This window comes from Ectothiorhodospira magna (assembly GCF_900110965.1).
Lineage (GTDB): Bacteria > Pseudomonadota > Gammaproteobacteria > Ectothiorhodospirales > Ectothiorhodospiraceae > Ectothiorhodospira > Ectothiorhodospira magna.
On the sequence record NZ_FOFO01000013.1, the window covers coordinates 1 to 57,671 of the forward strand.

The following is a 57,671-nucleotide window of genomic DNA, read 5'->3' on the forward strand; positions in this document are numbered from 1 at the left end:
GCCGCTGGAATGAGGCGCCCCTCGCGGTCCCAGCGCTGCAGGGTCTTGACCGAAACACCCAGCCGCTTCGCCGCCTTGCCTGTACTCATGGTGTTTTCCATAAGTTAAGAGTACACTATCGTGTATTTTTTGCAAGACTAGATTCTAGCTCCAGGGCCGGGGTCGCCGCCACCAGCGCCACCGGGAACGGCCATCAAGCCACACGCCCCGACCCTCTTCCCCCTGGATCACCCACGGCCCGATCCTGCCGCTGACCACAGCCTGACGCAACGGCTCAAACCAGGTCCGCTCCAGGGTGTTCATGGCGGCCATCCAGGCCTCCACATCATCAGCCAGGACAGCGGCCTGCACATCCTCCAGCACCACCAGCACCGGGCCATGGGTTTTTCCGGTTGCCAACCATGACAGTGCTGAGTCCGGCACAGGATACAAGGGAGTACCGCTCCAACGACAACATCCTGCAAGCAATGCATGGTCACCAAAAGCAGCGTCCCATGATCGGGGTGATGCCAAAACCGGCCAGGCACCGCCTCCCCAGAGCCAAAGGCTGTTCACCGGCAACAGGCCCCGGGCTTCCCTGGCCTGATTCTCCGGCGCATCAAACAGCAGCATCTGCAATTCCGTCAAATCCCGCTGCCAGGCCTGGGCGGCCATGCCCTGGGGTTGCCATGGCCCTACACGCCGCCCCAGCACCTGGGATAAGGGTACCGTGGTCAATCCTGGGTCCGTCTCCAGATAGAGATGCCAATGACCAGGGGCGGCGCTCAGCAGGCGCCAGGGACGGGACTGAAAATGGGTGTTAATCCGGGTGACCAGTGCATCATTCTCGGCGGCGGTCAGGGATGGACCCACCACCTCGGATAAAATCAGGTCATCGGTGCCTACAGTCAGATGTACCGGCTCGGCACGGAACCAGTACCCTTCGGCCATCGCCTCATCGACTGCCAACCGGGTCAAAGCACCCACGGGGGCGGGGGTGTTGGCTCCAAAATAGCGACACAGCAGCGTCTCCAATCCATCAGCGCCACAGGCAACAGGACGCCCCCGTGACCATAACCACTCCAGGGCGGGATAGCGTCCAATATCTCCGTGGTCAATCTGCCACTGGGAGACGGATGTCAACAGCCCCGGCACCAGCAGATGGGGAATCCAGGGTATTTGTCCCTCAGGATTCACGGGATGGCTCCGGGTTACCATCCGTGGGGCGCTCGTCCACCAGATACTGGTCCAGCAGGGCAATAAACGCCGTAATATCCAGTGGCTTGGTCAGATATTCGTCAAATCCCGCTTCAATCCCCCGGCTCACATCCCGTTGGGTCGCATTGGCTGTCAGGGCAAAAACAGGGATCAAGGATGTGATCCTGTCTGTGCGTAAATGCTCCAGCGCCCGATAACCGTTCATACCCGGCATATTGATATCCAGGATAATCAGATCCGGCTGGTGGCTGCGGGCCAGTGCCAACCCCAAATCGGCACCGGGGGCCTGCAACAGGCGGATACCGGGCCGTTTTGCCAGCACCTGGGCCACCAGACGCAGGTTGGAAGGATTGTCGTCCACATGCAGTACGCAATATGAATTCAACGACGGCTCAGTCTCCGGGGCCTGATCTGCAATCTCATTGGCATCCGCCCTGGAGAGGGTCACGGTCTGCGTCGCCGGCAGTTCAAACCAGAACCGGCTTCCCCCTTCCGGGCGCGGCATCACCCCAAGGGTGCCTCCCATCAATTCCACCAGCCTCAGGGCAATGGTGAGTCCGATTCCCGTGCCTTCAGTCAGTACACCTTCATCGGCACCCAGCCGATTAAAAGGCTGGAACAACTCATCGATCCGGCCTGGATCAATGCCCGGCCCGGTATCGGCCACACTCACCTGCAAGGTGTCGGGGGCCATGCCAGGCCGGGTTTCCAGCCAGACATCGCCGCCGGGCTGGTTGTATTTGATGGCGTTGGACATGAGATTGATCAACACCTGTCGCAATCGGGTGCGATCCCCCAGTACCGCATGATGGGGCTGGCATTGCAGATGCAGCCGGATGCTCCGCTCTTCTGCCAATGGACGCAGCAGGTTGATACATTCGCCCAGCACCTGGGACAGGGCCACCGGCTCCAGAGACAATTCGATCCGGCCTGCCTCCAGCCGGGACAGGTCAAGGATTTCGTTGATCAATTCCAGCAGATGCCGACCTCCACGGAGAATTTCCCGCACGTTGTCCTGCTGTTCCTCCCCCAGGGCCGGGTCTGCTTCAAGCAATTGGGAAAAACCCAGTACCGCATTCATCGGGGTACGCAGTTCATGGCTCATGCGAGAGAGAAATTCTGACTTGGCCCGATTGGCCTGCTCCGCTCGCTCCTTGGCTTCATGCCACTGCTGCACAGCCAGATGACGTTCCTCCTCGGCAGTCAGTGCGGCTGCCAACAAGGTCAGCAGACGCTGCTCCTCCTCACTGGCTCGCCAGTTCCGGGTAAATACCACACACAGGGAACCCACCGCCTGGCCCTGACAGTAGACCTTATGTCCAAAATAAGCCTTAAGCCCGTAACGCTGTACCGATGGATCCGTCAGCATATAGGGAGAATCCGTCAGATCCTCGATCATCAGCCATTCCTGCTCGCTGTGGCGGATCAGTCCGTAGCAGATATGACCCTCAGGGTCGTCTTTCATGGGGAGGTCCTGGGGAGCATTCCAATGCCCCAGGGTACAGAGTTCACCTTCCCTGAGCCGATTGTAGAAGGCGGCATCACTGCCAAATAACCCGGCACATAACCGGGTGATGGCCTGCACGTTATCATCGAAGTTGGGCCCCATGCTGGAGAGACATTCCGTCAATCGCATCAACCGCTGCTCGGCCCGCCGGCGATCGGTGACATCCCGCAAAATACCCACCGCATACCAGCCCGTATCCAGATGCAATGCAGAGAGGGACAACTCTACCGTGATCTCACGGCCATCCTTGCAGCGTGCCTGCAACTCCAGGGTACGGCCTGCAACGGTGTCACACCCCTGACGTTCAAATGATGACAGATCGCCCATGATTCCCCGGGGAGCCCCTGGGGGCACAATCATGTCATGGAGATCACGGCCAACGATTTCATCCCTGGAATACCCCAACAGGGTTTCTGCCGCCGGGTTCCAGAACACCACTCGCCCCCTGGGGCCCATCAGAATGATCGCATCCCGGGCCGATTCGGTGATGGAGCGCATCAGGGCACGACTTTTTTCCAGCTCATGGGTGCGCTCCGCCACCAACTCCTCCACGCTCAGATGGCGGGTCCGCATCAATATCACCAGGGAGGTGGCCACCACCGTCAGCAGTAACCCTGTCAATGCCGCCATCCAGACCATATGACCGGGATAGGTATTGAAAAACGCCGGCTTGGCCTGAGTCACCACCACATAACTGCGATCAAACGCCAACAGGGGAGACATCCAGGTAAACCGGTCATGCCGGCCCAGCAGCACCTCCTGATAGTTGACCTGCCCTGCCTCCAGGGGCCAGGGATATTCCGCCAACACCTGGGGGGATTCCCCTTCGCCCTTGACTTCCAGCAAGGTGACACGAAACAGGCTGGACTGCCGATCAAATAGCCCCAGTGCCTTTTCCAGACCAGCCTGCAGGGGGAGTTCTGCCACCACCAGACCCTGGATATACTCCAGGTTGCCGGGAATGGTCATACCAGCAGATAACCGAAACTGCGTGGGCTGAAAAATGGCCACCCCCTGACAACAGCGGTCCCAGACCATCAACTGAATATTGTCGGTCCCCCGTATCCGCCCGGTGTCCAATGCTTCACGCATGGCACGCAACCGGGATGCATCAGATCCCAGATCAAATCCCAACAAGGCCATGGTTTCATAGGGCGGCTCCACAAACAGGGCTGGATAACGGTCTCCGGTCCTGAAGGATGGCCGGGGATCTCCCTGCTCGTCATTTTCCCAGATGACCAAACCCTCCCAGTCTGTGCGCTGCTTGAACAGCTCCAGCGCCTCCGGGGTCTGATCGGTACTAATCTGTGGCGCCCAGGCATAGACATTCACCGCTGACCCGGCAGCCAGGGGACGGGCATAATCGGCAAAGGTACGCCAGTCCAGAACATCCTGGGCCTGGATGAAACGGGCCAGACTGTCCAGATCCTGACTGGTGCGCTGGAAGATACGGGCAATGCTGTCCACCTGGGAAGCGGCCATGCGTTCAAACACGTGCTGCTGCTCCCGCTGTTCTGCATCCCTTGCCATACCCACATAAACCGTGGTCAGCACCAGCCCGGCCAAAGCCACCAGGGCAGCCTCCATATAAACCACCCGACGGCTGCCTGGATGCTGGCCAGGGGAAACATATCGGGCATACCACCCCCCCAGCAACAGCAGTACCACCAGCACCAACCCCGCCACCAGCGGCCAGACCCTGGCCTGATGCACCAGACGCCACCAGTTGGCCGCTGGCAGATCGACGCCGACCACCAATAGCACCTCCCCGGTACGGGGGTGCAATACCGGCGCCAGAGCGCTGATAAACTGGCCAAATTCATCTTGATGGATTGTGGTCGTCAACGCCCGGCCACTGGCCATCACCCAATCCAGTTCTTCAGGGGGAAACCGGTACACAGTCCCCGGAGAACTGGCCATGTGGTCGCTGGACGGATAGCTCTCCGGCCCGAACATATACTGACTGTCCCGGCGAGCCACCGTCCAGATACCCCGGTAGCCAGCGATCTGGGCATAATTGGCAAGCTGGCGATTCAAGGCCAAAAACACAGGATGCTGCTTATCGGTGACCGCAAAATCCAGTTGTGCCACATCCTCCCAGTGAATCATGGCTGCAATCTGCCGGGTCTCCAGCAACAGCCGCTCCCGCTGATCCATTTCAATCACGCCTGCCCGCCAGCCAGATAGCACAATGGCCAGCATGAACAGGCCGGCGACCATCAGACCATAAAGCAACCGGGTATCTATGGGTTTTCCGGCATTCACCATATATCAATGTCTCACAGGGTGAGGGTCCGGACGTCCCGGTCTTGTCACCTGATCGGGATTGGCCAGATGAGCAATCAGTATCGCCAGCACAATCGCCGGCAGGCCGATCAGGGCCGATGACACAAAGAACCAGACCCAGCCGACCTGCTCGACCAAAATCCCGGTAAACCCCGCCAAAAATTGCCCCGGCAAGGTCATGATGGAGCTAAAAAGGGCGTACTGAGTGGCAGTATAGGCACTGTTGGTCAGACTCGACAGGTAGGCGATGAACACGGAAATGGCCAGCCCTCCACTGAGATTGTCCGCCATGATGGCAAACGCCAGACCATATAACTCCGGCCCCAAAGTGGCCAGCCAAGAAAAGGTCAGATTGGTCAAGGGCGCAAGACAAGCGGTGGCGATGAGCATCCGGGTGATGCCGAAACGCATCACCAAAAGCCCCCCCAGGGCGGCGCCGGTCAGGGTCATGGCCAAACCAAAGGCAGCGGCAATATTGGCAATTTCGGTTTTGCTAAAGCCCAAATCCAGATAAAAAGGATTAGCCATGACCCCCATGAAGATGTCGCTGATACGAAACAGGGCCACAAACAGCAGCACCAGCAAGGCTGTCCTGCCATAACGGTACCAAAAATCGGCAAAGGGGCAGACCACGGCACCGATGAACCAGGCAGTCAAGCGACGACGCCAACCCCGATGGGTGGTGCGATCCAGGTAATCCACCACCCGCTGCTCCAGTTGCCGGGTATGTTGATCAATGGCCACTTCCGGTTCACGAATGATCAAGGTGGTGATCACACCCACGGCCATCAGACCAGCCATGACGCCATAAGACAGGCTCCAGTCCCCAACAGCCGCCAGGTGCAAGGCACCAGCGCCAGCAGCCAGCAAGGCCACCCGATAACCAAAGATATAGGCGGCTGCCATGGCCCCTTGCCGGTCCCGGCTCACGGCTTCGATGCGATAGGCGTCGATGGCGATATCCTGGGTTGCCGACCCAAAGGCAGTGAGCACCGCCCAGACAGCCACCAGCCACAACTGCTCACGGGGATCGGTCAGGGCAATGCCCAGCAGCCCAAGGGCAATCACACTCTGGGCCAGGATCATCCAGGCCCGGCGGCGCCCCAACACACGGGTGAGTACCGGCAAGGACATCCGGTCCACCACCGGCGCCCAGAAGATTTTGATGCTGTGGGCCATGCCCACCCAGCTCAAAAAGCCGATGGCGACCAGCTCCACCCCCAGATCCCGCAACCAGGCGGTAAAGGTGCCCCCCACCAGTAACAGGGGCAAACCGGCGGCAAAGCCCAAAAACAACATGCCGATAACCCGCGGATGCCGATAAACGGCCAGGGCGGCACGCCAGTTTCGTGGATGTTGTGGTGGAATGGTCTCGGTCGTCATGGCAAGGCAACGGTCTCCGGGCCAGACCGGGACACAACCTGTCCCTGGGTATCGACAATGTATCACCGGACATAAAAAAAGCCACCCAGACGGATGGCTTTTTCATGATGAAATGGTCGGGGCGAGAGGATTTGAACCTCCGACCACCTGCACCCCATGCAGGTGCGCTACCAGGCTGCGCTACGCCCCGAGAAAGTGCAGCATTATAGACGCTGTTTTTTTATTTGTGAAGCATTTTTTAAAGTGGTTTTTGGCGCAGAATATGGAGGATATCTTCCAGTTCCAATCGCATCTGGCGGATGATTTGCTGGCTCTGGGAAGTATCCTCCCTGGCTTCCTGCCCTGACAATTTTTGCCGGGCGCCGCCAATGGTGTAACCCTGCTCGTAAAGCAGGCTGCGGATCTGGCGGATAAGGATCACATCCTGTCGCTGATAATAGCGGCGGTTACCCCGCCGCTTGACGGGCTGAAGGGAGGGGAATTCCTGTTCCCAATAGCGCAGTACATGGGGTTTGACCCCACACAGGTCGCTGACTTCCCCGATGGTGAAGTAGCGCTTTCCCGGAATGACCGGCAGTTCGCTATTGTTGCCCGCTTCCAGCATAGGATTCGACCCTCGCCTTCAGTTTCTGCCCGGGGCGAAAGGTCACCACACGACGGGCAGAGATGGGTATCTCTTCACCGGTCTTGGGATTGCGCCCAGGTCGCTGGTTCTTGTCCCTGAGCGTGAAGTTACCAAAACCGGATAACTTCACCTGCTCCCCCGATTCCAGAGCGCTGCGGATCTCCTCAAAGAAAGCCTCGACGAAGTCTTTGGCTTCACGCTTGTTGAGTCCGAGTTCTTCATGCAGACGCTCTGCCATCTCCGCTTTTGTCAATGCCATCGATCAAGCTCTGAGGGTCGCCCCAACCTCTTCTTGTAGTCCGGTCACGATATCGTGGATAATCGTATCCACTTCTTCGTCGGTAAGAGTGCTGGATAAATCCTGTAAAATCAAGCCTAAAGCAAGACTTTTTCTCCCTTCCGGCACACCCTGTCCAGTATATACGTCAAACAGGTTCACCCCTTTGAGGGTCTGGTGACCGGCATTTTCAATCACGGCCACCACCTGGGCAGCCGGCAGGGCGGCATCCACCAGCAGGGCCAGATCACGACGGATGGCCGGAAACCGGCTCTGTTCCTGGAATCGGGGCAGATGCCCTTGGCAGACCTTGTCCAGGGACAGCTCGAACAGGAACACCGGCATTTCCAGATCCAGCTCGGCTTCCAGCGCCGGGTTCAGGGCGCCCACCCAGCCCAGGAGGGACTCTCCGTTCAGCGTCAGTTCCGCGCTCTGGCCCGGATGCAGTGCAGGATGGCGAGCGGCCCGCCAGTTCACCTGCCGGTCCAGACCGGCCAGGGCCAGCAGGGATTCCACATCCCCCTTGAGATCGAAGAAGTCCACCGGGCGCTCGGCCTGCCCCCACTGGGCCGGCAACAGGGCACCACAGATCAGGCCGGAGATGACCTTTTCCTGTTTCAGTGCATCGCCTTCGGGCACGAACCTCAATCCCGTCTCGAACAGTCGCACCCGAGTCTGCTGACGATTGAGGTTGTGCCGGGCCGCCTTCACCAGCCCCGGCCAGAGGGTGGTGCGCATCACCGCCAACTCCGAAGAGAGGGGATTGGCCAGCTTGAGCGGTCGGGTATCCGGGGAGAACCGGGCTTCCAGGGCCTCGTCCACAAAACTGAAGGTAATGGCCTCCAGATATCCCAGGTCGCACAGACGGGACCGCAGGCGCCGGGGGTCCACCCGTGCTTCGTCCAGCCAGGTGATATCGGGGCGCACCAGGGGCAGCTGGGAAGGTAGATTGTCATAGCCATGAACCCGGGCGATCTCCTCCACCAGGTCTTCCTCGATGGCCAGATCGAAGCGGAACGAGGGCACCGTCACCTGCCAGGTCTCCCCTGCCCCGCTCACCTGGCACCCCAGCGCCAGGAGGATCTCCCCCATCCGCTCGGGTGGCAGCGTCAGCCCCAGCAGACGACTCACCCGGGCAGGCCGTAGGGTAATGGGGGCCTGTACCGGCACCCGGGATGTCTCCTCGGCAACCGTGGCCGGCCCTGGGGTACCGCCGGCGATCTGGCATAGCAACTGGGTGGCCCGCTCCAGGGCACGCAGGGGCAGCGCCGGGTCCACGCCCCGCTCGAAACGATGGGAGGATTCGGTATGCAGCCCGTGATGACGGGCACGCCCCGCCACGGCCATGGGCACAAAATGGGCCGATTCCAGGAATATATCCTGAGTGTCATCGGTCACGCCGCTGGCCTCACCGCCCATGATGCCCGCCAGGGCCAGCAGCTTGCCTTCGTCGGCGATCACCAGATCATCACCGCTCAAGGTCAGTGGCTGCCCATCCAGCAAGGTCAGGGTTTCCCCGGCCCTGGCCCGCCGCACCACGATGGCACCATCGAGCACGGCCAGATCGAAGGCATGCATGGGCTGACCCAGTTCCAGCATGACGTAGTTGGTCACATCCACCAGGGGACCCAGGCTGCGGACCCCGGCCCGGCGCAGACGTTCCTGCATCCACAGCGGCGTGGGCGCGGCGGGATTCACGCCCCGGATCACCCGGCCAGCATAGCGGGGACAGTCCGCGGCCGCCTCCAGGCGCACCGGAAACATGTCCTCGCAGGCCGCCGGCACCGCCGGCACCTCAAGCACCTTCAGGGGCCGACCGGTCAGGGTCGCCACTTCCCGGGCCACCCCGGCCATGCTCAGGCAATCGGCCCGGTTCGGTGTCAGGTCCACTTCCAGCACCTGATCATCCAGCCCCAGCAGCACACGAATGTCCGTGCCCGCCGCCGGTGCGTCCGGCAGGGACATGAGACCTTCATGGGCCTCGGACAGACCCAGCTCGCGAGCGGAACAGAGCATGCCGAAGGACGGCACCCCCCGTAACTTGGCCTTCTTGATCTTGAAATCACCGGGCAGGACCGCGCCGACCCGGGCAAAGGGGGCGCGCATGCCTACATGCACGTTGGGGGCGCCGCAGACCACCTGCACCGGCTCGCCGCTGCCGTCATCCACCTGGCACACCCGCAGCTTGTCCGCGTCCGGATGAGGTTCCACGGCGATCACATGGGCCACCACCACGCCGGTAAAGTCCGGCGCCACCGCCGTGATGGCGTCCAGCTCCAGGCCCGCCATGGTCAGGCGATGGCCCAGGGCGTCCACCGCCAGGCCGTGATCCACCCACTGACCCAGCCATTGATTACTGATTTTCATGAATGCTCAACCTTGATTCGGAATGGGTTAGACGAACTGGCGCAGGAAACGGATGTCATTGTCGAAGAACAGCCGCAGGTCGTTGACCCCGTAGCGCAGCATGGCCATGCGCTCCACCCCCAGCCCGAAGGCAAAGCCGGAATAACGTTCGCTGTCGATGCCCACATGCCCCAGCACATTGGGGTGCACCATGCCGCAACCCATCACCTCCAGCCAGCCGGTCTGCTTGCAGACCCGGCAGCCGTGGCCGCCACACTGCACACACTGGATGTCCACCTCGGCGGAGGGTTCGGTGAAGGGGAAATAGGACGGCCGAAACCGGGTCTTTAAATCGTTCTGCTCGAAGAAGGCTCGCAGAAAGGCATCCAGCACGCCGCGCAGATGGGCAAAGGTCACCTGCTCATCCACCACCAGCCCTTCCACCTGATGGAACATGGGGCTATGGGTGAGATCCGAGTCGCAGCGATAGACGCGACCGGGGGCGATGATGCGCAACGGCGGCGCCTGGTTTTCCATCACCCGCACCTGCACCGGCGAGGTATGGGTGCGCAACAGGGTGGTGGCATCGAAATAGAAGGTGTCGTGCATCGCCCGGGCCGGGTGATGGGACGGGATGTTGAGGGCCTCGAAATTGTGGTAATCATCCTCCACCTCGGGACCTTCCGCCACCGCAAAGCCCAGCTGCTCCAGCAGGGCCTGGATGCGCTCGATGGTCAGGGTGACGGGATGCAGGCCGCCGGGCTCCTGACGCCGTCCCGGCAGGGTCACATCCAGGGTCTCCGCCGCCAGACGGGCCTCCCGAGCCGCCAGTTCCAGGGCCTCGCGGCGCGCCTCCAGGGCTTCGGCCACCACCTGCTTGGCCTGATTGATGGCCTGCCCGGCCTCCCGGCGCTGCTCCGGCGGCAATGCCCCCAGAGACTTCAACTGTTCGGTGATGACGCCTTTCTTGCCCAGGTAATGCACCCGCAGCTCATCCAGATGGCGCAGGTCGGCAGACGCCCGGATCGCTGTGAGCGCCGCGTCGGTGAGATTGGAAAGGGATTCCACGTGGAGCTTCCGTCGTTGCGTTGAAAACAAAAAGGGGAAAGGCCAGGCCTTTCCCCTTTTGACGTTCCCGCCCCACCATGGGGGGCAGGCCTGCGTCCGCAGTGCTTACGCCAGGGCAGCCTTGGCCTTTTCGGCAATACGGCCAAAGGCGGGCAGGTCGTGCACTGCCAGATCAGCCAGCACCTTGCGATCAATCTCGACGCCGGCTTTGTTCAGACCGTCGATCAGACGGCTGTAGGACAGGTCAAACTCACGGGCCGCAGCGTTGATGCGCACGATCCACAGGGCGCGGAACTGACGCTTGCGCTGACGGCGGTCACGATAGGCGTACTGACCGGCCTTGGTGACAGCCTGCACGGCAACACGATAAACGTTCTTGCGGGCACCATAATAACCTTTCGCCTTCTTCAGCACTTTTTTGTGCTTGGCGTGGGCGGTTACACCTCTTTTGACTCGGGCCATGCTCTAAACTCCTGGGTGACTCGGCTCAGCCGTTGGGCAACATCTGACGCACAGCGGCCACATCCGAAGCATGGATGTGGGCGGCGGAACGCAGGTGGCGCTTACGCTTGGTGCTCTTCTTCGTCAGGATGTGACGACGATGGGACTGGGCACGCTTGAAGGCGCCCGAGCCGGTCTTGGTGAAGCGCTTGGCGGCGCCCCGATTGGTCTTCATCTTCGGCATCTTTGAACTCCGGATGATGTCGCCTGGTTGACGACATGTTGGTCGAGACGCACAGGTGTACCGTGACCCGTGCATCCGTTTTATTATGGCTACCGCTGACTGCTCACTTCTTCTTGGGACTGATCACCATGATCATCTGGCGACCTTCCATCTTGGGGCGCTGCTCCACCGTGGCCAGCTCACCCAGATCGGCTTCAATCCGGTCGAGCAACCTGGCACCCAGCTCCTGGTGCGCCATCTCACGACCGCGGAAGCGGATAGTGACCTTGCATTTGTCACCATGCTCCAGAAAGCGGTTGAGATTGCGAAGCTTGACCTGGTAGTCGCCTTCGTCCGTTCCCGGACGGAACTTGACTTCCTTGATCTGAACCTGTTTCTGATTTTTCTTGGCAGCCTGCGTCTTCTTGCTATGCTCGAACTTGAACTTGCCGTAGTCCATGACCCGGCACACCGGTGGTTCGGCCGTTGGCACGATTTCCACCAGGTCCAGATCTGCCTCTTCGGCAATTCTCATGGCTTCGCGAGTCGGCATGACCCCCATGTTTTCGCCATCTTCACCAATCAGGCGCACTTGGGGTACATTGATCTGCTCGTTTAATCGGTTCTCTTTACCAGCGCTGATATGTCAATCCTCCAAAATGGAATGGCCGCGGCTCGCGGTTTCAAGGGAGAGACGCTGAATCAGGGAATCGATCTCCATCGACCCCAGGTCCCGCCCATCGCGCGTGCGCACGGCGACTGTACCCGTATCCTTTTCCCGGTCCCCCAGGACCAGCAGATACGGCACTCGTTGAAGCGTATGCTCGCGGATTTTAAAGCCGATCTTCTCGTTTCTCAAGTCTACCTGAGCACGGACCCCCTGCTCCCGAAGCAGATCGGCCACCTGACAGGCGTAATCGTCCTGTCGGTCGGTGATGGTGAGCACCTGCACCTGCACCGGCGCCAGCCACAAAGGGAAATGACCGGCATAATGTTCGATGAGCACACCGAAGAAGCGTTCCACGGACCCCAGCAGGGCACGATGGATCATGATGGGCCGTTTGCGGGTGTTGTCGTCCGCCACATATTCCATGTCGAAGCGCTCCGGCAGGTTGAAGTCCAGCTGCACGGTGGAGCACTGCCATTGACGGCCAATGGCGTCGCGGATCTTGATGTCGATCTTGGGGCCGTAGAAGGCGCCACCCCCCTCGTCGACGTCATAGGCCAGCCCCTTCTGCTCCAGAGCCGCCCTCAGGGCAGCCGTGGCATGATCCCAGATGTGATCGGAACCCACCGCCTTGTCCGGGCGGGTGGACAGGTTGATGTCAAAATCCTCGAATCCGAAGGCCTGCAGCACCGCCAGGGTGAGGTCCAGAATACGCAGGATCTCCGCCTCGATCTGGTCCTCCCGACAGAAAATATGGGCATCGTCCTGGGTGAAGCCACGCACCCGCATCAGGCCGTGCAGGGCACCGGACATCTCGCGGCGATACACGGTGCCCATCTCCGCCCAGCGCAGGGGCAGATCCCGGTAGGAACGCAGCCGGTCCTTGTACACCAGCACATGGAAGGGACAGTTCATGGGCTTGAGCTGGAAGGCCTGATGCTCATCCTCCATGGGCTCGTACATGGACTCGGCATAGAAGTCCGCGTGCCCGGAGGTTTTCCACAGTTCCAGATTGGCGATGTGGGGGGTGTAGAGAAATTCGTACCCGGCCCGCTCGTGCATTTCCGCCCAAAACTGTTCGATGGCGCGGCGAATCCGGGCACCATTGGGATGCCAGAATACCAGACCGCCGCCGGCATCCTCCTGAATGGAAAACAGGTTCAGCTCCTGACCGATGCGACGATGATCCCGGCGTTCGGCCTCCGCCAGGCGGTGGAGATAATCCTCCAGCTGCTGCTTGTTGGGCCAGGCGGTACCGTAGATACGCTGAAGCATCTCGTTTTTCGCATCCCCGCGCCAGTAAGCACCAGCCACCTTGGTGAGCTTGAAGGCCTTGAGCTTGCCGGTGCTGGGCACATGCGGCCCTCGGCACAGGTCGATGAAATCGCCCTGGCTGTACAGGGAGATGTCCTCATTGGTGGGGATGTCGGCGATGATCCGGGCCTTGTATTCCTCCCCCTGTTCGCGGAAGAATGCCACCGCCTCGTCACGGGGCATGACCCGACGCTCCACCTTCAGGTCGGCCTTGGCCAACGCCTTCATCTTCGCCTCGATCTTTTCCAGATCTTCCGGATGGAAGGGGCGCTCGTAGGCGAAATCATAGTAGAACCCGTCCTCGATCACGGGACCGATGGTCACCTGGGCGCCGGGATAGAGGGTCTTCACCGCCTGGGCCATGAGATGGGCGGTGGAATGGCGGATCATGTCCAGCCCTTCCGGATCCCGGTCGGTGATGATGGCCAGACGGACATCGTCCTCGATCAGATGGGACGCATCCACCAGGCGATCGTCGATCCTGCCGGCCAGGGTGGCCTTGGCCAGACCGGGACCGATGTCGGCGGCCACCTGGGCCACGGTGACGGGCGCATCAAAGCTGCGCTGGCTGTTGTCGGGGAGGGTGATGACGGGCATGTGGAATATCTCCTGCGCCGGCCTGTACGAGGGGTCGTGCGCTGTTCGTGATGATAGGAAGCATTGTCCCTGGGGGGAAGGCCGCCGGCTCTCGCTGACAGGAGCGAGGGCCGGCGGCAAGTATTGTCCACGGACGAACCTGACAACGGCGCTCAGGCTAACGAAATTGACACAAAATCACAAGTTACCAGGACCAGCGTTCGGGGTTGCTCACCGCCTGACCCTCGCCCAGGGCCTTCAATCCCTTCACACAGCGAATGATCAGCCAGACAAACCAAAACAACAGCACCAGATACCCGATCAGGACAAAACTCAGCAACAGACCCACAATCATGTACACCAGCCCCATCCAGAAGGTACGGATCTGGAAATCGTAGTGGGTCCTCAGCCAGCCGCTGCTGTCACCCCGGTAGACGTAGGCCACGATGGCGCCGATCAACCCCGTCAGACCGACGATGGGCGAGATCAGATACAATACATAGATGATCTTCGGCATCAGGGTCTGATCCTTGCCCGGCGCTCCACCCGCCGTACTTCCCGAAATCTCCGACATGCCTGGTTCTCCCATGAGTTTGAGATGACACCACCGGCCAGCCCTTGCGGTCGGCGGAAGGACACAGGATACCATCGAGCCGTTCAGTCGATCAGATCCATCCGCAGCTTGCCGGCGGCCTCCCATTCCCCGAGGCGCCGGGCCGCCTGATCCGGCGTCATCCCCTCACGGCTCGCCAGACTCCGGGCCAGGGTCGTTCGCACCCCTTCCCCCAGGGTCCGGGCATTGCCGCAGACGTAGATCACCGCGTCCCGGTCCAGCACCCAGTCCATCAGTGCATCAGCCGCGTCACTCAGCCGGTCCTGCACATATCCGCCGCCGTCCGGATCCCGGGAAAACACCGCATCCAACCGTTCCAGATACCCGTCCCGATGCCAGGCTTCCAGTTTCTCACCATGAAAGAAATCCCCCCCGCGCTTGCGATTGCCGAAGATCAGCCAGGCGGGTCGGCGGGATTTCCGTCGGGCCTGCTCGGCGATGAAGCCAATGAACGGGGCAATCCCGCAACCGGCAGCCAGCATGATCATCGGTCGTTTCGGATCCTCGGGAGGATTGAAATCCGGATGGGCACGCCATTGTCCCTCCAGCACGTCGCCCTCCTTGAGCTGTCGGCACAGCAGACCCGAGGCCTTGCCCAGCCGCTGCGTCCCATCCGCCTCCCGATGGGTCACCAGAGCCACGGTCAGCAGGATCGAATGTGGATCATCCTCCGGCGTACTGCCGATGGAATAGGGTCGCGCCGGCTCACCGACACCAGGCCGCACCAGCAGCAGATCCCCCGGCCGGTACGCCAGGGGCGCGGCGCTTTCAAACCGCAGGCTCCAGACCTCATGGGTATCCGGGTCGGTCGGGTCATTGAGCTGGCGACGCTCCCGCAGGGTCAGCCGCACCGACTGATCTCCCTGGGGCGCCGCCACGTCTCCCAGCCCCATACCCAGCAGGGCGGCCACCTGATCCAGCCACCGACGCCAGTCCGCCGCCGGATCTCCGTCCACTTTCACCATGGGCAACGCTTCCTCGCCTCCGGCAGCCATCAGGGCCGACCGCAATTGCTCCCCCCCCCGACAGAAGTGGGTATAACCACGATCCCCCAGGGCCAGGACGGAAAACCGGCAACCGGCCAGATCCGCCCCCTCCAGGGCCTTGAGAAACGAACGGGCCTGTTCCGGCACCTGTCCTTCCCCCGCCGTGGATGCAATCAGAAACACCTGACGAAATCCCTTGAATTCCACCGGCGACAACCCCGCCACCGAAGCCTGCATCACTCGGGCACCTCCCGCCTGCAGGGCCTGCCGGGTCAGATCGGCAAGCCGGGCTGCGGTCCCGGTCTGACTGGCATAGGCCACCAGAATATCCGCGTCTTCGTCACCACTGCGGCGGCGACCCTGACGGATACGGCGAGCCCAGGACCAAAGCCCTGTCACCATCAACCCCATCAACACAATAGACGCCAGCAGATTCAGCAAGCCGGACCAGGCACCGGCCCAGGTGCCTTCATGCAGGGATGTCACCAACCCTGGAAAGCGATCCTGCCGGATCACCCCATGATGGCTCACCATGTAGACTGCCTCGCCGACAGAATCCACACCTTGCACCGCTGCCGCCGAATTCTTGAAACGATCCACGGCCCTGACACCGGACAAATCACCAGCGGCCATGGCAGCCTCAATGGCAGGTGCCATGCCCATACGCCGATCATCTGGATGCTGTGGCGGCAACTGGGGGGTGCCGATGTGCAAGGACATGAGAATCCCGGTCACCGAGACCATCAGCACCAGCGGCAGGGCGATCCAACCGCCCACCCCATGCCAGCCCATGAGAGTCCGGCGCAACCGGGGCCAGGCCAGAAAGGGGCCGACAATGATCACCAGCACCATCAGGTAGGTGGCGATCTCCACCACGATGGCAGCATTGAGCAATAAATCCTTGTGCAGATGCTTGACAGTATTAAAGAAATCACCCTGCTCGCCGCGAAGGGCCAGCGCTTCCCCGGTATCCAGATCGAAGGCCTCAAACCGGGAGCGGCCCTGCTGACGAAACTCCAGCAATACCACTCCGCCCTCTTCCACCACCACAGACCGCACCCGCTGCCCAGGGTCCACCTGATCAAGCAATTGCACCAGCGCGGCAGCATCCGCCGGCGCACTGGCCGCAGGCCCGGAACGCAAATCATCGAGAACAGGATCAAAGGATAAAATCGCCCCGGTGACGATGATAAGGGCGAACAAGGGAAAAAGGATCAAGCTCACCCAGCGATGCAGCCAGCGGAGCACCTCTTTAAAGTGCAAAGACATCAGGAAAAAATCCTGCCGGATTGAGTACCCGACCAGTGTACACGCGTTGTACGCCGGTCTGATACCACCCTGCAACAGGCTGTTGCCTATCTGGCTTCTTGAGGCAACATGGACAGCGCCAGCAGTTGGCTCAAATCTTCCAGTGTTTCACGGTTCACCACCACATCGGGACGAATACCGCCACTGGCAAAACCTTCCCCGTCAGGCGGCCTGACCATGCGACTGGTCAGCCGCAGCACGGAACTATCGGACAGACGAATATCACTTTGGCAACTCCATTGACCGGGGGTGCAGGAACCCACAATCCTGGCTCGGCCATGGTGCCGTAACGCACCGGCGAACACTTCAGCACCATTGACAGTCTCTGGCCCCACCCACAGCACCAGGGGGATATCCAGCCGCCCTCCCGGCGGAGCATGGAAAATCGTGGGATGGCCGTCTGGCCCCTGCATGCAGCCCAACACGGCGCCAGTCGGCAAAAACAGGCCGGCCAGATCCAGCGCCTCAAACAGATCCGCACCACCCGCATGACGCAAATCCAGAATCAAGGGCATGTTCCCTGCCTGCGTCTGATCCTCTCCCATCTGCTCCAACGCCGCCAGCAATGCCGGGCGGGTCAAACCACCAATGAAATCCCGAATCTGCAACACAGATTCTCCGGTGGGTCCTGCCGGCACCTGTTCCAGAGGCTGAAATGACTGGCGAGTCACCGGGTGGACCCTGGGCGCCCCGTCAGCATCCGGTGACAACAGGCTCAAGGTCACTACACTGCCTTCTTCCCCCTGGAGCAGACTCACCAATCCGCGGGGTGACAACCCCACCACCGGCATGCCATCTACCTGCAGTAACTGCATGCCTTCCCGAACCCCGGCCAGATCGGCCCCTCCGCCCCGATAGGGTGACAGCAACACCTGGCCGTCCTGAAAAACCACATCCATGCCGACACCCACCTGTCCATTGCAGCTGAGCATGGAAGAAGGCCAGGTCCCTGCAGGAAAATATTGAGCCAGGGGGTCCACGGCCCGCAGGTCTTGCGCCAGGGTCGCGCTGGACAGGCTGCGCAGTGCGGGTTCGGAAGGGGGATAGAGGGCCCGCTCGCGCATGATTTGACGAATTTCATCCAATGGTGGCGCCATCCTGCCACCCCCCCAGGCCATCTCACCAATCAGTGTCAGACAAGTCAGCATCACCAATTTTCCCCGCCTGTACGGGTCAACGCCAAAGAACAGCAGCCATACGGTATGGGTTTATTTATCCGCTGTTGCCGGATTTCAATACAGTCATCACCGTGTCAACCATAAATTGGAACCCTGTCAACTATGCTGTAGACTGCCAGTAATATCAGTAACCTGGGAACATTTCATGACGCTTGCCCGCCAGCAGGTTCAGCCCATCTTCAATGCTTCCCTCTACATTGTCTGGCTGATCATGCTGCCCATGTCCGGCGCGTTACTGACCCAGGAACACCTGATGCCCTGGTTTTTGGCATCCCATGTGATTGCAGTGATCGCCCTGGGCACACTGGGTCACCGTTTGGCACCAGTCTTTCTGGAGAAAGTGGTTCGTTTTGGGGTCATCACCACGGCAGGCCTGAGCTTGCTGGCCCTGGAACTACAAGGTCATGGCACCGGATGCCTTGTCCTGATGCTGATGCTGGGGATCACGTCCGCCCCGGTTTCCCTGCGGATGCTGGAATATCTTCGCTGCTGCCAACGTCCCGTGCCTCCGGCAGCCCTGGCACTGGCTGGCGGTAATGGACTGGCTCTGGCCTTGATCCTGGCGCCCCTGTCCCTTCAACTTAAACTGGCTCTGGTCAGTGTACTGCTGTTATGCCTGCTGCCCCGACCCCAGCCGCCTTCAATGGCACAGACGGATCAGGTCGGGCACATGGGGCAACTGTACATTTACCTGCCTTTTATCTTTGTGTTTCAGATTGTTGCAGGGTTGATGTACGGGGGGATGATCCCTGCTTATGAAACCCATGCCATTGTGCCAGGTCTGGAGATCATTTTTTACGGTATTGGCGCCCTGGGTTGTCTCTGGCTGCTGCGACATACCTACCCGGTGGCCATGCTGGTGGGCGTACTTGTGGCCCTGGTAGCCTTTGGACTGTGGTCCCTGTTGCCTGCGGGGGCAGGTATCCATAGCGCCATGTTCCTCATGATGCTGGGGGCTGGCATTGTGGATCTGCTGATGCTGTCCCTGGTCCTGACCCGAACCGATTTGATCCGGGCCTTTGGCCTGGGTGTGGGTACCCTATGTGCCGGTATCCTGATGGGGAAACTGCTGGCGCTGATTTTAGGTGGTGCGGCAGAAACCACAGCCTTCATCGCGCTGGTCCTGTTGAATATGGCGGTACTGACCCTGTTTTTTCCATGGGCAAAAAAACATGACATCCCGACAGACAAACCAGCACCGCCAAACGGCCCAGACACCAGGGCAACGGTTGAACTGCCTGGCCATTTTGCCACGCTGCTGTCGGAAAAGGAGCAGCAGGTTCTGCTGCTGGTACTGATGGATAAAACCTATCGGGAGGTGGCACATACCCTTGCCATCTCGGAGTCTTCGGTGAAAACCTACATGCACCGAATCTTTCAAAAAACCGGCGTCTACCGGCGACACCAACTGCTGGCATTGATCCGGCAGTCAAACGCCGTCTCCCAGCCATCGTCGGACCCCAATCCGGGGTAATCTCTCGATCACCCCGGCAAACCGGCCCCTGGACATACCCAGGGGCCGTTGTTTCATACCTCCCGCTCAGGCGCCAGGTGCCAGTGCTCCGGGGAACGCCACAGACCTGACAGTAACAGTTCCCGGGTGAAGAAAAATTCCTTGGGTAACTTGTCATAGAGCTTGGAGAACAGCTCCTCGTGGGCCATCAGCTCTTCCTTCCAGGCTTCCCGGTCCACCTCCATCACCTTATCGAAATCCTCCATGGAGAAATTCAGCCCCTTGAAGTCGAGATCCTCGTAATGGGGCATCCAGCCGACGGGACTTTCCACCGCCGAAGTCCTGCCATGTACCCGGTCAATGATCCATTTAAGCACCCGCATGTTTTCACCAAATCCGGGCCAAACAAAATTTCCATGCTCATCCTTGCGGAACCAGTTGACGCCGAAAATACGCGGCGGACAGGGCAAATCCCGACCAAACTGCAGCCAGTGATTGAAATAATCCCCCATGTTATAGCCGCCAAAGGGCAGCATGGCAAAAGGATCACGACGGACCTGGCCTAATTTGCCAAAGGCCGCTGCAGTCATCTCGGACCCCATGGTGGCCGCCATATAGACGCCGAAATTCCAGTTGAAAGACTGATAAACCAGGGGAATGGTGGTGCTTCTGCGTCCGCCGAAAATAAAGGCGCTGATGGGCACCCCCTTGGGATTTTCCCATTCCGGGTCGATGCTGGGGCACTGATTGGCAGGCACCGTGAAGCGGGCGTTGGGGTGAGCCACGGGCTTGCCCGAAGCGGGATCATAGACGGCACCGGTCCAGGTGATGGTGCCCTTGGGTGGCTCGTCGCCCATACCTTCCCACCACACATCTCCGTCCGGGGTCACACCGACGTTGGTGAAGATGGTGTTGCACTTGATCGATTCCATGGCATTGGGATTGGTCTTGTAGTTGGTACCCGGTGCCACACCAAAGTAACCCGCCTCGGGATTGATGGCGTAGAGCCGACCACTGGAATCGGGCTTGATCCAGGCAATATCATCGCCCACCGTGGTGATTTTCCAGCCCTCCAGCTCCTTGGGGGGAATCATCATGGCAAAGTTGGTCTTGCCGCAGGCACTGGGGAAAGCGGCCGCCAGATAGGTCTTTTCTCCCTCTGGAGACTCTGCCCCCAGAATCAGCATATGCTCCGCCAGCCAGCCCTCGTCACGGGCCATGGAGGAGGCGATACGCAGGGCAAAGCATTTTTTGCCCAGAAGGGCATTGCCGCCGTAGCCGCTGCCATAGGACATGATGGAGCGCTCTTCGGGAAAATGAACGATGTACTTGGTGTCCGGATTACAAGGCCACTTGGCATCCTGCTGCCCAGGTGCCAGGGGTGCCCCGACTGTGTGCAGGCATTTGACGAATTCCCCGTCCTCTCCCAAAAGATCAATGACCTTTCTGCCCATGCGGGTCATGATGCGCATGTTGACCACCACATAGGGAGAATCGGTCAGTTCCACCCCGATCTGGGAGATGGGCGACCCCAGCGGCCCCATGCTGAAGGGGATGACGAACAGGGTACGGCCCCGCATACAGCCATCGAACAACCCGTTGAGGGTCTGTTTCATGACCTTGGGGTCTTCCCAATTGTTGGTGGGGCCGGCATCTTCCTTGCGCAGGCTGCAAATGAAAGTACGGTCCTCCACCCGGGCCACGTCGCTGGGATCGGAAAAACAGGCGAAACTGTTGGGACGTTTTTCCGGATTCAGACGGATGAAGGTGCCCTGTTCCACCAGTTGCCCGGTGAAGAAGTCATATTCTTCCTGAGAGCCGTTACACCAGTAAACTGCATCCGGCTTGCACAGCTCCACCATCTCCTGAACCCAGCGCAACAAGGCTGCATGCTTGACCTCGCTGGCGTAATCGGCGCTGGGAAGTGACTGGGTTCTTGATTGCTCGCTCATATAACCTCTCAATACTTGATTGGTTTAGTCCGTAGCTGTCCAGCCTAGCGCAGTCGGGCCGCTATTGCACCCATCAATCAAACACCACGGTCTTGTTGCCGTGCACCAGCACCCGGTCCTCCAGATGGTAACGTAACCCTCGGGCCAGCACGGCCCGCTCCACATCCCGGCCCAGGCGCACCAGGTCATCCACTGCATCGTCATGGCGAACCCGAATCACATCCTGTTCGATGATCGGCCCCTCATCCAGTTGGTCAGTGACGTAATGGCACGTGGCGCCGATGAGCTTCACGCCCCGCTCAAAAGCCCGGTGGTAAGGTCGGGCACCCACGAAGGAGGGCAAAAAGCTGTGATGGATGTTGATCACCCGCCCTGCATAACGGGCACACAGGTCTGGAGGCAGGATTTGCATGTAGCGGGCCAATACCACCACATCGGCCCTGGCCTCGTCCACCCGCTCGGCAATGCGGGCAAAAGCCGCCGCCTTGTCCTGGGGGTTCACCGGAATATGGTGATAGGGAATACCGTGCCATTCCACATAGGCCCGCATGTCCTCGTGATTGGAAATCACACAGGGAATATCCATGGGTAAATCCCCGGACCGCCAGCGATAAAGCAGGTCCGTCAGGCAATGGTCCAATTTGCTCACCAGGGGCACCACCCGACGGGGAACCTGGGTGTCGGTGATCTGCCAATGCATGGCAAATGCCTCGGCGATGGGGGCAAAGGCCTGACGAAACCCGTCCATTTCAAAGGGCAGCCTGTCGGCATCGATCTCATAACGCATGAAAAACCAGCCGGTAGACACATCGGAATGCTGGCTGGCCTCGGTGATGGAACCACCATGGCGGGACAGAAAACCGCTTACGGCGGCCACGATGCCCACCCGATCAGGACAGGAAATGATCAAGCGATAGCGACGAAGGGACATGGGCAAACTCTCCGGCCCCTTTAACACCGCTGACCCGATTGCAGACTGGGGCAATCACGACTCACGGTACGCCCTTCCTCCAGCCAGCCCAAAATGCCGTCGGTGACATTCATCACCTGAGGGTAGGCCGCTTCCTCAGCCATGAACCGGGCCAGTACGCCGGTGCGATTACCCACCCGGCAAATCAGGATAACCGGCTCGTCCCGTGACACGATCCGGGAGAGATGCCGGGGAAAACTACGCATGAAACGACCATTGGCATCAAAGGCGGTGATCAGGTAGCTCCCCGCCACCACCCCGGTTTCACGCCATTCTTCCGGGCGGCGGATATCAATGATCTTGACTCCGGCGGCGAGGTGTGCGGCCAGTTCGTCATTGGTTACGTTGACAAAGGGCGGCGGCGCTACGGTCACCAGTTCCACCTCGAAGCGCAAGGTGGCATTGGGCGGAATCACCTGACCTGCACCCCGCTCACCATAGGCCAGACGAGGTGGGATGATCAGTTCCCGCTTGCCACCCGCCTGCATGCCCACAAGCCCCATCTCCCAGCCAGGAATGACCTGCCCCTGCCCCAGGATGAGGGACAACGGTTCGCCCCGGTCATGGCTGGAATCAAAGGCAGTGCCGTCCTCCAGCCAGCCGGTGTAATGCACCTGCACGGCATGGTGACGATCGGCCCGTAGGCCATCGCCCACTTCAAGATCACGGATCTGGAGTTCACCAGCCGCCACCGGGGCAAATCCAACACTGCCGGCAACCAGAATCAGGGCCAGCCACGGGAAAATATAAGATCGAATCACGACAGCACACGCTCCATTGATAGATACACCCAATGAGCGCCCATGGTAGCGGCGCCGGGGGCAACAAAACCAGCCCCGCCATAAAAAGCGATGTGCAGAACAAGGAAGGGTGGCAACCCGCACCAGCCACACCCCGGCGCCCAAGTCCACTGTTACCGTTGCTCCCTTCCGGGCCTGGCGGAGTTCACAGTTTATTGTCGCGAGGGGACCGATGCAGGTCACCATAACTCAAACAGGAGCGGGAATTATGGGGTGTGCGGCCAGCATCGTCAACCAAGGCATCTATCCGCCAAATCCTGATAAGATGTCCGCCTCCCGAGATTCGAACGCTTGAAGGCGCCCATTATGGCTTCTACCCATATCCCCGGTTATCGTCGCCATGTCACTGTCCCCGTCCCTGTAGGTCACGTGGTGGTCGGTGGTGATGCCCCAGTGGTGGTGCAATCCATGACCAATACCGATACCGCCGACGTGGAAAAAACCACCCGGCAGGTGGCCGACCTGGCCCAGGGCGGATCGGAACTGGTGCGCATCACGGTCAATACCGAAGAAGCCGCCGCTGCTGTGCCTCACCTTCGTGACAGACTCGATGCCATGGGCGTGAATGTGCCTTTGGTGGGGGATTTTCATTTCAACGGACACCGGTTGCTCAGCAAGTATCCAGCCTGCGCCGAGGCCCTGGCCAAACTGCGCATCAATCCGGGTAATGTGGGCCGGGGCGCCCGGCGCGACACCCAGTTTGCCCAGATGATCGAGATGGCCTGTCGCTACGACAAGCCGGTACGCATCGGCGTCAACTGGGGCAGCCTGGATCAGGAGCTGCTGGCGCGGATGATGGACGATAACGCCCGACGCCATCAGCCCCTGGACATCCAGGACATCAACCGTGAGGCGCTGATCGAATCCGCCCTGAGCAGCGCCCGACGGGCCGAGGACATTGGCCTGCCCCACAATCGCATCCTGCTGTCCTGCAAGGTCAGCGGGGTACAACCGTTGATCCGCGTCTATACCGCATTGGCCGACCGCTGTGACTACCCCCTGCATCTGGGCCTCACCGAGGCAGGCATGGGCATCAAGGGTATCGTCGCTTCCACCGCCGCTCTGGCAGTGCTGCTGCAGCAGGGCATCGGCGATACCATCCGCGTCTCCCTCACCCCGGAACCGGGAGCCGAGCGGGTCAAGGAAGTCATCGTAGCCCAGGAAATCCTGCAAAGCCTGGAGCTGCGCCGATTCAGCCCGGCAGTGGTGGCCTGCCCCGGCTGTGGTCGCACCGCCAGCGATTATTTCCAGCACCTGGCCCAGGATATTCAAAACCATATCCGTCACCACATGCCCCAGTGGCGCAAGCGCTACCCCGGCGTCGAAGAACTGACCGTGGCAGTGATGGGGTGTGTGGTCAATGGCCCCGGCGAAAGCAAACATGCCGATATCGGCATCAGCCTGCCGGGTACCGGCGAGATGCCGGTGGCCCCGGTCTACGAGGATGGGGAAAAAACCGTCACCCTCAAGGGCGATCACATTGCCGAGGAATTTCAGCGTCTGGTGGAGCAGTACATCGAACGCCGCTACGGCAAGGATGCCTCAAATTAACTCAGGGTTCCTACGGGTTTTTGCCGGGGCTGAGGCTGGTCAGCCCCCGCCTTGTCCAGCCGCTCCAGTTCCTGTTGCGCCAACGTCACCAAACGGCTAAACCCCGATAACAGTCGCCGATCCAGGGCACAGGCCTGAAAACGCCGGTCGGCATAGATCAGGCCAAACGGCCTATCCCCCACAAACAGGGAATGGATAAAAAATGCTCTGACGCCGCTGGCTCGGCGCAGGGCGTCGGGCACCTTGGGCCAGATGTCCTCCATGTTCTCCTGGTTGAGCCAGAACGGGGTGGGCCGTTTCATCAATACCGACAACAGTTCTCCATCGGCCATATCCATGCTCAGGCGACAGAAACCCGGCTCATGATCGACTCCGGCGGTACGTTCGACCACCAGACGGCAGTCCCCCTCCCGCAATCGGGCAAAGACCACCCGACTCAAACCCAGACCATGATGCAATCCGGTCAGCAATACTGACAGCACTTCGTCCTCATCGGCCAGATCCCCGGCCTGCAGACGCTTGGCAGCCAGGCCCGCCTGCCGTAACCGGGGTGCCAGACAAAGGGCCGGCAAGGGCGACATGACATCGCCGCTGCGCTGCCTCATCACCTGCTCCAGGTCCAGTTCAGGCACCGGGGACACACCATATAGCGCCACCTGCAGATTGAATTCCCCGGACACCTCATTGAGATGCATCACCAGCGTCTCCAGATCAATATTCAGGCAGTCCGCCAACAGTTCCAGATCACGCCCCAATCCTGGATAACGCCAACCGCGCATGGCTTCCCGGGCCAGTTGTGCCGACAGCATCACCCCCAGGTTGCGGGGATGTCGGGCATTGGCCGGCAACATGCAGCGCCGGGTCATTTCCGGCAAGGCCCAACGGGTCGCCAGTTGCTGCCCTATCTTTACCGGGTTTATTGTCTCGTCAAGGGTCACATCACGTGCCTCATCAGGAGAGACCGTCTCATCCTGTGCCATCAGGTCAAGATAGCTGGCAAGACAATCTCCCTGATGGGCCACCAGCATCAATTCTCCCAGACCATGAAGCTGGGCGGCCAGAGCCAGTTCCCCCGGTACCATGTCTCGCCGCAATGCCCCGCATCGTTCTGCCAGCAGGGCGGCATAGCTGGCCTGGGCAGCCAGTCCGGCATAACGGACAGGATCTGCCGGACTGGCGGATGTTGCCTGTGCCAGCGCGTTCATGCAGCCGAGCACCCCTCGAATACCGATCATCATGGCAGCCTCATCCAGCCCCGCCACTTCGCAGCGAAAATGACGATGGGGTATCTCATTGGCCACCCGGATCACCCGCAACGCCAGCCCCACATCCCACTGAATCAGGCGACCCAACACACGCATGCTCGACAGTTGATCGGACTCCAGTCCCTCCAGCACTGCGGGTGTACCGGGCAGCAGCGGCAAGGCATAATCACCCAGGGCACTGATCCACGCTTCGGGTTCTGGTGTTGCCATCAGTTCGCCCCCTTTGGACTGAACGGTGTTTCACACAGGTACATTCGGTTATTATGGCTTGGTTTATTGCATCCAAGCCAGCCCAAGCCCTAGCCAGGCACCAGGAGGATAGCGGCCCGTGAATCTCATTCTTGGCTCCATCATCGTCACCGTCGCCGTACTGGGCGGATGGGCCGCCCACGGCGGACAGCTCATCCTGATCTGGCAACCCTATGAGTTCGTCATCATTCTGGGGGCTGCTCTGGGGGCGTTCATCATCGCCAATCCCATGAAGACCATCATCAAGGTCACCACCCTGATTCCCAAGCTGATGGCCGGCCCGGTCTATAAAAAAGACGACTACATGGAACTGCTGGGCCTGATGTACGACCTGTTCAGCAAGGCCCGCAAAGAGGGACTGATGGGCATCGAGGGCGATATCGAGGAACCGGAAAACAGCCCGCTGTTCGAAAAATACCCCAAGGTGCTGAAAAATCATCACGCTGTGGAGTTCATTTCCGATTATATGCGCCTGGTGGTCAGCGGCAGCATGAACTCCTTTGAGCTGGATAACCTCATGGACATCGACCTTGAAACCCACCACCACGAGGTGTCCGAGCCGGCACACGCGGTGAGCCGGGTGGCCGACGGCCTGCCTGCCTTCGGCATCGTGGCTGCGGTGCTGGGCATCGTCAATACCATGAGCGCCCTGGATGGCCCCATCGACAAGATCGGCGGCCTGGTGGCTGCCGCCCTGGTAGGCACCTTCACCGGTATCCTGCTGGCCTACGGCTTTGTTGGCCCCCTGAGCAATGCCCTGGAGCGGCGAGCCGAGGAAGAAAGCAAATACATGGCGGTACTCAAGGCCTGTATCCTGGCCAATGTCCAGGGCTATAGCCCCCAGGTGGCCGTGGAATTCGGACGCAAAGCCATGAACTCCGACATGCGTCCCAGCTTCGTCGAGCTGGAACAGCACCTGCGCGGCAACAAGGAGTAAACAGCCTTGGCGATGGAGGATAATAAACAGCCGATTGTCATCAAGCGGATCGTCAAGAAGGCCGGTCACCACGGTGGTGCCTGGAAGATCGCCTTTGCAGACTTTGCCATCGCCATGATGGCCTTCTTCCTGCTGTTATGGATTTTGGGATTTACCGACGAGTTGCAAAAAGCAGCCATCTCCGAATATTTCCAGAACCCCTCCTCGGCCATGGGTATCAGCCCCACCCCGCCCCATCCCACCGAAGGGGACGGAGCCTCCCCTTCCATCATTCATCTGGAAGGTGCCATAGACATGGATCGGGCCGAAGAACTGGCCCGGGAACAGGACCAGGAACGACTGGAAAACCTCAAGGAGATTCTGGAAGAGGCCATGGAGTACAGTCAGGCCCTGGAGCCATTCAAGGACCAGCTGCTGCTGGACATCACCCCCGAAGGATTGCGTATCCAGATCGTTGATCGGGAAAACCGCCCCATGTTCGACCTGGGCAGTGCCCAGTTGCGGCACTACTCCACCGACATTCTCAGAGAACTGGGGGCGATCATCAATCAGGTCCCCAACAAGATCAGCATCACCGGTCATACCGATGCCCGTCCGTTCGTCAGACCCAACTACAGCAACTGGGAGCTGTCTACGGACCGGGCCAATGCCGCCCGGCGGGCCATGCTTGAAGGCGGCATGGAAGAAAATAAGGTGGGCCGGGTGGTTGGTTTGAGTTCCACCGTGCCATTTGACCGGGATGACCCGGACAACCCCATCAACCGGCGCATCAGTATCATTGTGATGAACCAACAGGCAGAACAGTCCATTCTCAGGGAGGCGGCGGTGGAATACCGGGGCGATCAGCCCCTGTCCCTCACCCCCTGAACAGTTCCCGCTCCGGCGCCAGGAACTCCAGCGTCCCACCGGCATCCCGCGCCCGTAATACGCCCTGGCAGACCAGGCCGCCCTTGAGTGCCAGGGCGGCATAACGGTCTTCGATGGCACGGCAAATATCCAGACAGCGGGCCGCCTCTCGCTCCCGGCTGCCTTCCACCTTGGCATCGTAGCGTCGGTGTACCAGTATCGGCACCGGCAATCCCAACCGGGCTGCTTCTCCGTTGAGTATGCCGCGCACCCCCAGATCCAGTGCCTCTCCCATCACCTCCATCGGGCCAGCGCCCACACACCAGGCCAGATTGCGCAACTGCACCTCGTCCAGGGCATCACCGACGATGACCAGCCGTTCTGACCGTCCGCCCTGTGCATGGCGTCCATCCCGGTACAGACGCAGGTAATCAAGCTGACACAGGTTGCCCTGCAGCACACTGGCCATCACCCGTATCAACCCTTCCCGGGGGGGTTGGGATGCAGGGCCATGGCCACGCACCGTTTCATGCAAGGTCTGGTACAGGCGCAATGATGCCACCCTGGGTTCCACAGACAGGGTTTGACGGTAGAGGGTCCGGCTGTCGATAAAGACACCGGCATCAAGCCGACCGGCAGCATCGGGCACATGGAGACGAATACCATCGGTATCCGTATCCACCCCGATCAACAGGGTCTCCACCGGCGGTAGCCGGGACAAACCCGCCCCAACCGCCTCCCGGAACGCCCGCAATCGATCCAGAAGCAACCTCACCTGCATCTCCAGTCCGCCCCCCAGTTCCAGACAGGCTTCCTCTGGCTCGGTAGAACGAAAGTGATAGACGCACACCTTGAGATAACGGGAAGGCACACTGGCCGGCACCGGCACCCCTTCCAGGTGCCGCAGCAGTTCGCAGAATCGCCAGTGATCCACCTGACTGTCCACATCAAACAACCCGCCCACCCGGGCACAGGGACGCACCTGCAATCCTGGCAGACGCAGAATCAAACGCTTGAGGCCCATCAGGCGACCATCAGGACAGGCGCTCATCACCATGGCATGCACATCACAGTCCAGCAAATCTCCCAGTACCGATTCCATATCCGGTACCGAAGCTGGCGTATCACGCCAGGCCCCTTCCACCATCAAGGCCAGAATCCGGAAAATGCCGTGGGCATAGAGCAGGCGCACATCCAGACCGCCGATCCAGGCCCGCTCCAGCACCTCAACAGGCAACTCAAACCCCAGACGTTCCCGGGCCATAGCCTGAATACGGCTGGCATGATCCGGCCCCATGGCCTGGTACTGCATGTCCTGCAGGGTGGGGATCAGGGCCTGTAGCTTGCTCTCAAACACCTGCTCAAAGGCACGTAACCGGCGATGAGCCAGCAGATCAGCCAGTGGATGGTGTACCTGATGGGTGGGGATGTGATCGATTATCTCGGATTCAGGATTCACCAGCGCCCTCCTTGGGCGGGTATGGTTGACGGATTCAGGGTTTGCTGCTGCCTTTACAGGATACCCCAGACTGCCACCAGTTGCTCATCGACATAAACCAGAGGCAACCGGTCACGAATCCAGGGAGGGATACCCGCTTCTTGGAACAGTTTTTTCAGTAGGCGGGTCTGGCCACGCCAGCGCATCACCTCCCCACCCTGCCGCAGACATACCCTCAACGGCGTGGTCAAGGTGGATGGATTCACCCCCCACTGAGACTGCAACAGGGCCGGATCCAGGGTGATGCCCAGTTCGGGCAACGTCAAAGGGGCGGTGGGCGTCCATTGCCACACCCACCCCCTATCCACCGGCACCAGCGGTTCCAGAGCATAAAGATCATCCCGGTAACGCCGGACTTCGGCCCCCGCCCAGGCCACCCTGGGAGAAGCGTCAGGCCCCGCCTTGAGCACCTGTTCAATCACGCTCTCCAGCCGGACCCGCCCCGGCATGGGCAGGCCCTTGTCCTGCAACCATCCCCGCAGGGCATTGCGCAGCCGGGGACGACGCAACCGGGTCAGGCCGGCCACCGACAATGTACCCGGCACACTCCCCCGCACCAGCTCCAGGTCTTCCCTGGCCCGCTCCGCCAGTAAATCCTGGGCCTCGGCCTGCAACAGGGCCGCCCTGGACACCGTGGCATCCAGAGACGGCCAGCGTTGCCGTAGCTGAGGCATGATCACCTGCCGAAGCCCATTGCGGTCAAAGCGCAGATCGGCATTGCTGTCATCTTCTACCCATCTCAAAGCCGCCTCCTGGGCATAGGCCACCAGCCTGTCCCGATCCAGATCCAGCACAGGTCGGGCCTGCCAGCCGGGACCAAAGGGCTTGAGCCGTGGCATGGCCGCCAGGCCGGCGGGACCGGCGCCGCGCAACAGCTGTAGCAGCAGGGTCTCCGCCTGATCCCGGCGATGATGGGCAGTGAGCAGGATCTCACCAGATTGCATCACATGGGCAATGGCTCGATAACGGGCGCTTCGGGCTGCGGCCTCGGGACTTTCGCCGGTGGCCGGTCGGGCATCCACTGCCTGCACCGTCAGGGGAATGTCCAAATCGTGGCACAGGGAGATACAGTGGGCCTGCCAGTGATCGGCCTGGGGATTTAAGCCATGATGAACATGCACTGCAGCCAGGGGGGGCAAGGTACGGATTTTGGAAAGGGCATGAAGGCTGTGTAACAGGACATGAGAATCCAGGCCACCACTCAAGCCAATCAGCCAGCGGGGAGCCGGCGGCAGAGGTTCAAGAGCGGCAGCGAGGGTATCCAGCACGACAGAACAACAGGGCGTTATTCTTTTACCTGACCATAGTGCATGATCCGCTCATAACGGCGTGCCACCAGGGTATCCATATCCATGCAGTGAAGTTCATCCAGCCCTTCCAGCAGATTGGCACGGAAAGTATCGGCCATCGCCTGGGTATCCCGATGGGCGCCGCCCAGGGGTTCGGGCAGAATGGCGTCGATCAGGCCCAGTGCCTTGAGGCGGCTGGAGGTGATACCCATGGCCTCGGCAGCATCTGCGGCTTTTTCTGCGCTCTTCCAGAGAATAGAGGCGCAGCCTTCCGGGGAAATCACCGAATAGGTGCCGTACTGGAGCATCTGCACCTTGTCACCCACACCAATGGCCAGGGCACCCCCGGACCCCCCCTCACCAATTACCGTGCAGATGATGGGGGTCCGCAACCTGGCCATCTCCAGCAGGTTGCGGGCGATGGCCTCGCTCTGGCCCCGTTCCTCCGCGCCCACCCCTGGATAGGCGCCGGGGGTATCGATGAAGGTGAAGATGGGCAGGGAAAAGCGTTCCGCCATCTGCATCAGTCGCAGGGCCTTGCGATAACCTTCGGGCCGGGGCATGCCAAAGTTACGCTGGATCTTTTCCTTGGTATCACGGCCCTTCTGGTGGCCAATGACCATCACTGGCCGACCCTCGAACCGGGCCACGCCACCGACGATGGCCGGATCATCGGCAAAGGCCCGGTCTCCGTGCAGTTCCTCAAAATCCGTAAACAGATGGGCCATGTAATCCAGGGTATAGGGACGCCGGGGATGGCGGGCTAACTGGGAAATCTGCCAGGGACTGAGTTTGGCGAAAATGGATTCGGTCAGACTCTTGCACTTGGATTCAAGACGGGTGATCTCGTCCTGGATGTTGACCTCGGCATCATCACTGACGTAACGAAGCTCTTCGATCTTGGCTTCCAGTTCGGCGATCGGTTGCTCAAATTCAAGAAAATCCGGATTCATCGGCGCTGGTCTGGGTCGGTTTTGGGAAAGGGGTCATTCTACACGGCCAGCGATTTGGGGACAGCCCTACCCAAGACTAACGGTAGTGAATCTGTACCCCCGCTTCCCCCAACAGCCCCCGGAGCCGCTGCACCAACGCCTCGGTGGGGCGCAACCGCCAGGAGGCCCCCAGTTGGAAACGGGCGCGGGCACGGCCATTGCTGTAGTTGACAAAAACCGGACAGGATCCATCCCGAAATGGTGTCAGACTGTCTTCCAAGGCTGCCATCAGGGACAGATCGGTACCGCCGTTGAGGGTCAGGTCCACCCGCCGGGCAAACTGCTCCCGAGCCTGGTCCAGGTCCATCACCTGACGACCGCGCATGCGCACGCCGCCGCTGAATTCGTCGATGCCCACGCCGCCTTCCACCACCAGCAGGCGATCCTTCACCAGCAGACTCTGGAAACGGCGGTAATCCTCACCAAACAACCCCACTTCAATACGGCCACTGCGGTCATCCAGGGTCAAAAAAGCCATACGGCCAGACGAGGCATTACGCAGACGAATACCCACCACCAACCCGGCAATCAGGGCATTTTGCTCCCGCTGTCGACCCCGACCCTGGGTTTCGCCGGTCCCCTGGGCCGGGGCACTGTCCGCCAGATCCAGGAGCAGATCGGCAATACGCTTGCCGGTGATGCGCCGCAGTTCTGATTCATAGCGGGTGATGGGATGGCCAGTGAGGTACAGTCCCAGGGTTTCCTTCTCCGCCAGCAAACGGATGTCCTCTTCCCATTCCGGCAATACCGGGTCCACCACCGCCACCACTTCCGGCGGGGGCGCCAGCCCAAACAGATCGCCCTGGCCCATACTTTGATCCCGGCGATACTGCTCGGCCCGGGACACGGCCTGGGGCAGGTTGTGCATCAGGGTGGCCCGATTGGGGCCAATGGAATCCAGGGCACCCGCCCGGATCAGGGCCTCCAGAGTGCGACGGTTGATCTTCTGGGAATCTGCCCGCACACATAGATCATCCAGGGAAGCAAAAGGACCATCGGCCCGGCGGCTGTCGATGAGCACCTGAATGGCTGATTCCCCCACCCCCTTGATGGCCCCCAGGCCATAGACAATGGTCTGGTCATCCCGCACCGTGAACTCGTGGCTTGAGGTGTTCACATCCGGCGGAATCACTGCCAGATCCATACAGCGACATTCCTCGATCAGGTTCACCACCTTATCGGTGTGATCCATATCAGCGGAGAGCACCGCCGCCATGAAGGCGGCCGGGTAATGGCATTTGAGCCAGGCGGTCTGATAAGACAGCAGGGCATAGGCAGCGGAGTGGGACTTGTTGAAGCCGTAACCTGCGAATTTTTCCATCAGGTCGAAGATGTAACTGGCGGTGGCCTCCTCCACCCCCTGCGCCACGGCACCGGTCAGGAAAATCTCCCGCTGCTTGGCCATCTCCTCGGGCTTTTTCTTGCCCATGGCACGGCGGAGCAGGTCGGCCCCCCCCAGACTGTAGCCGGCCAGCACCTGGGCAATCTGCATCACCTGTTCCTGATAGAGAATGACCCCGTAGGTGGGGCGCAGGATAGGTTCCAGGGCCGGGTGAGGGTATTCCACCCTGGCGCGGCCATGCTTGCGGTTGATGAAGTCGTCCACCATCCCCGACTGCAGGGGGCCGGGTCGGTAGAGGGCCACAAGGGCGACGATGTCCTCAAAGTTGTCCGGCTGCAGACGCTTGATCAGATCCTTCATGCCCCGGGATTCCAACTGGAAGACCGCCGTGGTTTCCTGGCGCTTGAGCAGGGCAAAGGTGCTGTCCTCGTCCAGGGGCACATCGTTGATGTCCAGGGGTGGCTGACCGGCATGAGAACGGCCAGCATTGATGGTCTGCACGGCCCAGTCGATGATGGTGAGGGTGCGCAGACCCAGAAAGTCAAACTTCACCAGGCCGATGGCCTCCACGTCATCCTTGTCGAAATGGGTCACCACCCCCTGCCCGCCCGGTTCACAGAACAGGGGAGAAAAATCCGTCAGGGTGGTGGGGGCGATGACCACGCCCCCGGCATGCTTACCCGCGTTTCTGGCCACCCCTTCCAACTTGCGGGCCAGGTCGATGAGGCCGCGGACCTCTTCATCCTCCTCATAACTGCGGCGCAGGTCTTCTTCCTGCTCCAGGGCCTTGTCCAGCGTCATGCCAATTTCGAACGGAATCTGCTTGGCAATGCGATCAACAAAGCCATAGGCATGGCCCAGCACACGACCGGCGTCACGCACCACCGCCTTGGCGGCCATGGTGCCGTGGGTGATGATCTGGGATACCTTGTCCCGCCCATAGCGCCGGGCCACATAATCAATCACGCTATCCCGCTTCTCCATGCAAAAATCAATATCGAAGTCGGGCATGGACACCCGTTCCGGGTTGAGGAAGCGTTCAAACAGCAGTTCGTAACGGATCGGGTCCAAATCGGTGATTTTAAGCGCATAAGCCACCAAAGAGCCGGCCCCGGAACCTCGCCCTGGTCCCACCGGCACGGCGTTGTCCTTGGCCCACTGGATGAAGTCTGCCACGATCAAAAAGTAGCCGGGGAATCCCATCTGGCAGATCACGTCCAGTTCCACATCCAGACGATTCCGATAGGTTTGCGCCTTTTCTTCCCGATCCGGGGTCTCTGCTGGAAACAGGCGCGCCAGACGCTCATCCAGCCCCCGATGGGAGAGTTGGCGGAAATAGGTATCCGTGGTCATCCCCTCAGGAATCGGGTATTCCGGTAGATGGTTCTCCCCCAGAGTCAGGATGAGATTGCACCGGCGGGCGATTTCCACAGTATTGGCCAGGGCTTCGGGGATGTCGGCAAAGCACTCCGCCATTTCCTCCGGGGTCTTGAGATACTGCTGGGGGCTGTAGATCCGGGGTCGCCGGGGATCATCCAGCACCCGGCCTTCGTGGATACAGACCCGGGCTTCATGGGCATCGTAATCATCGGGACTGATGAATCGCACATCATTGGTGGCCACCACGGGCAGGTTCCGTTGGGCTGCCAGGGCCACGGCGGCATGCAGGTAATCTTCTTCTCCTTCCCGACCCGTGCGAATCAGTTCCAGATAGAAGCGATCCGGGAAAACATCGCACCAAAAATCACAGGCCTGCCCGGCACTGTGGGGCTGGCGGGACAACAGGGCCCGACCCACCTCCCCTTCCCGACCACCGGACAGGGCAATCAACCCCTGGCAAGTGTCGCGGGTGAACCATTCACGGGCCAGGATCGGAGTACCGTCCTGCTGGCCTTCCTGATAGCCCCGACTGATGAGGCGGGTCAGACACCGATAACCAGGATCGTTCTGACACAGCAGCACCAGCCGGGTGGGTGGTTCGCCGGGGTCGGTGGCGGTCACCCACAGATCGGCGCCGATAATGGGTTTGATCCCGGATTTAAGGGCCGCTTTGTAGAACTTGACCATAGCAAACAGATTGCTTTGGTCGGTCACCGCACAGGCAGGCATCCCGGCGTTTTTGGCGGCAGCAACCAGTGGTCCCACCCGGACCAGGCCATCCACGAGGGAAAATTCGGAATGCAGGTGAAGATGAACGAAAGGCTGGGTCATCGCTGTGATATCTGAAGGCACGAAGCAGGCACGGGGGGGACAAGATAGCAGATGCTTCAGGAGGCCTGGCAGGCCACCCGCCGTACCGGAGCAAAACTCATCCGATGACAGGGGCTCGGCCCCAGGCGAGCCAGGGCTTCCAGATGGGCCGGCGTGGGATAACCCTTGTGGCCGGCCAGCCCATAACCGGGATACTCAGCGTCCAGGGCCACCATCAGGGCATCCCGATGGACCTTGGCGATGATGGACGCCGCGCTGATGGCCGCCACCGTCTTGTCCCCTCCCACCACCGCCCGGGCCGGACAGGGCATCGCTTCGGGACAGCGATTGCCGTCCACCAAAGCCAGGGCCGGCACGACGGCAAGGGTCTCCACCGCCCGGCCCATGGCCAGCAGGCTGGCCTGGAGGATGTTCAGCGCATCAATCTCCGCCGGGCCGCAGACCGCGATGGACCAGGCCAAGGCCCGTTCCCGGATCAGTGCGTCCAGGGCCTGGCGCCGGGCCGGACTCAGGGCCTTGGAGTCCTTTAACCCTTCGATAGGGCGCTCCGGGTCCAGGATCACCGCCGCCGCTACCACTGGACCCGCCAGCGGACCACGACCCACTTCGTCCACACCCGCCACGTCAGGCCCCTGGGCCAGGTTCACCGGATCAAGCGCCATTGATGTCGTTCCCACCATGCATGGAGTAGAATGAAGGCCGACATGCTATCAAGGCGCCCCCATCAGGGCCACCGGCCCGTGCCGCGCCGCTCATCAAGCCCCGGGACCGCCCGTCAACTACCCCCGACTGAAGTCGGGGGCTTGTGAAAGCAAGCCGGGTTGACCAGCCTGAGCCCGCCTGAGCAGGACGCTCGAAAAGGGCTACGTTTGCAACAGGTCGTCAAGACCCACCGGCGGATGCTTCCTCAGTCCGCCGCTCTGGAAGGTTGGGATCATGCTGGCGAAAGGTAAAGCGCCGAAGGTTCCAGTCGCCGCCGCAAGGCGGGAGCCGGTTGCAGACATTGGCGAGGGGAGACAGGGCAAAAGCCCTGCGTCACTGGTGCCCTTTACGGGGCAGCCCTTTACAGGGCAGAGCCTTGCGGCCCTGTGGGTGGAAGGCCCACACCTTTTCCTGTGGCCGCAAGACCGCAGCCGCCATTCCTCCCGCGATTGAAATCGCGGGTTTCCTTGCGGAGAGATTATGACCTCCACACGATGCGCCGTGATCGGCGTCGGCTATCTTGGCAAGTTCCACGCCCAGAAATACGCCGCCCTTCCCAATGCTGAGCTGGTGGCGGTGGCCGACGCCAGCGCGGAAACCGCCGCCGCCGTGGCTGAACAATGGGGATGTCGCGCCGTCACCGATTACCGTGAACTGCTCGGCCAGGTGGATGCGGTCAGCATTGCCGTGCCCACCACCCTGCATTTTCCCGTGGCCCGGGATTTCCTGGAACACGGCGCCCACGTGCTGGTGGAAAAGCCCATCACCTCCACTGTGGAGGAAGCCGCCGCCCTCAACCGGCTGGCCCGGGAACGGGGTGTGATCCTGCAGGTGGGACATCTGGAGCGCTTCAACGCCGCCCTGATGGATCTGGCGGACCGGCGGGGCGAACCCCTGTTCATCGAATCCCACCGCCTGGCCCCCTTCAAGCCCCGGGCCACGGATGTGAACGTGGTGCTGGACCTGATGATCCATGACATCGACATCATCCTGGACATGGTGCGCTCGCCGGTGAAATCCCTCGCCGCCAGCGGCGCCCGGGTCCTGTCCGACGCCATCGACATCGCCAACGCCCGCATCGAGTTCGACAGCGGCTGCGTGGCCAATGTCACCTCCAGCCGGGTCAGCCTCAAGACCGAGCGCAAGATGCGCATCTTCCAGAAGAATGCCTATGTCTCGGTGGATTTCCAGAACCGGGGGTTGTCGGTGCATCGACTGGGAGACAAGGAGATGTTTCCCGGTATTCCCGAAGTGGTCAGCGAGGAAAGCTTCTTTGAGGAAGGCGATGCCCTCAAGGCGGAAATCATCGCCTTTCTGGGCGCAATCCAACAAGGCACCCCGGTGGTGGTCTCTGGCGAGGACGGCCAGCGGGCTCTGGAAACGGCCATTCGCATCAGCGAACTGGTCCGGCAGGGCGCCCCCATGCGCGACCGGCCCGATTGACGCCCCCCCCTTCCCGCACAGACCGTATTCACTCAAGCAAGGAAAAATCACACCATGATTCCAATGGTCGACCTGAAGACCCAGTACCACCAGTTGAAGGACGAGATCGACGCGGGAATCGCCCAGGTCCTGGAAAACACCCAGTTCATCCTGGGCCCCAACGTGCAGAGCCTGGAGCAGGCACTGGCCGACTACCTGGGCACGCCCCATGCCATCACCTGCGCCTCCGGCACCGACGCCCTGCATCTGGCCCTAGCCGCCGCCGGTATCGGCGAGGGGGACGAGGTCATCACCACCGCCTTCACCTTCATCGCCACCGCCGAGGCCATCCGCTATGTGGGGGCCGTACCGGTATTCGTGGACATCGACCCGCGCACCTTCAATATCGACGTGGCCCAGGTGGAGGCGGCCATCAACGAACGCACCCGGGCCATCATGCCGGTCCACCTGTTCGGACAGCCAGCGGACCTGCCCCGGCTCCAGGCCCTGTGCAAGGCCCATGACCTGATCTTGGTGGAGGACTGCGCCCAGTCCTTTGGCGCCACCGTGAACGGCGCCCAGACCGGCACCACCGGCGCTTTTGGCTGTTTCAGTTTCTTCCCCAGCAAGAATCTGGGTTGCTACGGTGACGGCGGCCTGATCACCACCGGTTCCGATGCCCACGCCGACCAGTTGCGGACCCTGAGAAACCATGGCAGCCGGGTGCGCTATCACCATGACATCATCGGCTACAACAGTCGCCTGGACGAGATCCAGGCCGCCATCCTGCGGGTCAAGCTCAAGCACATCGACCGCTTCAACCAGGCACGGCGCCGGGCCGCCCACCGCTATAACGCCCTGCTGGCCGATACACCGGTGACCACGCCCTTCGAGGACGGCCTGGGCATGCACGTGTTTCATCAATACACCCTGCTGACGGACCGCCGGGACGCCGTCATGCAGGCCCTGCAGCAGGCCGGGATCGCCTGTGCCGTGTACTACCCCATCCCCCTGCATCGGCAAAAAGCCTTCGGCGATGGCTGCGCCCATGTTCACCTGCCGGTGACCGAATCCGTCACCGAACGCTGCCTGTCCCTGCCCATCTATCCCGAGATCCGTGACGAGGATCTGGTGCGGATCACCGCTATCATCCGGGGGGCCCTTGACTGATTCGAACACACCGCTGCATGTGATGATTGTCGCCGGCGAAGTCTCCGGCGACCTGCATGCCGCCAACATGGTCCGGGCCATGGAGACCCTGCGCCCCGGCAACCGCTATACCGGCATGGGCTGCGGCGCCATGGGCGAGGCCGGGGTGGAACTGATCGTGGATGCGGGGCGCCTGGCGGTGGTGGGCCTGTGGGAGGTGATCGCCCAGTACCGGGATATCCGCCGGGCCCTGGAAACCCTCAAGCAACATCTGCGGTCGGACCCGCCGGACCTGCTGGTGCTGGTGGACTATGTGGAATTCAATCTGCGCCTGGCCAAGGTGGCCAAGGCCTTGGGCATCCGGGTGCTGTTCTACATCAGCCCCCAGATCTGGGCCTGGCGACCCCATCGGGTGAAACGCATTGGCCGGGTAATCGATGCCATGGCGGTGCTGTTTCCCTTCGAAGTGGACGTCTATCGGCGTTACGGCATCCCGGTGCGCTATGTGGGCAATCCCCTGGTGGACGTGGTTCAGCCCTCTGCCACCCCGGACAGAATCCTGGCGGACCTGGGTCTGGACCATCCCCCGGTGGCGTTATTGCCCGGCAGCCGGGGCGGTGAGCTACGACGCCACCTGCCCATCATGATGGAAACCTGCCGGTGGCTGCGCCGACGACATCCCGATATCCCCTTCGTGATGCCCCTGGCCCCCGGCGTGGACGTGGCCGGCGATGTGACGCCCCATCTGGACCCGTCCCTGGACATCCGGCTGGTGAGCGGGCAAACCTATGATGTCATGGCGGTCAGTCGCGCCCTCGTCATCGCCTCCGGCACGGCCACCCTGGAGGCGGCCCTGCTCAGGACCCCCATGGCCATCATCTACCGGGTCTCTCCCATCACCCACGCCATCCTGAGCCGTCTGATCCTGATTCCCCATATCGGCCTGGCCAATATCGTCGCCGGCCGGGAAGTGGTACGGGAGTTCGTGCAGGATGCGGCCACGGCGGAGAACATCGGCGCGGAAGTGGAACGATTGCTGGCGGATGAGGATTATCACCGCTCGGTGGTGGAGGCCCTGGGCGAAGTACGGCAACGCCTGGGAGACGGGGGCGGCTCCGAAAAGGTGGCACGGATGGCCCTGGAACTGATTGATCATGGTGGTCTGCGGGATGCCAGCGATGGGGAGGCAAAACACCTTTGATCAAGCGCTTGCGCCATGCCCCGCTGCCCCTGCTGATCCTGCTGCTGAGCTACGGCTTCTGGGTCAGTCCGGACTTCAAGGAAATCGCCGCCGGGGTGGCCCTATTCCTGTTCGGCATGCTGTCCCTGGAAAAGGGCTTCAAGGCGTTCACCGGCGGCACCCTGGAACAAGTGCTGCGGGCGTCCACCAACCGGCTCTGGAAAAGCATCGCCTTCGGCATCACCAGCACCACCCTGATGCAGTCCAGTACCCTGGTGTCCCTGGTCACCATTTCCTTTGTCAGTGCCGAGATGATCACCCTGGCGGCCGGCATCGGCGTCATCATGGGGGCCAACCTGGGTACCACCACCGGGGCCTGGCTGATTGCCGGCCTGGGCCTGAGGGTGGACATCGCCGGCTATGCCATGCCCGCCCTGGTGGTGGGTGTCATCCTGCTGCTGCAGCGCTCGAAGATCCTCCAGGGCATCGGCTATGTGGTCCTGGGGGTGGGCTTTCTGTTCCTGGGCATCCATTACATGAAGGAAGGCTTTGAAGCCTTTCAGGGAGCCTTTGATCTCTCCGGCTACGTGATTCCCGGCATCCTGGGCGTGCTGCTCTATACCGGCATCGGCATGCTCATCACCGTGATCATGCAATCCAGTCACGCCACCCTGCTGGTGATCATCACCGCCCTGGCCACCGGCCAGATCAGCTATGACAGCGCCCTGGCCCTGGCCATCGGCGCCAATCTGGGCAGCGCCGTGACCACCGCCATCGGCGGCATGACCGCCAACCTGGGGGGCAAGCGTCTGGCCATCGCCCATGTCCTGTTCAACGTGATGACGGCGACCGTGGCCATCGCCTTCATCGGGCAGATGGCCTGGGCGGTGGACTACCTGGGGGCCCTGATCGGGCTGGCCGGCGACGAATACCTGCTCAAGCTGGCCCTGTTCCATACCCTGTTCAACCTGCTGGGCGTCATCCTGCTGGCCCCCTTCACCGGCGTACTGGAGCGGGCATTGATCCGGTATGTGAATCCGGCCCCGAAATCCAGGGAAAAACCCCTGTATCTCTATCCCGGCGCCCTGGAAACACCAGCCACGGCCATCAGCGCCCTGCGCAAGGAGGTGGGCCATCTCTATGACAACGCCCATGACCTCATCGCCCACGGGGTCAGCCTGCGCCGTTCCGTGATCGACTCGGAGCAATCCCTGGCCGAGGCGGTGAAAAATACCCGTCGCATCATTCCGCTGGACGTGGACGATCTCTATGAGGCAAGGATCAAGAGCCTGCACAGCGATATCGTGGCCTTCATCAGCGAGATCCAGGGCCGGGAACTGTCCCAGCAGTCGGTGGAACAGCTCTACGCGCTGCAGCAGGCCAGTCGGGATATCGTCGAAGCCGTCAAGGCCACCAAACACCTGCAAAAGAACCTCTCCCGCCACGGCCTGTCCGGTAATCCCCTGATCCGGGAGCGCTATGACACCATCCGTTTGCAGATTGCCAAGGTGCTGCGGGAAATCCGCCAACTTCGATCCCAGGACCCGGAGACTGTCACCCGTCTGTCACTGGACGCCCTTAAACTGTCGGTTGAAAAATCCGGCCGCAGCTTCACAACCGACCTCAACGCATTGATCCGCAGCCGCCACTTGTCTTCTTCCATCGCCACGTCGATGATGAATGACGAGAACTACGCCTTCGAGATCTGCGCGAACCTGATCGAGGCCAGCCACGCACTGCTGCTGCCACCCACGCGAGCAGAACAATCCGCCGAAGGGCAACTGGCACTGGATGAACAGGATATTGCGCGGATGGCCGGGGGCAATTCCCATCCTAGGACTCGGACGCATACTGATGAAAACGAAAAGACTGCTGGCTAGGCTGGCCGGTTTTCTCAGCGCGGATCAGACCGCCCAGCGCGAGGAACTCAAGTCCATCCGCAAGGTTCTGAAGAAACTCAAGGCCAAGGAACGGGATCTGAATGCCAGGCTGGAACAGACCCCACCCGGCGATGAATACGAGGAAATTGCCCAGAAACTGCAGGTGATCTATGCCCAGCGCCGCAAGGGCGTGGAACGGGTGCGGGCGCTCAAGGGGCGCACACCCCAGGATCCGCTGCCAGAGGATCAGCCACCGCCCTGATCCTGCCCATGGGCATCAGGGGCGGATATCAGGCAGAATGTGGTCCTGACTTGGTCCCATCGTGCCTAACTGGAGCCTCAACTTGAGTACGACGCAGAAGGACACCACACCACCTCCCCGCTGGATTCCCATTACCCTGGCCTTGACTTCACTGGCCAGCCTGCTGGGGTCCATGATCCTGCTGGGCCAGGGGGCATTGATCTCCCTGACCCTGTTTATCATCCTGTTCCCTGTCACCCTCATCAATCTGCTGGTCCGCTGGTGGCCACGGCATCGATGTGAACGGATGCGTAACGAAAAACGCTGGAAGCGTCGCCTGAATTTCACTGCAGCCGGGGTGATGGTGGCTGCGGCAATCAATCTTTTTGCTGGTGTGAATTTTTTCGGCACCCCTCTGGGTACGACCCTGCTGGTGGCGGGCACTTTGTTGTTGCCACCGGCAGTCATCATGGCCATCCTGTCTTTTTCCCTGGGCCGGGCGGATGTGACCCGGACGGTACTGGCCGAGGACGAACATCTGGTGTTCCAGGCCGATACCCATTGGGCCATTTTCCTGCCTCCAATCCAACTGATCACCCTGTGCCTGCTGCTGCTCATGGGGCCTTTTGGCCTGGGAGGGGAGGTGATTGCCGCTATCATTTATCTGGCGGTGCTGCCAGGCATGATGGCCCGGGCACTGGCCATTTTTCTTAACACGGAAGTGTCCATCACCGATCAGCGCATGATCACCGTGACCGGTACACTGCTGCGCCGGACCCGGGTGATGACACTCGGCGAGATCAAGGCAGCGGGGATCTATCGCACCTTTTTGGGGCGGTTGCTGGGCTATGGCAAGGTGGGGATCATCTGCCACAACGGGCAGAGTCTGAAGCTGCCCGGTATTGCAGACCCGGAAACCCTGCGTGACATGCTGGACCCGTCGGGGCAGAAAGTCAGCAGTTCATTTTAATCATCCAAAGGCGTTTCTCCATGAAAGTAGAATTAACCCTGGAACTGGACATCGCCCTGTCCAAGGTGAGTCTGAGCGACGTTCGCAAACTGGCAGAACAGTGGTTCAGTGAAAGCCAAAGCGAGGCCATCAGGCAGGTGCAGATTGTGGACGTTAAATTAAAACCCGATGCCGAAACGTCCTGAATACTCAAAATCAGCCAGTAAAACGGCGCCGGGCTGTGCGCAGGATGCCCCGGGGACTCTCCTGAACGAAGGCCATAAAATCGGCCACCTCGGGGTGAGCCTGGGCCAGCAGGGCCACCGCCTCAAGACCCTGTTGCCGGTCCCGCCCGTCCACCAAATGCCGAAAGGTCCGATGCAGGGCGCGAATGGTGTCCCCGGAAAATCCCCGGCGCCGTAATCCAATCCGGTTGATGCCCACAGCCCGGGCATAATTGCCCGAAGCCATGCAATAGGGAGGAAGATCCCGGTTCAGGGCAGACCCCATGCTGGTGAAGGCATGGGCACCAATGCGACAAAACTGATGGACCAGCGTAAATCCCCCCAATACCGCCTGATCGCCCACTTGACAGTGGCCCGCCAGGGACGCCGCGTTGGAAAAGACCACATGGTTTCCCACCTGACAGTCATGGGCCACATGCACATAGGCCATGATCAGGTTGTCACTCCCCACCCGGGTCACCCCCCCTCCCTTGGGGGTGCCGCGACTGATGGTGACATACTCCCGAATCACCGTGCGATCACCAATTTCCAGACAGGTGACCTCGTCCCGATACCCCAAGTCCTGAGGGGCCTCTCCCAGGGAAGCGAACTGGTAGATTTTGCACTGCTCACCAATACGGGTGTTACCCGTAATCACCACATGAGGTCCGATCCAGCTTCCCTTGCCAATGCTGACGCCAGGGCCGATGACGGCAAACGGCCCGATCTGCACCCCGTCCTCAATGCGCGCCCCTGGGTCCACAACGGCACGGGCATGGATCATGAATCCAGGTCCTTGCCGGCGCACATCAAGGTCGCGGTTGCCACTGTTTCACCATCCACCCGTGCTTCGGCATTGAAGCGCCAGATCCCCCGCACCACCCGCAGCAGTTCTACCCGCAGGTGCAACTGATCACCGGGTTCTACCTGACGACGGAAACGGGCTTCGTCGATACCCACAAACAGATAAAGCTGCTGCTTGTCGGTCTCACCCCGCTGTTCCTGGGTCTTGAAAGCCAACAGACCGGTGGCCTGGGCCAGGGCTTCCAGAATCAGCACCCCCGGCATCACCGGACGAACGGGGAAGTGGCCGGGAAAATAGGGCTCATTGATAGAAACGTTCTTGATGGCTTCCAAAGACTCGCCGGGCTTGACGTCAGTCACCCGATCCACCATCAAAAACGGAAAACGGTGCGGCAGATAGCGCAGCACCTCATGTATGCTCATCGCGTCCAAGTTGAGATTCCTTAGCCTGTGTTGTTGATTCAGCGACAGGGTCATCAGCCCCGCCCCTGGGAGACAAATGAGCCTCCAGTGAACCGACCCGCCGTGCCAGACGGTCGAGGCGACGCAGGTGGGCCAGGTTCCGGTTCCACTCCCGCGCTGGTGCAAAGGGCACACCTGATGAATACACCCCAGGTTCAGTGATGGAACGGCTGACCATGGTCATACCGGTTACGGTGACACCGTCAGTAATCTCCAGATGCCCTGCAATCCCGGCACCACCGCCAATGGCGCAATGTCGACCAATGCGGGCGCTACCGGCAATGCCCACACAACCAGCCAGGGCGGAATGGGCGCCAATGTGGACGTTGTGACCCACCTGGATCAGGTTGTCCAGCTTCACCCCATCTTCAATCACGGTGTCTTCCAGTGCCCCTCGGTCGATGGTGGTATTGGCACCCACCTCCACATCGTCGCCGATCATTACCGTACCCAGCTGGGGTACCCTGATCCAGGCCTCCCCATCCCTGGCAAAGCCAAATCCCTCAGATCCGATCACTGAACCAGGATGCAGCAATCCCCGACGACCAATCCTGACCCCGGCCCCCACAGTCACCCGGGCCAACAGGCGGGTATCTTCTCCAATATGGACGCCTTCCCCCAGGATACAACCAGGTCCCAGCACCACGCCGGCAGCCAGTTGTACATCTGCCGCCACCACACATTGAGGCCCGATACTGACCGAGGGATGAATCATGGCCAGAGGGCTGACCACCGCACTGGCATGAACACCCGGCTCAGGGGAGGGATCGGGATGCAGCAAGGCCGCCGCCCGGGCAAACGCCAGATGGGGATTGGCACAAACCAGGGCAGGCACCGGACAGGCCTTTAAATGGCGGGCATCAAGGATGACCGCAGCGGCCTGGGTATGGGCCAGGGCCGGGAGGTAGCGGTCATGGGCCATGAAACCAAGCTGGCGGGCATTGGCCCGATCCAGGGGGGCCACACCTTCCAGGACCAGGGCATCTTCAATGTCATCCACACCGTGGAGCCTGGCGCCGATGGCCTGGGCCACCGCCTTGAGTGAAACCGGCATCAAAACACTCCAGATAATCAGCGCCGGGCGCTTCGGTGCTGACGTCGCAATTCCTCAAGAACCTTGGCGGTCATATCGATCCGGTCACTGGCAAACAGAACGGTACGCTCCGTCACCACCAGGTCCACATTGTCGGCCCGGGCCAGGTCCAGAATCACGCTATGCACCAGCCGCTGCAGCCGGGCCAGCTCTTCGTTGCGACGGACATTAAGGTCTTCCTGGAACATGTCCTGGGCGCGGGCAAAATCCCGGGAACGGGTACGAAACTCCCGTTCCAGTTCCGATCGCCGGTCTGCCCCCATCACCTCCGCGTCCCGCTCCAGTCGCTCCTGCAACCGGCGCAGGGCATCCCGCTCCGCCACCAACTGGGAATCTCTGGGAGAAAATTCTTCCTCCAGGGCACGCAGGGAAGCTTCTGCCTGAGGGGATTGCTCCATAACACGATTGATATTGACGAAAGCCACCTTGGCATTGGCCGCAGCGGCACCAGAGATGGCCAACAGACACGCCAGCAGCAGGCCGGCCAAAATTTTTGGGGTATTGCGCTTCAACATGTTTCTCCAAAACCTGGACAGACAGGAGACCAAAGGGACATTGAACCATGACCCGGATGACAGGCCATGTCAGAAGGTGGCACCGATACTGAACTGAAACGACTGCAGGCGATCTTCAGGCTTGTCATTTAACGCCTGCGCCAGACTGAATGTCAACGCGCCCACCGGAGACAGCCAGGTCATGCCGGCACCCACGGAGGCACGGATGTCCTGGGTATCAAAATCATCGTAGGTATCAAAGACCTGCCCCGCATCCAGGAACAGACTCATCCGCACATTGGGGGCGGCATCCATGAACGGTGGCGGAAAAATCAACTCAGCCCCCCCCAGTACCCGGAAATTACCACCAAAGGGGTCATCCCGGCTGTCTCTTGGTCCCAAACTCAGATCCCGATAGCCCCGCACCGAACGGGTACCGCCGGCAAAGAATTTTTCAAAAAACGGCAAATCGCTGGAATCGCCATAGGCAGCGCCGTAGGCCAGTTCCCCGGAGAGGGCAAAGGTCAGGCCCGGACGCAGGGGAATGAAGAGCTGGTTGCGGTAATCCGCCTTGTAATATTCCAGATCACTGCCGGGCATGGAGACTTCCAGACTGATCCGCTGCACATTGCCCCGCTCTGCAAAAACGGTGCGATTGCGGGTGTCATGGATGAAACTGGTGTTTAGGGTGTACAGGTCGTACTGTTCACCATTGTCGCTCAAATAGCGGAAAATTTCGTCCGGAGTGTTGTCAGAGGTCAGAATTTCCACCCGCTCATACCCTGGGGTAATGCGGAAGGTGTTGTATTCGGTGAGCGGGATGCCATAGGTGACATTGGCCCCCAGCCGGTTGGAGGAATAGCGGGAAATATCCGCCCGGAAGGCGTCCGTCTCCCGATAGAACACATTAAATCCCCGACTGATGCCATCTAACGTGTGGTAAGGATTGGTGAAGGACAGGCTGTAGAGGGTACTCACCCGGCTGTTGTTCAGGGCCAGGGAGACCCGGTTGCCGGTGCCAAAAAAATTATCCTGGGACAAACTGGTATTGAACAGCACCCCCTGGCTCTGGGAATAACCGGCACCAATCATGAAACTGCCGGAGAGGCGTTCAGATACGGTAATGTCCAGGTCCACCTGATCGTCGGTTCCTGGCACCCGGCGGGTCTGGATGTTCACATCCTCCACATAGGACAGGCGTTGCAACCGGACCCGGGACCGGTCCACATTGGAAGTGGAGTACCACCCCCCTTCCATCTGCCGCATTTCCCGCCGGAATACCTCGTCCCGGGTCCGGGAATTGCCCGTGAAGTTGATCCGGCGCACATAGACCCGTTGGCCGGGGTCCACAAAGAAGGTCAGGGCAACTTCCCGATTGTCTTCGTCCAGTTGGGGAATGGGGTTGACGTTGGCAAAGGCATAGCCTTCATCCCCCAGCCGGCGGGTGATGCGGCTGGCGCTGTCAGTGATCAGACTACGGGAGAACGTATCTCCCGGCGCAATGGCCAGCAACCCTTGCAGTTCCTCCGGGTCGACGATGAGATGACCTGCCAGGTTCACCTCACTCACCCGATACTGTTCACCTTCGTCGATATTGATGGTGATATAAATATCCCGACGATCCGGGGTCAGGGTCACCTGGGTGGAATCTACATTGAAATTGATAAAGCCCGAATCCAGATACCGGGTACGCAGGGTTTCCAGATCACCGGCCAGACGCTGCTTGGAATAATGATCGCGCCGGCTAAACAGGGCATACCAGCGGGGAACCCCCGAATCAAAACGGCGTATCAGTTCCCGTTCGGAATAGGCTTCGTTGCCCACCACCCGCACCTGCTGGATACGGGCAACCCGCCCCTCGGCAATCTCGATGACCACATCCACCCGGTTGCGGGGCAGGGGCTGCACATCCACATCCACCTGCACGTTGTACTTGCCCCGGGCAAAATACTGCTGCAACAGTTCATTTTCCATCCGCTCAAGCACGGTGCGGTTAAACACCCGGCCTCGGGACATCCCCACCTGACGAAGGGCGTCCATGAGCTGATCGGTTTTGATATCCCGGTTACCACTGATCCGGATGTCATTGATGGCGGGACGCTCCTCCACGGCCACCACCAGCACGTCACCACGCCGGCGCAAGGTCACATCGGAAAAAAAACCAGTACGAAACAGGGCACGGATGATGTCCGGTGCCTGCTCATCGCTCAATTGATCTCCCACCGATACCGGCAAATAGGTCAATACCGTGCCAGCGGCAATGCGTTGCAGTCCCTCCAGTTCGATATCCTGGACCACAAAGCCGTTGCTGCTGGCCAAAGCTGAAACAGACCAGCCCAACATGGCGGCAAGGCTCAGACCGGCAAGCAGATGTCGTGACTTATGGGACATTCAATATCAACCCAGGATTCGCATGAAATCGTTATAAAACGCCAGCGTCATCAACAAACCAATCAGCACAATCCCAATGTTCTGACCGACGGCCTCCACAGTCGGTGATACCGGGCTACCCTTGATCAGTTCCACGCAGTAGTACAACAGATGCCCACCATCGAGTACGGGAATAGGCAACAGGTTGATGATCCCCAGGCTGATGCTGACAATGGCCAAAAACCCCAAAAAGGCCGAAAAGCCGATCACGGCGGTCACGCCTGCATACTCGGCAATGCTGATGGGACCGGCGATATTGCTCACCGCGGCTTCACCGGTGAGTAAGCGCCACATGACTCTCAGGGTCATCACGCTCATATCCCAGGTTCGCTCGATACCCTGGACAACAGCGGTCCAGGGACCGTGACGCACCTGGGCGCGCATGGCCTCGGCGGCCTCGGCGTCCACCAGGGGATAGGCGCCAATCAGCCCCACCCGCTCGCCGTTGACCTCACGACTCCCGGTATGAATCACCATGAATTCACGGCGGCCATCCCGTTCGATCCATAACTGGATGGCCTGGTCGGGGCGGGCCTGAACATGAGCCACCCAGGATTGCCAACTGTCGATGGGCAGGCTGTCTGCCTGGATGATACGATCTCCTGACTGCAACCCCCCACGGGCTGCAGCCCCGGTGGGGATCAATTCCCCCAACACCGGTTCTGACCAGGCATGCCAGGGGACAATGCCCAGTTTATCCAGCAGGGGCCCGTCATCCAGCAAGCGGCGCCGGTCACTTAGATCCAGTGATCGCAATACTTCCCGTCCCTGGGCATCCTCCACCAGCACTTCAACCCGGCGGCCATCCAGACCCTGTTCGAGCAGATTCAAGGCGGCAAGTTCCCAGGTGACCGTTTCGGTATCTCCCACCTGGACAATACGATCCCGCGCCTGAAATCCCCCCTCGGCGGCCAGGGAGCCGGGCTCCACATACCCCACCACCGGCTTGATGCCACTGACACCCACCATGAACATCAGGCTGTAGGCCAGGATGGCAAACAAAAAGTTGGCGGCAGGACCAGCGGCCACGATGGCCATGCGCCGGCCCACGGGTTGCCGGTTGAAGGCCCGGTGACGCTCGGACTCAGGAACCGGCGCCTCCCGGTCGTCGAGCATCTGCACATACCCCCCCAGGGGAATGGCGGCAATCACATATTCGGTACGGTCTCGGCCCAGGGTCCAGCTCCACAGGGGGCGGCCAAAACCAACGGAGAAACGCTGCACCCTCACGCCACAACGCCGGGCCACCCAGTAATGGCCAAACTCGTGAACCGTCACCAACAGGCCGATGGCGGCGATGAAGGCTAAAACGCTGATGAGAATAGTCATGAATGCAGGGGGCGCCCGCGGTACTGACCTTCCCGTACCGCTGCCGTGGCCACTGCCCGAGCCTCCCGATCCGCCGCCAGCACCCGATCCAGGGAGTCGGCTGGCTGATGGGGCAGGGTTTCCAGTGCATGATTGATCAGGCGGGGGATATCGGTGAAACGGATGCGACCTGCCAGAAAAGCTTCCACCGCCACTTCATTGGCTGCATTGAGAACGGCAGTGGCAGTGCCACCGGTATTGAACGCTTCGTAGGCCAGACGCAGACAAGGGAAGCGGGCCATGTCGGGCCGTTCAAAGTCCAAACGGGCAATGTCCATGATATCCAGAGACGCCACCCCCGAGGTGATGCGTTCCGGCCAAGCCAGCGCATGGGCGATGGGGGTGCGCATGTCCGGGTTGCCCAACTGGGCCAGGACCGAGCCGTCCACATAGGCCACCATGGAATGGATCACGCTTTGGGGATGCAACACCACCTCAACCCGATCCGGCGTGCTATCAAACAGCCAGCAGGCTTCGATCAGCTCCAGCCCCTTGTTCATCATGGAAGCCGAATCTACCGAAATTTTCCGGCCCATGACCCAGTTGGGATGGGCGCAGGCCTGCTCCGGGGTGACGGCCTCCAGGTCTTCGGCAGGCAAACGCCGGAAGGGGCCACCGGAAGCGGTGAGTAAAATCTTTTCTACCCCCACCTGGGACAGTCCCTGACCAAAGTTTGGGGGCATACACTGAAAAATGGCATTGTGCTCGCTATCAATGGGCAGCAACTGAGCACCCGAGGCCCGTATCTGATCCATGAACAGGCGCCCAGACATGACCAGGGCTTCCTTGTTGGCCAGCAGCACCCGTTTACCGGCCCGGGCCGCCGCCAGGGTGGGCAACAGCCCGGCGCCGCCGACAATGGCTGCCATGACCGCATCCACTTCCGGCAGGGCAGCCACCTGCTCCAGGGCTTCAGGCCCCGCCATCACCTGAGTGGACAGGCCGGCGGCCCGAATGCCCGCTGCCAAAGCCCCTTCGTGGGCTGGATCGGCCACCACCGCATAATCCGGGCGATGGGTGCGGCATTGCTCCAGCAGCCGCTCCACATTGCCATTGGCGGTGAGCGCCACGGCACGGTAACGATCAGGATGACGTGCAATCACGTCCAGGGTGTTGACGCCAATGGTTCCCGTGGCGCCAAGCACGGTCACGCCTGTTGGTGAAGCACTCATCACTGAAGGTCTCCCGGTAAGCTGACTTTAAGGTCTATCTTGCCATAACTGCGCCCCAAAGCAGGCCCATCAAAAAGACCGGGGCTGCTGCGGTGAGGCTGTCGATACGATCCAGGATACCGCCGTGACCAGGCAGCAGAGTGCCACTGTCCTTGGCACCCGCCTCTCGCTTGAGCACACTTTCAAACAGGTCACCGGCCACGGATACCAGGGCGGTGATCAGGCACAGACAGATGAAGAAGAACCACAGGGCCAGGGGAATCTGGAAGTAACCAGCCCCCAGCAGCGCAAAAGGTACAATGGCCACCATGGCACCCAACAGTCCCTCACGGGTCTTGCCGGGACTGATTCTGGGGGCCAGCTTGTGGCGGCCAAAACGCCGTCCGGCAAAGTAGGCCGCACTGTCTGCCGTTGCAGTGAGCATGATCAGATACAGCACCAGCGCCGGCTGCATTTGATGCAACCAGATCAGGGCAATACAGGCCGGCACCAGGGTCAGGACCCCGGCACCCACCAGGCCATAGCGCCGCCAGTGAGCCTGATTTCCGGTTCGGGCCTGTGGGTCATATCCGGCCAATACCACCAGCACCAGCCCCCACCACAGCACCCCGATCACCACCGGCCAGAGCAGGCCAGCACCGAAGGCCAGCCAGATACCCAGCGCCGTCAGCACCGCTATACCCGCCACATACAGCCCCCGGCGGCCCAGGGCGTGCAAACCGCAAAGTCGGCCCCACTCCCAAGCGCCTCCCAGACAGACGGCAAATACCGCCAGACCAAACCAGAAGGATGGCAGCAACAACACTGCCGAAAACACCACCACGGCCAGCACAAGACCGGTTATGACCCGCTGTCTAAGCACCACTGCCTCCGACCAGTTGTTCCTGGATATGTCCGAAACGACGCTGACGGCCAGCAAAGCAGTCAAAAGCCTGCACCAGATCATCCTCGGAAAAATCAGGCCAGAGCACGTCACTAAAAAACAGCTCCGTGTAGGCCAGTTGCCAGAGCAAAAAATTGCTCACCCGCTTTTCGCCACCTGTGCGAATGAACAGGTCAGGATCAGGCAAACCTTTGGTGGACAGCTGTTCCTCCAGCGCCTCCGGGGTAATTTGCTCCGGCGTCATCGAGCCATGACGAACCTGATCCGCCAGGGTGGCTGCCGCCCGGGTGATATCCCAACGGCCACCGTAACTGACCGCCACCACCAGCTCCATCAGGGTATTGTCACGGGTACGTTGTTCTGCCTCGGCCATGCGCGCCTGCAGCCGTTGGGAAAAGGCCTCACGGTCACCGATGAAACGCAGCCGAATACCTTTTTCTTCCAGTTCCGGCAGTTCACGCCGGATCGATCTGACGAACAGTTCCATCAGGGTGCCCACTTCCTGATGGGGGCGCCGCCAGTTTTCGCTGCTAAAAGCAAACAGGGTCAGCACCTTGACACCCCGGGAGGCACAGGCACGCACCACCGCCCGGGCAGCATTGACACCCTGACGGTGACCCTCGGTGCGCGGAAGATGACGGGCACGGGCCCAGCGACCATTACCATCCATGATCACGGCCACATGGTACGGCGTACCCGGAGTCCTGACAGGGGCCTGGATCACTGTGGACAACTCATCCCGATCAAACCGCCATCAATTCTTTTTCCTTCTCCGCCAGCACCCGATCCACCTCGGCAATGTACTGGTCCGTGAGCTTTTGGATGTCTTCCTGACCCTTGCGGTCCTCGTCCTCGGAAATGGACTTGTCCTTGAGCAGGTTTTTAAGTTCGTTATTGGCATCACGCCGGATATTGCGGACGGCCACACGGGCGTTTTCCGCCTCGTGGCGGACCACTTTTACCAGATCCTTGCGCCGCTCTTCGGTAAGCGCGGGCATGGGTACCCGGATCACCGCACCCACAGTGGAAGGGTTCAGGCCCAGATCAGAGTTCATGATGGCCTTTTCCACCTTGGCCACCATGGGCCGCTCCCAGGGGGTGACGGTCAGGGTACGGGCATCTTCCACCCCCACATTGGCCACCTGGTTGATGGGAACCTCGCTGCCGTAATACTCCACCATCACATGGTCCAGCAGGCTGGTATGGGCGCGCCCGGTACGGATCTTGGCCATTTCCTGGCGCAGGGAGTCGATGCTCTTGCCCATACGGGTCGCGGCATCCTTCTTGATAGATTCAATCATCAGTGCCTCCGCGAAAAACCCCGTCCTTCAGGGCGGGGAGGGATAGTGGCCGCAGTATGACAGCCACAAAAATGGTAGTGGGCTGTTCACCCACCGGGCCGCGAGGCTTTAACCTCTCTCGACCAGGGTACCCACATTCTCGCCCATGATCAGGCGCAGCAGATCCCCTTCCTTGAATATATTGATCACACGCAGGGGCATGTCATTATCCCGGCACATCACGATGGCCGTGGCGTCCATGACCCCCAGACGGCGGGTGAGCACTTCCTCGTAGGTGAGGCGCTCGTAGCGGCGGGCATCGGGGTGAATCATGGGGTCCGAGTCATAGACGCCATCCACCTTGGTGGCCTTGATCATGACATCGGTGTTCATCTCGATGGCCCGCAGACTGGCCGCAGTATCGGTGGTGAAGAAGGGATTGCCGGTGCCGGCGGCAAAGACCACGATGCGTCCCTTTTCCAGATGACGCACGGCACGACGACGAATGTAGTCCTCGCAGACCTGATTGATCTTGAGGGCAGACATGACGCGACAGAACTTGCCTTCCCGCTCCAGGGCATCCTGCATGGCCAGGGCATTCATCACCGTGGCCAGCATACCCATGTGATCCGCCGAGACCCGGTCCATGCCCGCCTGGGCCATGCCGGCACCACGGAAGATATTACCGCCACCGATGACGATGGCCACCTCCACCCCCAGACGACTGAGTTCGGACACCTCCCGGGCAACCCGGGCCAGGATATCTGGACAAATGCCAAAATCCAGATCCCCCATCAGGGCCTCGCCACTCAACTTCAGCAGGATACGCTTATAGGCGGGGCGCTTGTCGTTGCTCATGGGAAACCTTGGTGCGTTATGGTGTCAAGCCTGAAAACCGGGGACCGGCGGTGAGCCGGGGCATATGTGCAGACGGCGGCGACCACTCCAAAGGCGTGGCCGCCATCGGCATAGGGATCAGGCGCCCTTGGCCTGAGCCATCACTTCCTCGGCGAAGTTTTCCACTTTTTTCTCGATGCCTTCGCCCACCTCGAAACGGACAAAGCGGACAACCTGAGCCTGGGCGTCCTGCAGCAACTTGGCAACCGTGCTGTCAGGGTTCTTGACGAAGGGCTGACCCACCAGGGTGATTTCTGCCAGGTACTTGCGGATGCGACCTTCCACCATCTTTTCGATGATTTCCGCCGGCTTGCCACTTTCCTCGGCCTGGGCGCGGAAGATACTGGCTTCCTGTTCCAGCAGGGCCTGGGGAACCTGGGACTCATCCACACAGACCGGACGGCTGGCAGCGATGTGCATGGCCACATCACGTACCAGGTCATCATGTCCACCGTTCATTTCCACCAGCACACCGATGCGGGTGCCATGCAGGTAATGACCCAGACGACCGTCGGTGTTGATCACTTCAAAGCGACGCACCTGGATATTTTCGCCAATTTTGGCCACCAAAGCGGCACGGATGTCTTCCAGGGTGCCCTCCGGGGTGGACAGGGCCATCAGAGCCTCCACATCGGCGGGGGTCTGGGCCACCAGGGTGTCAGCCACCAGACGCACAAAGCGCTGGAAGTTTTCATCCTTGGCCACGAAGTCAGTCTCGCAGTTCACTTCCACGATGGCAGCCCGCCGACCGTCTTCGCTGGCGGCGACCATCACCTGACCTTCAGCGGCGACCCGGCCTGCTTTCTTCACGGCCTTGGCGGCACCGGACTTGCGCATCTGCTCAATCGCAGCTTCCATGTCACCACCGGCTTCGGTCAGCGCCTTTTTGCATTCCATCATGCCTGCGCCAGTACGTTCGCGCAGTTCTTTGACCATGGATGCAGTAATCTGCATGGTATTACTCCTGAATCATATCGGGTGTCACCAGGGCCGACCCGGAATCAGGAGCGGCCCTGGCGGTCTATTATTTATCAGCGACGGGCTCAGCGGCAGGCTGGGCGGCGGGCTGGGCAGCAGCAGCGGCGTCTTCCACTTCGACAAATTCGTTGGCGGCGCTGGCACGGGCCACGTTCAGGCCATCACCCACAGCGTCAGCCGCAGCGGTCAAATACAGCTGGATGGCGCGCATGGCGTCATCATTGCCGGGAATCACATAGTCCACCCCATCGGGGGAATTGTTGCTGTCTACCACGGCCACCACCGGAATGCCCAGTTTACGGGCTTCGCTGATGGCAATGCGCTCGTAGCCCACATCAATCACGAACATGGCATCGGGCAGGCCCGGCATGTCCTTGATCCCGCCCAGACTGCGCTCCAGTTTATCCATCTCGCGGGTGCGCATCAGCGCTTCCTTCTTGCTCAGGCGATTGAGGGTACCGTCTTCCCGCATGGCCTCCAGTTCCTTGAGACGGCGAATGGATTCGCGCACGGTCTTGAAATTGGTCAGCATTCCGCCAAGCCAGCGATGGTTGACGTAGGGCATCTTGCACCGGCGGGCCTGTTCAGCCACCAGGTCACGGGCAGAGCGCTTGGTGCCGACAAACATGATCTTGCCGCCATTGGCAGCCATCTTGCCCATGTAGTTCATGGCATCGTTGAAAAGGGGCAGGGTCTTTTCAAGATTGATAATGTGAATCTTGTTGCGATGACCGAAGATATACTGGTCCATTTTCGGGTTCCAGTAACGGGTCTGGTGACCGAAATGGACACCGGCTTCGAGCATTTGACGCATGGTTACATTGGGCATGAGGATCTCCTTAGGGTTGAGCCTCCATACGCCCCGAACAGCAACCCCTTTGACAGGGCACCCCGCTGCACGTGTCGGCGCATGTGTGGATTTTGGAAAAGGTCGGATGAACTGCCGCGCCCGCATATCCGGTTTGCATGGAGCGCGGGCGCTTTATACCATAATCGGTCCTTCACAACAAACGCATGGCGCCGGCCATCGCGTGTCACCCCGGACCTTCCCCAGCATGCCTGTCACCATCAAGACCCCGGAAGAAATCGAGAAAATGCGCCTGGCGGGCCGCTGTGCCGCCGAGGTTCTGGAAATGATCGTCCCCCATGTACAGGCGGGCGTCACCACCGGCGAACTGGACCGACTCTGCCACGACCACATCACCCAGGTGCAGCAGGCCATTCCTGCGCCGCTGAACTATCGGGGCTTTCCCCGGTCCATCTGCACATCCATCAATCATCAGGTTTGCCACGGCATCCCCGGCGACCGTCGTCTCAAGGACGGCGACATCATCAACGTCGATGTCACCGTGATCCGGGACGGCTATCATGGCGACACCAGCCGCATGTTCATCATCGGCAAACCCTCGGTGCAGGCCCAGCGGGTGGTGGACGTGGCCCATGAGGCCCTGTGGCGCGGCATCAACATGGTGGCCCCTGGTGTGCGGCTGGGGGACATCGGTCACGCCATCCAGAGCTATGTGGAAGGGGAGCGTTTCAGTGTGGTACGGGAATACTGTGGTCATGGTATTGGTCGGGAGTTTCATGAAGACCCCCAGGTGCTGCACTTTGGACGTCCGGGGGACGGGGTGGAACTCAAACCCGGCATGACCTTCACCATCGAACCCATGGTCAACGTGGGCAAGCGTCATACCCGCCTGCTGGCCGATGGCTGGACTGTGGTCACCAAGGACCATAGCCTGTCTGCCCAATGGGAACATACCCTGCTGGTGACCGAAGACGGTTATGAAGTCCTCACCCTGCGCCGGGACGAAACCCGGATTGGCTAAGTCTTCCATGAGCCTGATTCCCCTGCCGGACCACATGGCCCACCGCCTGGACTGGGGGGCCGTCTGTGCAGACCTTGACCAGGAACAACCACCGAACCGGCAACGGTATGCGGCCCTCGTGACCCGGATGCGTCAGGATCTGGAAACAGCCTTTACCGATGGGGTGGACGTGGCCGATCTGGTCCATGCCCGTGCCATCGCCATGGATCACCTGCTGGTGGCCGCATGGAAAGCCCTGTTGCTCCATCAACAACCCGGTCTGGGGCTGGTGGCGGTGGGCGGTTATGGACGGCGGGAACTACATCCCGGTTCGGATATCGACATTCTGGTGCTGTTCGAGGCCCCCCTTGACCGGGATCAGGAAGAAGGGATTGGGCAGTTTTTGACCTTTCTCTGGGACATTGGCCTGGAGGTGGGTCACAGTGTACGCACCCTGGATGACTGCACCCGGGAGGCCGCCAGGGACATCACCGTGGCCACCAACCTGCTGGAAGCACGCCCCCTGTTCATGCCGCCAGAGCGGTTTGCTGCCCTGCAGGCACGGATTTCCCCGGCGCGCATGTGGAACAGCCGGGATTTTTTTGCCGCCAAGCTGGCAGAACAGGAAGCCCGCCATCAGCGGTTCGGAGAAACCGCCTACCGGCTGGAACCCAATCTCAAGGAAGGCCCCGGTGGTCTGCGGGATATTCAGATGATCGGCTGGGTCACCCAGCGCCATTTCGGTGCCGGCGCTCTGGCAGAGCTGGTTTCCCACGGCTTTCTCACCGAAGCGGAATGTCACGATCTGGTGGCCGGGCAGGGCTACCTGTGGCGGGTGCGCTTTGCCCTGCACATGCTCAGTGGCCGCCGGGAAGATCGGCTGCTGTTTGATTATCAACGCCGCC

50 protein-coding genes, 1 tRNA gene and 1 other RNA gene (1 of these 52 running past the window's edge) are annotated in these 57,671 nt (G+C 60.7%); 13 read left to right on the top strand and 39 right to left on the bottom strand.

The genetic code is table 11. The features are described from left to right. The 16 genes from BMX62_RS13380 to BMX62_RS06570 all read right to left on the bottom strand — a co-directional run. The coding region (locus BMX62_RS13380) for a MerR family DNA-binding transcriptional regulator (RefSeq protein ID WP_143339676.1) at positions 1 to 101 on the bottom strand (101 nt) is incomplete at its 3' end. 43 nt (positions 102 to 144) lie between these two features. After that, complete coding sequence (locus tag BMX62_RS06500; protein ID WP_090206186.1) at positions 145 to 1,176, bottom strand: hypothetical protein; 1,032 nt, start codon at positions 1,174 to 1,176, stop codon at positions 145 to 147. After that, positions 1,166 to 4,972: an ATP-binding protein gene (locus tag BMX62_RS06505; protein ID WP_090206189.1), complete on the bottom strand. Its 3,807-nt coding sequence runs from the start codon at positions 4,970 to 4,972 to the stop codon at positions 1,166 to 1,168. The genes BMX62_RS06500 and BMX62_RS06505 overlap by 11 nt, the downstream gene beginning before the upstream one ends. A 3-nt stretch (positions 4,973 to 4,975) precedes the next feature. Then, positions 4,976 to 6,373 carry an AmpG family muropeptide MFS transporter gene (locus BMX62_RS06510; RefSeq protein ID WP_090206192.1) on the bottom strand — a complete coding sequence of 466 codons (1,398 nt, stop codon included), beginning with the start codon at positions 6,371 to 6,373 and terminating at the stop codon, positions 4,976 to 4,978. A 113-nt stretch (positions 6,374 to 6,486) separates the two neighbouring features. Then, positions 6,487 to 6,563, bottom strand: a tRNA-Pro gene (locus BMX62_RS06515). A gap of 48 nt (positions 6,564 to 6,611) precedes the next feature. Continuing rightward, a complete protein-coding gene (locus BMX62_RS06520; protein ID WP_090206195.1) occupies positions 6,612 to 6,977 on the bottom strand; it encodes a MerR family transcriptional regulator in 366 nt (121 codons plus the stop codon). Beyond that, on the bottom strand, positions 6,955 to 7,257 hold the full coding sequence (ihfA, locus tag BMX62_RS06525) for an integration host factor subunit alpha (protein ID WP_090206197.1): 303 nt from the start codon (positions 7,255 to 7,257) through the stop codon (positions 6,955 to 6,957). Before ihfA ends, BMX62_RS06520 begins: the two co-directional genes overlap by 23 nt. Positions 7,258 to 7,260: 3 nt before the next feature. After that, on the bottom strand, positions 7,261 to 9,642 hold the full coding sequence (gene pheT, locus BMX62_RS06530) for a phenylalanine--tRNA ligase subunit beta (RefSeq protein WP_090206199.1): 2,382 nt from the start codon (positions 9,640 to 9,642) through the stop codon (positions 7,261 to 7,263). A 27-nt stretch (positions 9,643 to 9,669) separates the two neighbouring features. Continuing rightward, on the bottom strand, positions 9,670 to 10,689 hold the full coding sequence (gene pheS / locus BMX62_RS06535; RefSeq protein WP_090206202.1) for a phenylalanine--tRNA ligase subunit alpha: 1,020 nt from the start codon (positions 10,687 to 10,689) through the stop codon (positions 9,670 to 9,672). A gap of 105 nt (positions 10,690 to 10,794) precedes the next feature. Further along, on the bottom strand, positions 10,795 to 11,151 hold the full coding sequence (rplT, locus tag BMX62_RS06540) for a 50S ribosomal protein L20 (protein WP_090206205.1): 357 nt from the start codon (positions 11,149 to 11,151) through the stop codon (positions 10,795 to 10,797). 25 nt (positions 11,152 to 11,176) lie between these two features. Beyond that, entirely contained in the window at positions 11,177 to 11,374 is a 198-nt protein-coding gene (gene rpmI, locus BMX62_RS06545) for a 50S ribosomal protein L35 (protein ID WP_008931335.1), read from the bottom strand. 103 nt (positions 11,375 to 11,477) lie between these two features. Continuing rightward, complete coding sequence (gene infC / locus BMX62_RS06550) at positions 11,478 to 11,996, bottom strand: translation initiation factor IF-3 (protein WP_090206208.1); 519 nt, start codon at positions 11,994 to 11,996, stop codon at positions 11,478 to 11,480. A gap of 3 nt (positions 11,997 to 11,999) precedes the next feature. Next, entirely contained in the window at positions 12,000 to 13,931 is a 1,932-nt protein-coding gene (thrS, locus tag BMX62_RS06555) for a threonine--tRNA ligase (RefSeq protein ID WP_090206211.1), read from the bottom strand. Positions 13,932 to 14,115: 184 nt separating this feature from the next. Next, positions 14,116 to 14,484: a DUF4870 family protein gene (locus BMX62_RS06560; RefSeq protein ID WP_202906224.1), complete on the bottom strand. Its 369-nt coding sequence runs from the start codon at positions 14,482 to 14,484 to the stop codon at positions 14,116 to 14,118. An 83-nt stretch (positions 14,485 to 14,567) separates the two neighbouring features. Then, positions 14,568 to 16,778, bottom strand: coding sequence for a PepSY domain-containing protein (locus tag BMX62_RS06565; RefSeq protein WP_090206213.1), 2,211 nt, complete (start codon positions 16,776 to 16,778; stop codon positions 14,568 to 14,570). Positions 16,779 to 16,864: 86 nt separating this feature from the next. After that, complete coding sequence (locus tag BMX62_RS06570; RefSeq protein ID WP_162273512.1) at positions 16,865 to 17,914, bottom strand: S41 family peptidase; 1,050 nt, start codon at positions 17,912 to 17,914, stop codon at positions 16,865 to 16,867. 226 nt (positions 17,915 to 18,140) lie between these two features. Between BMX62_RS06570 and BMX62_RS06575 the strand changes: the two genes are divergently transcribed. Next, complete coding sequence (locus BMX62_RS06575; protein ID WP_090206220.1) at positions 18,141 to 19,469, top strand: helix-turn-helix transcriptional regulator; 1,329 nt, start codon at positions 18,141 to 18,143, stop codon at positions 19,467 to 19,469. A gap of 53 nt (positions 19,470 to 19,522) precedes the next feature. On the opposite strand, the gene BMX62_RS06580 is transcribed toward BMX62_RS06575, so the two are convergent. The 4 genes from BMX62_RS06580 to ffs form a co-directional block, all read right to left on the bottom strand. Then, positions 19,523 to 21,400 (bottom strand): phosphoenolpyruvate carboxykinase (GTP), encoded by a 1,878-nt coding sequence (locus BMX62_RS06580; protein WP_090206224.1) that lies wholly within the window; start codon positions 21,398 to 21,400, stop codon positions 19,523 to 19,525. Positions 21,401 to 21,473: 73 nt separating this feature from the next. Further along, on the bottom strand, positions 21,474 to 22,331 hold the full coding sequence (purU, locus tag BMX62_RS06585; protein ID WP_090206226.1) for a formyltetrahydrofolate deformylase: 858 nt from the start codon (positions 22,329 to 22,331) through the stop codon (positions 21,474 to 21,476). A 20-nt stretch (positions 22,332 to 22,351) separates the two neighbouring features. Continuing rightward, a complete protein-coding gene (locus tag BMX62_RS06590; protein ID WP_420795814.1) occupies positions 22,352 to 23,128 on the bottom strand; it encodes an FKBP-type peptidyl-prolyl cis-trans isomerase in 777 nt (258 codons plus the stop codon). Between the two features lie 120 nt (positions 23,129 to 23,248). Then, positions 23,249 to 23,345: signal recognition particle sRNA small type (ffs, locus tag BMX62_RS06595), an RNA gene on the bottom strand. Between the two features lie 131 nt (positions 23,346 to 23,476). On the opposite strand from ffs, the gene ispG reads away from it, so the two are divergent. After that, positions 23,477 to 24,721, top strand: coding sequence for a flavodoxin-dependent (E)-4-hydroxy-3-methylbut-2-enyl-diphosphate synthase (ispG, locus tag BMX62_RS06600; RefSeq protein WP_090206229.1), 1,245 nt, complete (start codon positions 23,477 to 23,479; stop codon positions 24,719 to 24,721). On the opposite strand, the gene BMX62_RS06605 is transcribed toward ispG, so the two are convergent. Continuing rightward, the gene (locus tag BMX62_RS06605; RefSeq protein ID WP_090206232.1) at positions 24,718 to 26,196 is read right to left on the bottom strand and encodes an HDOD domain-containing protein; all 1,479 of its coding nucleotides are present in this window, start codon (positions 26,194 to 26,196) and stop codon (positions 24,718 to 24,720) included. The genes ispG and BMX62_RS06605 overlap by 4 nt on opposite strands. A gap of 118 nt (positions 26,197 to 26,314) precedes the next feature. On the opposite strand from BMX62_RS06605, the gene motA reads away from it, so the two are divergent. Further along, positions 26,315 to 27,172: a flagellar motor stator protein MotA gene (gene motA / locus BMX62_RS06610; protein WP_090206235.1), complete on the top strand. Its 858-nt coding sequence runs from the start codon at positions 26,315 to 26,317 to the stop codon at positions 27,170 to 27,172. Positions 27,173 to 27,178: 6 nt separating this feature from the next. Then, the gene (gene motB, locus BMX62_RS06615) at positions 27,179 to 28,039 is read left to right on the top strand and encodes a flagellar motor protein MotB (protein WP_090206238.1); all 861 of its coding nucleotides are present in this window, start codon (positions 27,179 to 27,181) and stop codon (positions 28,037 to 28,039) included. Here motB and BMX62_RS06620 read toward each other — a convergent pair. From BMX62_RS06620 to rnhB, 5 genes are all read right to left on the bottom strand, one after another. Then, positions 28,029 to 29,477 (bottom strand): carboxysome shell carbonic anhydrase, encoded by a 1,449-nt coding sequence (locus tag BMX62_RS06620; RefSeq protein ID WP_162273513.1) that lies wholly within the window; start codon positions 29,475 to 29,477, stop codon positions 28,029 to 28,031. The two genes, motB and BMX62_RS06620, sit on opposite strands and share 11 nt — an antisense overlap. A gap of 53 nt (positions 29,478 to 29,530) precedes the next feature. Further along, the gene (gene tilS / locus BMX62_RS06625) at positions 29,531 to 30,784 is read right to left on the bottom strand and encodes a tRNA lysidine(34) synthetase TilS (RefSeq protein ID WP_090206244.1); all 1,254 of its coding nucleotides are present in this window, start codon (positions 30,782 to 30,784) and stop codon (positions 29,531 to 29,533) included. 17 nt (positions 30,785 to 30,801) lie between these two features. Then, positions 30,802 to 31,758, bottom strand: a complete 957-nt coding sequence (gene accA, locus BMX62_RS06630) for an acetyl-CoA carboxylase carboxyl transferase subunit alpha (protein ID WP_090206247.1) — start codon at positions 31,756 to 31,758, stop codon at positions 30,802 to 30,804. Positions 31,759 to 31,834: 76 nt separating this feature from the next. Continuing rightward, positions 31,835 to 35,350 (bottom strand): DNA polymerase III subunit alpha, encoded by a 3,516-nt coding sequence (gene dnaE, locus BMX62_RS06635; RefSeq protein WP_090206250.1) that lies wholly within the window; start codon positions 35,348 to 35,350, stop codon positions 31,835 to 31,837. Between the two features lie 56 nt (positions 35,351 to 35,406). Beyond that, positions 35,407 to 36,012 carry a ribonuclease HII gene (gene rnhB, locus BMX62_RS06640; protein WP_090206253.1) on the bottom strand — a complete coding sequence of 202 codons (606 nt, stop codon included), beginning with the start codon at positions 36,010 to 36,012 and terminating at the stop codon, positions 35,407 to 35,409. A 520-nt stretch (positions 36,013 to 36,532) separates the two neighbouring features. Between rnhB and BMX62_RS06645 the strand changes: the two genes are divergently transcribed. The 7 genes from BMX62_RS06645 to BMX62_RS12820 all read left to right on the top strand — a co-directional run bounded on the left by BMX62_RS06645 (position 36,533) and on the right by BMX62_RS12820 (position 43,079). Continuing rightward, positions 36,533 to 37,495 carry a Gfo/Idh/MocA family protein gene (locus BMX62_RS06645; RefSeq protein WP_090206256.1) on the top strand — a complete coding sequence of 321 codons (963 nt, stop codon included), beginning with the start codon at positions 36,533 to 36,535 and terminating at the stop codon, positions 37,493 to 37,495. 54 nt (positions 37,496 to 37,549) lie between these two features. Beyond that, on the top strand, positions 37,550 to 38,644 hold the full coding sequence (locus BMX62_RS06650) for a DegT/DnrJ/EryC1/StrS family aminotransferase (RefSeq protein ID WP_090206258.1): 1,095 nt from the start codon (positions 37,550 to 37,552) through the stop codon (positions 38,642 to 38,644). Beyond that, complete coding sequence (lpxB, locus tag BMX62_RS06655) at positions 38,637 to 39,824, top strand: lipid-A-disaccharide synthase (protein WP_274377161.1); 1,188 nt, start codon at positions 38,637 to 38,639, stop codon at positions 39,822 to 39,824. The genes BMX62_RS06650 and lpxB overlap by 8 nt, the downstream gene beginning before the upstream one ends. Continuing rightward, positions 39,821 to 41,683, top strand: a complete 1,863-nt coding sequence (locus BMX62_RS06660; RefSeq protein WP_090206263.1) for a Na/Pi cotransporter family protein — start codon at positions 39,821 to 39,823, stop codon at positions 41,681 to 41,683. Before lpxB ends, BMX62_RS06660 begins: the two co-directional genes overlap by 4 nt. After that, positions 41,658 to 41,945 carry a hypothetical protein gene (locus tag BMX62_RS06665; protein ID WP_090206266.1) on the top strand — a complete coding sequence of 96 codons (288 nt, stop codon included), beginning with the start codon at positions 41,658 to 41,660 and terminating at the stop codon, positions 41,943 to 41,945. The genes BMX62_RS06660 and BMX62_RS06665 overlap by 26 nt, the downstream gene beginning before the upstream one ends. Positions 41,946 to 42,027: 82 nt before the next feature. After that, positions 42,028 to 42,894: a PH domain-containing protein gene (locus BMX62_RS06670; protein ID WP_143339680.1), complete on the top strand. Its 867-nt coding sequence runs from the start codon at positions 42,028 to 42,030 to the stop codon at positions 42,892 to 42,894. Between the two features lie 20 nt (positions 42,895 to 42,914). Further along, entirely contained in the window at positions 42,915 to 43,079 is a 165-nt protein-coding gene (locus tag BMX62_RS12820) for a hypothetical protein (protein WP_156055376.1), read from the top strand. A gap of 10 nt (positions 43,080 to 43,089) precedes the next feature. Here the strand turns inward: BMX62_RS12820 and lpxA are convergent, their stop codons facing one another. From lpxA to rpsB, 13 genes are all read right to left on the bottom strand, one after another. Next, on the bottom strand, positions 43,090 to 43,881 hold the full coding sequence (gene lpxA, locus BMX62_RS06675) for an acyl-ACP--UDP-N-acetylglucosamine O-acyltransferase (protein ID WP_090206271.1): 792 nt from the start codon (positions 43,879 to 43,881) through the stop codon (positions 43,090 to 43,092). Further along, complete coding sequence (gene fabZ / locus BMX62_RS06680; protein ID WP_420795813.1) at positions 43,878 to 44,324, bottom strand: 3-hydroxyacyl-ACP dehydratase FabZ; 447 nt, start codon at positions 44,322 to 44,324, stop codon at positions 43,878 to 43,880. Before fabZ ends, lpxA begins: the two co-directional genes overlap by 4 nt. Beyond that, a complete protein-coding gene (gene lpxD / locus BMX62_RS06685; RefSeq protein ID WP_090206277.1) occupies positions 44,311 to 45,417 on the bottom strand; it encodes a UDP-3-O-(3-hydroxymyristoyl)glucosamine N-acyltransferase in 1,107 nt (368 codons plus the stop codon). The genes fabZ and lpxD overlap by 14 nt, the downstream gene beginning before the upstream one ends. Positions 45,418 to 45,434: 17 nt before the next feature. After that, complete coding sequence (locus tag BMX62_RS06690) at positions 45,435 to 45,971, bottom strand: OmpH/Skp family outer membrane protein (protein ID WP_090206280.1); 537 nt, start codon at positions 45,969 to 45,971, stop codon at positions 45,435 to 45,437. Between the two features lie 69 nt (positions 45,972 to 46,040). After that, positions 46,041 to 48,341 carry an outer membrane protein assembly factor BamA gene (gene bamA, locus BMX62_RS06695; RefSeq protein ID WP_090206283.1) on the bottom strand — a complete coding sequence of 767 codons (2,301 nt, stop codon included), beginning with the start codon at positions 48,339 to 48,341 and terminating at the stop codon, positions 46,041 to 46,043. A 6-nt stretch (positions 48,342 to 48,347) separates the two neighbouring features. After that, positions 48,348 to 49,709, bottom strand: a complete 1,362-nt coding sequence (gene rseP / locus BMX62_RS06700; RefSeq protein WP_090206286.1) for an RIP metalloprotease RseP — start codon at positions 49,707 to 49,709, stop codon at positions 48,348 to 48,350. Next, entirely contained in the window at positions 49,706 to 50,920 is a 1,215-nt protein-coding gene (gene ispC, locus BMX62_RS06705; RefSeq protein WP_090206290.1) for a 1-deoxy-D-xylulose-5-phosphate reductoisomerase, read from the bottom strand. Before ispC ends, rseP begins: the two co-directional genes overlap by 4 nt. A gap of 34 nt (positions 50,921 to 50,954) precedes the next feature. Next, positions 50,955 to 51,782 carry a phosphatidate cytidylyltransferase gene (locus tag BMX62_RS06710; protein ID WP_202906225.1) on the bottom strand — a complete coding sequence of 276 codons (828 nt, stop codon included), beginning with the start codon at positions 51,780 to 51,782 and terminating at the stop codon, positions 50,955 to 50,957. Beyond that, complete coding sequence (uppS, locus tag BMX62_RS06715; RefSeq protein WP_274377162.1) at positions 51,775 to 52,527, bottom strand: polyprenyl diphosphate synthase; 753 nt, start codon at positions 52,525 to 52,527, stop codon at positions 51,775 to 51,777. Before uppS ends, BMX62_RS06710 begins: the two co-directional genes overlap by 8 nt. Before the next feature lie 19 nt (positions 52,528 to 52,546). After that, positions 52,547 to 53,104: a ribosome recycling factor gene (frr, locus tag BMX62_RS06720; RefSeq protein WP_090206295.1), complete on the bottom strand. Its 558-nt coding sequence runs from the start codon at positions 53,102 to 53,104 to the stop codon at positions 52,547 to 52,549. 108 nt (positions 53,105 to 53,212) lie between these two features. Next, the gene (gene pyrH / locus BMX62_RS06725) at positions 53,213 to 53,941 is read right to left on the bottom strand and encodes a UMP kinase (RefSeq protein ID WP_090206299.1); all 729 of its coding nucleotides are present in this window, start codon (positions 53,939 to 53,941) and stop codon (positions 53,213 to 53,215) included. 117 nt (positions 53,942 to 54,058) lie between these two features. Next, positions 54,059 to 54,934, bottom strand: coding sequence for a translation elongation factor Ts (gene tsf / locus BMX62_RS06730; RefSeq protein ID WP_090206302.1), 876 nt, complete (start codon positions 54,932 to 54,934; stop codon positions 54,059 to 54,061). Between the two features lie 70 nt (positions 54,935 to 55,004). Further along, positions 55,005 to 55,787 (bottom strand): 30S ribosomal protein S2, encoded by a 783-nt coding sequence (rpsB, locus tag BMX62_RS06735; RefSeq protein ID WP_090206305.1) that lies wholly within the window; start codon positions 55,785 to 55,787, stop codon positions 55,005 to 55,007. A 226-nt stretch (positions 55,788 to 56,013) separates the two neighbouring features. On the opposite strand from rpsB, the gene map reads away from it, so the two are divergent. Together map and glnD are read left to right on the top strand one after the other, a co-directional pair. Beyond that, positions 56,014 to 56,787: a type I methionyl aminopeptidase gene (map, locus tag BMX62_RS06740; RefSeq protein ID WP_090206309.1), complete on the top strand. Its 774-nt coding sequence runs from the start codon at positions 56,014 to 56,016 to the stop codon at positions 56,785 to 56,787. A 7-nt stretch (positions 56,788 to 56,794) separates the two neighbouring features. Then, positions 56,795 to 57,671, top strand: partial view of a [protein-PII] uridylyltransferase gene (glnD, locus tag BMX62_RS06745; protein WP_090206312.1) — the 5' portion only. Its footprint extends 1,811 nt past the window's final position; only the first 877 of its 2,688 coding nucleotides appear in the window; the start codon lies at positions 56,795 to 56,797; its stop codon lies beyond the right edge, outside the window.

What these genes read in the sequence shown, in the direction of transcription:
- purU (WP_090206226.1), bottom strand. Translation starts at nt 22,331, where the DNA reads ATGTCCCTTCGTCGCTATCGCTTGATCATTTCCTGTCCTGATCGGGTG.
- BMX62_RS06570 (WP_162273512.1), bottom strand. Translation starts at nt 17,914, where the DNA reads ATGGCGCCACCATTGGATGAAATTCGTCAAATCATGCGCGAGCGGGCC.
- ispC (WP_090206290.1), bottom strand. Translation starts at nt 50,920, where the DNA reads ATGAGTGCTTCACCAACAGGCGTGACCGTGCTTGGCGCCACGGGAACC.
- BMX62_RS06505 (WP_090206189.1), bottom strand. Translation starts at nt 4,972, where the DNA reads ATGGTGAATGCCGGAAAACCCATAGATACCCGGTTGCTTTATGGTCTG.
- ispG (WP_090206229.1), top strand. Translation starts at nt 23,477, where the DNA reads ATGGCTTCTACCCATATCCCCGGTTATCGTCGCCATGTCACTGTCCCC.
- frr (WP_090206295.1), bottom strand. Translation starts at nt 53,104, where the DNA reads ATGATTGAATCTATCAAGAAGGATGCCGCGACCCGTATGGGCAAGAGC.
- dnaE (WP_090206250.1), bottom strand. Translation starts at nt 35,350, where the DNA reads ATGACCCAGCCTTTCGTTCATCTTCACCTGCATTCCGAATTTTCCCTC.
- rplT (WP_090206205.1), bottom strand. Translation starts at nt 11,151, where the DNA reads ATGGCCCGAGTCAAAAGAGGTGTAACCGCCCACGCCAAGCACAAAAAA.
- BMX62_RS06645 (WP_090206256.1), top strand. Translation starts at nt 36,533, where the DNA reads ATGACCTCCACACGATGCGCCGTGATCGGCGTCGGCTATCTTGGCAAG.
- BMX62_RS06565 (WP_090206213.1), bottom strand. Translation starts at nt 16,778, where the DNA reads ATGTCTTTGCACTTTAAAGAGGTGCTCCGCTGGCTGCATCGCTGGGTG.
- rnhB (WP_090206253.1), bottom strand. Translation starts at nt 36,012, where the DNA reads ATGGCGCTTGATCCGGTGAACCTGGCCCAGGGGCCTGACGTGGCGGGT.
- BMX62_RS06580 (WP_090206224.1), bottom strand. Translation starts at nt 21,400, where the DNA reads ATGAGCGAGCAATCAAGAACCCAGTCACTTCCCAGCGCCGATTACGCC.
- rpsB (WP_090206305.1), bottom strand. Translation starts at nt 55,787, where the DNA reads ATGCCCAATGTAACCATGCGTCAAATGCTCGAAGCCGGTGTCCATTTC.
- lpxD (WP_090206277.1), bottom strand. Translation starts at nt 45,417, where the DNA reads ATGCCGGTTTCACTCAAGGCGGTGGCCCAGGCCATCGGCGCCAGGCTC.
- BMX62_RS06575 (WP_090206220.1), top strand. Translation starts at nt 18,141, where the DNA reads ATGACGCTTGCCCGCCAGCAGGTTCAGCCCATCTTCAATGCTTCCCTC.
- BMX62_RS06690 (WP_090206280.1), bottom strand. Translation starts at nt 45,971, where the DNA reads ATGTTGAAGCGCAATACCCCAAAAATTTTGGCCGGCCTGCTGCTGGCG.
- BMX62_RS06605 (WP_090206232.1), bottom strand. Translation starts at nt 26,196, where the DNA reads ATGGCAACACCAGAACCCGAAGCGTGGATCAGTGCCCTGGGTGATTAT.
- tsf (WP_090206302.1), bottom strand. Translation starts at nt 54,934, where the DNA reads ATGCAGATTACTGCATCCATGGTCAAAGAACTGCGCGAACGTACTGGC.
- rseP (WP_090206286.1), bottom strand. Translation starts at nt 49,709, where the DNA reads ATGACTATTCTCATCAGCGTTTTAGCCTTCATCGCCGCCATCGGCCTG.
- BMX62_RS06560 (WP_202906224.1), bottom strand. Translation starts at nt 14,484, where the DNA reads ATGTCGGAGATTTCGGGAAGTACGGCGGGTGGAGCGCCGGGCAAGGAT.
- bamA (WP_090206283.1), bottom strand. Translation starts at nt 48,341, where the DNA reads ATGTCCCATAAGTCACGACATCTGCTTGCCGGTCTGAGCCTTGCCGCC.
- BMX62_RS06520 (WP_090206195.1), bottom strand. Translation starts at nt 6,977, where the DNA reads ATGCTGGAAGCGGGCAACAATAGCGAACTGCCGGTCATTCCGGGAAAG.
- lpxA (WP_090206271.1), bottom strand. Translation starts at nt 43,881, where the DNA reads ATGATCCATGCCCGTGCCGTTGTGGACCCAGGGGCGCGCATTGAGGAC.
- ihfA (WP_090206197.1), bottom strand. Translation starts at nt 7,257, where the DNA reads ATGGCATTGACAAAAGCGGAGATGGCAGAGCGTCTGCATGAAGAACTC.
- BMX62_RS06650 (WP_090206258.1), top strand. Translation starts at nt 37,550, where the DNA reads ATGATTCCAATGGTCGACCTGAAGACCCAGTACCACCAGTTGAAGGAC.
- map (WP_090206309.1), top strand. Translation starts at nt 56,014, where the DNA reads ATGCCTGTCACCATCAAGACCCCGGAAGAAATCGAGAAAATGCGCCTG.
- fabZ (WP_420795813.1), bottom strand. Translation starts at nt 44,324, where the DNA reads ATGAGCATACATGAGGTGCTGCGCTATCTGCCGCACCGTTTTCCGTTT.
- BMX62_RS06510 (WP_090206192.1), bottom strand. Translation starts at nt 6,373, where the DNA reads ATGACGACCGAGACCATTCCACCACAACATCCACGAAACTGGCGTGCC.
- pyrH (WP_090206299.1), bottom strand. Translation starts at nt 53,941, where the DNA reads ATGAGCAACGACAAGCGCCCCGCCTATAAGCGTATCCTGCTGAAGTTG.
- rpmI (WP_008931335.1), bottom strand. Translation starts at nt 11,374, where the DNA reads ATGCCGAAGATGAAGACCAATCGGGGCGCCGCCAAGCGCTTCACCAAG.
- BMX62_RS06665 (WP_090206266.1), top strand. Translation starts at nt 41,658, where the DNA reads ATGAAAACGAAAAGACTGCTGGCTAGGCTGGCCGGTTTTCTCAGCGCG.
- pheT (WP_090206199.1), bottom strand. Translation starts at nt 9,642, where the DNA reads ATGAAAATCAGTAATCAATGGCTGGGTCAGTGGGTGGATCACGGCCTG.
- thrS (WP_090206211.1), bottom strand. Translation starts at nt 13,931, where the DNA reads ATGCCCGTCATCACCCTCCCCGACAACAGCCAGCGCAGCTTTGATGCG.
- accA (WP_090206247.1), bottom strand. Translation starts at nt 31,758, where the DNA reads ATGAATCCGGATTTTCTTGAATTTGAGCAACCGATCGCCGAACTGGAA.
- BMX62_RS12820 (WP_156055376.1), top strand. Translation starts at nt 42,915, where the DNA reads ATGAAAGTAGAATTAACCCTGGAACTGGACATCGCCCTGTCCAAGGTG.